Source organism: Mesorhizobium caraganae (assembly GCF_016836705.1).
GTDB classification, from domain to species: domain Bacteria; phylum Pseudomonadota; class Alphaproteobacteria; order Rhizobiales; family Rhizobiaceae; genus Mesorhizobium; species Mesorhizobium caraganae.
The window spans coordinates 54,814-111,027 of record NZ_JAFCGY010000015.1 but is presented as its reverse complement, the minus strand read 5'-3'; the positions used below and the strand labels follow the sequence as shown (position 1 = coordinate 111,027).

The following is a 56,214-nucleotide window of genomic DNA, read 5'->3' as shown; positions in this document are numbered from 1 at the left end:
GGCAACGCGTTCGCGCTGGTCGAGCGACAAGGGCGGCAGCAGCGGCAGTGACAACAGCGGGCGGAAGAGGTCGGCGAAGGCGCCATGGTTCGCTGTGCTCACGGAATCCCCCTTGCTCAAAGGAAATATCGTACTTTATGTACGATATTTCGTCAAGGATGACGCGTACAATTTGAACGAACTCAACTTTCAAAATGATGCGGATTTCCTGAAGCCAAGAAACCTGGCCCAACACACTTCGCGATGACAGTCGAAAAATACTCTTCCCCAATGCCTCGAACAGTGCTTTAACCCGCCCATCCACAGGGGTGCTCCGTATGGTCGGGGCTGAGATGAGGGCGGCAAGCCTTCGGACCCTAAAGCTGATCTGGATAATACCAGCGGAGCGAGGCGGGCGATGTTTTCCGGTGCACAGATTTCCCTTTATCCCATGACTGACGATTTCGTCGGCGTCATCCTTGGTGCGCTCGGCGCGCTCGATCCTTGGCGCGACCGGCTGAAGATCGAGACCGACGACATCTCGACGCTTCTGGTCGGGCCGCCCGAGGTGTTGTTTCCAGCCATGCGCGACCTGTTCGTAGCGGCGGCCAAAAGCGGCAAGCACTGCGTGCTTTCGGCTGCGGTTTCGCGCGGTTGCCCGGGTGAGCCCGACGATCCAATCTGCCGCTCCGACGAGACCGGCGGACCCGCCATTGCGCTGAACGAGCGCAAGGTCGCCGCGATCCGCGCCGTCCAGGCCACGCCATCGACCGACCAGCCGGTGGCGGCGCAGTTTTCGCTCTATGTGATGGGTACGGGCGACCATATGGACGAGATCTATGGCTGCATCGATTTCCTGAAGCAGTCCGGCGTCTTTGAACGCTCGAAGAACTTCTGCACCAAATTGCGCGGCGATGCCGGCGCGGTGTTTGCAACGCTCACTGAAGCCTTCTGCCGCTTCGGCCCCGGCGCCGGCCACGTCACCCTCGACATCACGATTTCGGCGAACAGCCCGAGCGCCGTCTGAGCCGCGGCTCAGGCGTCGTTCATCGAGGATATTGCCGTGGCTGTTTCGTTCAACCCATCGCGTGGGGGAGATGCCTCTGACCCCTCAGTACAAAGAGGAGAGGAGCCATTGGCAATTGGCGAAGACCGCGATGCAAGTGAATCTCCCCCCTTGAGGGGGAGATGGCCGGCAGGCCAGAGGGGGTTCCAGCGCGTGGAGCGCCGACGCTCTTTTCGCATCGGCAAGGCGTGGGCGCTCTATGGCCGGCGACCCCCTCTGTCGCCTTCGGCGACATCTCCCCCTCGAGGGGGGAGATCAGCCTCCGCCATCGCCAAGGCCATCCCCGCCGCTATCTCCTTCACCCTGCTCCTCGCGGCCTGGGAGCTCAATGCCCGCTATGGTGGCGCAGCGCCCACCATGCTGCCGGCGCCGTCGCGCGTGTTGCTGCAGGCCTGGGAGAACCGCGCTGCCCTTGCCGACAATACGCTTCCCACCATCCGTGCCACGCTTGCCGGCTTTGCCTGCTCGTTGGTGGCTGCGTTCGTGCTTTCGGCGCTGGTCGATTTTCTGGCTCCGCTGCGCCGCGCGCTCTTCCCGCTGCTGATCGTCAGCCAGACCTTGCCGCTGGTCGCCATCGCGCCGCTCATCGTGCTGTGGTTCGGCTTCGGGCTGATGCCGAAAATCCTGCTCGTCGCACTGGTCACTTTCTTCCCGATGATGGTGGCGCTGGTCGAAGGCTACGCTGCAACCAGCAAGGAGATTGCCCAGATGCTCGCCGCCATGGGAGCAGGGCGCTGGCGCATCTTCTGGCTGGCGCGGTTGCCTTCGGCGCTGCCGTACTTCTTCGCCGGGCTGCGCATCTCCATCACCTACGCCGTGGTCGGCGCGATCTTCGCCGAATATGCGGGGGCGGCGGAGGGATTGGGCATCTACATGCTCAACGCCAAGAACAATTTCCGCCCCGATCTGGTGCTCGCCGCGGTCGCCGTCAGCGCGGCGCTCACGCTTGCTTTGTTCGGCCTTGCGGTGCTCATCCAGCGCCTCGCCATGCCCTGGGAAAATGCGGGGAGCGAGAGCCGCGGCGGCAAGTCTTCGGGAGAGAGCTCCCAATGACACGGCTCGAACTCCGCGATATCAGCAAAAGCTTCGGCGCGCTGGAGGTGCTCGCGGGCATTTCGCTTCATGTCGCGGCCGGCGAGTTCGTGTCCATCCTCGGCCCCTCCGGCGCCGGCAAGTCGACCCTGTTCCAGCTGCTGACCGGTGCGCTGAAAGGCGAGGGCGACATGCGCTTCGACGGTGCGCCACTCGATGACCATGGTCGCCATTTCGCCTTCATGCCGCAGCGCGACGCGCTGATGCCGTGGCGGCGCGTCATCGACAATGTGACGCTGGGGCTCGAAGTGCAGGGCATGCCGCGACGGGCGGCGCAGGAGCAAGTCGCGCCGCTGTTCGCCGAGTTCGGCCTTGCCGGCTTCGAGCGCGCCTGGCCGGCGGAACTCTCCGGCGGCATGCGCCAGCGCGCCGCGCTTTTACGCACTGTGGTGCAGCAACGCGACATGCTGTTGCTCGATGAGCCCTTTGGCGCGCTGGATGCGCTGACACGCGCGGCCATGCAGCGCTGGCTGGAAGGCACGTGGCAGCGTCATCGCTGGACGGCGCTGCTGATCACCCATGACGTGCGTGAAGCGGTGTACCTGTCGGACCGCATTTATCTCCTGTCGGCGCGGCCAGCCCGCATCATCAGCGAGATCGCCGTGCCGCTGCCGCGACCGCGCGCCGCCGGCAGCGATGCCGCGCGCCAGGCCGCCGCGCTCGAAGCCGAAATCCTCGACACGCTGCTCAATCCCGGGACTGACCCAGCCTCGCTCCCCCAGACCGCTCAAAGGAGATCATCATGACCGAATTCACCCGCCGGCAAGCGCTGCTTTTGACGCTGGCTGCCGGACTGCCGCTGGCCTCGCGCGCTCATGCGGCTGCGCAAAAAGTCACCGTCGCGCTCGACTGGACGGTCAACACCAACCATATCGGCCTGTTTGTGGCCCGCGACAAAGGCTTTTACGGCGAGGCCGGGCTCACCGTCGACATCCTGCCTTATGGCGATACCGGCGCCGGCACGCTGGTCGCCAACCGCATCGCCGATTTCGGCATTGCCGGCGTCGGCCTGTTCACCCAGCGCGCCGCCGGCGCCGACCTCAAGGCGGTCTACGCCGTGGTGCAGCAGGAGACCGGCCGGCTGGTCTTCAACGCGGATCGCAGCGAGATCAAGAGCCCGAAGAATCTCGACGGCCTGACCTATGGCGGCTTCGGCAGCGCCTGGGAAAACACGCTGATCTCGACCATCATCCGCCACGATGGCGGCAAGGGCAGTTTCGAGACGGTGACGCTCGGCACCTCGGCCTATGAGGCGCTGGCCAATGGCTCGGTCGATTTCACGCTGGAGGTCTCGACCTGGGAAGGCGTCGATGCCGAGCTGAAAGGCATCAGGCAACGCGGCTTCCGCTACGCCGACTACGGCGTGCCTGACGAGCATACCACCGTCATCGCCTCCAGCGATGCCTATCTCCAGGCAAACCCGAAAACGGCTTCCGCCTTCGTCGAGGCAACGCGGCGCGGCTATCAGTTTGCCGTCGATCATCCGCAAGAAGCCGGCGACCTGCTGATCGCGTCCAACAAGGACGCGCTGACCGACCCGGCGCTGATCCACGCCTCGCTGAAGATGCTGGTCGACGGGCACTTCCTCAGAAGCGAGGCCGGCGTCATCGGCACCATCGACAAGGCCAAGGTCGAGGCGATGGGAACCTACCTCTTCAACGCCGGAATATTGCTCGATGGTGATGGCAAGGTGCTGAAGGAAAGGCCGGATTTTGGAGCTTATTTTACGAACGAGTTTTTGGGGGCGTAATCTCCCCCCTCGAGGGGGAGATGGCCGCGAAGCGGCCAGAGGGGGTCGGTCCGACTGGGCTCGACTTACCCTGCAGATGGAGAGTCGGCGCTTCACGCGCGGCGACCCCCTCTGTCGCCTTCGGCGACATCTCCCCCTCGAGGGGGGAGATTAGCCCCTCACATGTCGATCATCGAGCGCTTCACCCGGCCGATGATGGTGATGGCGCCTTCGAGCGCTGGCGGCGGGATGTCCATGTAGGAGGCCGGCTGGAAGGGCGGGTTCTCGTTGGGACGATAGCGTTTGTAGGTGGCCTGGCCGCTTTCGTCGGAAATGACGTAGCAGCCATTGGTCACCAGCCGCTTGTCGCGCAGGTTGACGAAGATGATCGAATCCGGCGGCGAGATCTTGTTCATCGACGGACCGTCGACGCGCAGCGCAATCCACTGGCCCTGCTCGAGATCGGTGGTGGGGATGGTCGGATAATCGCTGAGATTGACCACCATGTCCTGGCTGCCGAGTTCGCCGGCGCTGATCCACGAGACGATGGGCACGTCGACCGTGGCCAGCGACGGCATCGGGATCTGCCGGCCCGCCTCGTCAAAGCCGAAATGGCCGCCCGCAAGGCTGCCGCTCTCACCGTTGAACAAGAGCCAGCCGGGGTCGACGCCGAACAGGCGGCCGTATTTCTCCGCCGCCTTGCGCGACAGCGGCCGGTTGCCGTTCTCGTGGCTGATCAGCGTGTTCTTGTTGATGTCGCGCAATGCCCGCGCGGCGTCGCTCGGCGAGGCATAACCCGCCTCCGCCCGTGCCTGCTGCAATCTGTGCCTCGGTTCCTGCATCGTACAAATTGCCTGAAATTTATCGTCCAATACGTACGATTTCGCTTGCGTACGTTTCGTACATATCGTACGCTTAGCGCATGATCAAACAAACCGCAAGCGTTTCCGCAGGCATCGTCAGCTTTCTCCCATCGTCCGGGCCGTCCTCCTCCCCGGTCCGGACGCCAACCGGGGCTTTTGCCCCGAATCCGGTCGGCCTCCCCCTGTCGATCGGAACGGCCGGAGCCGCTCCTCTCCCAGCTCCGGCCACCTTTTTGCCCGATGGCGCCGCCGGTGCGCCAAGGGCTGCTTCCGGCGGGCAGGGCATCTCCTGTATCCGCACGGAAGACGGCACTGTCATCCTGTTTGACCGGCTGACGGGGAGGGCGGTTTCCGCCCTCACCAAAGCGGCAGCGGAAGCTGCACTGCGGCATCTCGTAGGCTCCCTGCCGGCCGCCAGCACCGCCTGACAATACCAAACTCGACGTTCTGAACCTTTGCCTTGGCCCTCAGGCCGAGCGCCTGCCTTTGCGCGCAAATCAATGGATCCGACATGACTGCCTATACCGAGACCGAATTGCAGGAGATTGCCGTCTGGCTCAGGGATGGCCTGTCGGCGGCCAGGATCGCCATCCGCTTCACGGCGCTGCGCAGCAGCCCGGTCTCGCGCAACGCCATCATCGGCATCGTCCACCGCAACAGCGCGCTGAAGACCATCGGCTTTGCCAATCCCAAGGGCGGCCGGTCCGGCGGCCGACCCAGGAAGAATGCGGCGGGAAAGAGCACAGCAAGACCACCCGCGGCCAATGAAAATGTAGCCCAGGACACGGCCGCGAGGAACCAGCCGAACGAGCCCGTAAGGCAGCCAGACGTTTCGAAGCAGACAGGACCAACCGCGCCGGTCGCCAAACCGGCCCGTCAGCCACCGGCCAAGCCACTGTCGCCGCCTCGGCCGGCACGCTCGATCCCGGGCGAGGGGCGACTGGTGGTCGACGGCGAAATCTACCGCTTCAAGATGCCGGCGCCGCGCCCCGCCGCCATCGGTCGCCAGCCGCATGTCGCCGCCATGCGCTTCATCGATTGCCTGTTCGACCGCTGCCGCGCGCCGCTCGACCTGGCGCTGGAGGAAGACCCCGAAAATGATGAGCCAGGCAGCCTGCCGGGACCGGACATGCTGTGCTGCGGCCTGCGCACAAGGGCGCTGAAAAGCTACTGCGAATATCATCAGGCGCGCTTCCACCGGCCTGTGGTGGAGGTGGTGTAGGCACCAGTATCGGCGAGGGCTGATCGCCAGGCATCGGCTCCGGTGTGCTGGCGAAGCGACGAGCAGTGACAGGTCGGCGGGACAGAGGGGGGCGCGAAGGAACGCCAATCTTTCCAGCTCAACAATCCACCCCACAAGGATCACCCGATGAGCAAAAAAACCGCGCAGAAAGCAAAGCCGCCGAAACTGCCCAGGGACGAAGCCGAGCAGGTGCGCATTCGCCGCGAGATCGGCCATGATTTCGCGCTGAAGGATGATCGCTTCGGTCGCAAGCGGCTGAGCGCTGGCACCGAAGAGGCGCGTCGCGTCTACGAGGTCTCCAATGGCGGCTACACCGCGACCGGTGGTGTCGTGCGGCTGCGCAATGTCGATCCGCTCGTCGGCATCACCTCGCTGACGCGCCAGCAGCGCGAGGCCGGCCAGCGCTTTCGCGATGATTTCGAGCGCGCCTCACGCGACGGGCTGCGGCCGATGCCTTGGGAAGAACGCGTCGATAGCAGCCGCATCAATGGCGGCATCCCCGACCGCATGCTCAACGCCGGCCGCGCCCATGCTGGCGCCAATGCCGCATTGGCGCATTGGGAACTGGCCGACGCCGTCTGCAACATCTGCCTCGAAGGCCAGTCGGTGAAGGCGCTTGCCGAGCGTACCGGCGAGGGACGCGATGTGGTGGTGAAGCTGCTGAAGGTCGGGCTCGACCTGCTCGCCGTGCATTACGGGATGATGCTGATGCGCAAGCCGCGATAAGGTCGGCGGTCCGCGGAGAGGCAAAAGCGGCCGGCCGACAAATGCCGGCCGGACCGGTTCACGCTATCGGGATCACCGCTCGCAAACGCGGATTTCCTCAACGATCCTGTGATGATGGCGCCAATGCTTGACCAACTCTATGTGGCAGCGGTGATGATGCCTGTGGTACCTGTGGTACCGGTGATACCTGAAGCCGTTATCGTAGGCATCATACTGATAGTAGGGGCGAGGTGCGTAGCGATCACCGTAATAGTCGCGATATCCGTCATTGTAGTAATCGTCATAGTAGCCGTTACCGATGCCGATCACGACGCGCCCGCCGGCATTCGCCGGGGCAATCATCGCTGCCGCTGCGGAGATGGCAATAATCAAAGCAAGCAGGAGCTTTCTCATGGCTGCCTCCTGTTCAAGGTTGATCTAATATAACCCCCGGAGCGCGACCTCGTTCCATAGTTTTTACGAGATGTGACAACCCCTTGCGCGAGCATTGCGGGATGAGGGTAAGCCAGCGTCACCGCCTGTCAGCCATCATCCTCCCTTTTTTGATCCGTTCGCCACGCGCAGCGTGAAGGGTGGAGCAATTCAGTGAATCAAGTCCTGAGCCGGAAGGTGCCTACAGAAGCATTTACACAAGGGTAGCGCCGCCCCTCATCCGCCTGCCGGCACCTTCTCCCCGTATAGTGACGGGGAGAAGGGAACAGCCGCGACCTCGGCGCCCTTTCTGCGACGTTGGCGATTGGCGAAAGCGGCGAGGACAGCATCTTTCTCCCCGTCACTACGGGGAGAAATGTCCGGCAGGACAATGAGGGGCGGCGCTGACAGACGATCCTTATCAATGCGTCAGGCCGATTCATCGTGCGTGTTAGGCACCCTTCTTCAGCGGCTTCCGCACTTCACCATCCTCCGGCGCCTTCTCCCACCCGAACACACTGCGCCCGCCAAGCAGATGCGACTGGTCGAACTCGCCGGCGACGATCTCCTTCAGGCTCGGCCCGGTGACGTAGCGCTCCAGCCGCCGTGCCTCGCCGTCCAGGCGCTTCAGCGCGCCGAGTTCTTCCTCGCGGCCGAGCTTTGCCTTGCCGACGGCCGATTTCAGCACCGCGATCGTCTCGTCATAGACCTTCAGCGGCACCGGGAAGGGGTGCCGGTCCTTGCCACCATGGGCGAGCGAGAAGCGTGCCGGATCGGAGAAGCGGCAGGGCGCGCCATGCACCACCTCCGCCACCATGGCCAGCGCTCGCACGGTGCGCGCACCGACGCCTGGCACCAGCAGCAGTTCGGGAAAATCGGCCGGCCCGCTTTCGATGGCGGCGGAAATGTTGCCGTGCAGCCGGTGCATGACGATGTCGCTCTCGCGCACGTCGTGATGCGCCGGCATCACCAGATTGGGCAACATCGGCTGCGCCGCTGGTTTCGCAGGCAGCGCTTTCGGCGGCGGCTCCAGCACGGCAAGCTCGTCGAGAATCCGCTCCGGGCTCATGGTCCTCAGCAGGTCGAGCTGCCCGGTTCGCGACTGCTCGGCACGATGGTCGGTCAGGTTGACGATCTCGCCTTGCCGCTCGCCCTCGATCGCCGCATGCGGCTGGTCGACGAAGCTGGTCAGCCCTTCCGACAGCCAGTGGTAGCGGCGCGCCTGGCGGCTGTCGCCGTTCATGCCTTGCTGCACCACCACCCAGCGACTGTCGTCGGTGACGATGAAGCCGTGCAGATAGAGGTCGAAGCCGTCCTGCACGGCGGCACTGTCCACCTTGGCGACCAGGCGGCTGGCGGTGGCGAGCGACGCGCCATCGATGCCGACGCGCTCGCCGATCGCGGTCAGTTCCTGCGGCGTCTTGCGCGAATGCGCGCCGCGCCCGCCGCAGACATGGATGCCGAGCTCGCGCGACATCGGGTTCAGCCCCCGCTTCAAAGCGCCGACGACCGAGGTGGTGATGCCCGAGGAGTGCCAGTCCATGCCCATGACGGCGCCGAAGGACTGGAACCAGAATGGATGCGCCAGCCGCCGCAACAGCTCGTCGCGGCCATAGTGATGGATGATCGCCTCGCACAGCACCGCGCCCAGCCGCGTCATGCGATCGCCCAGCCATTTCGGCACCCGCCCGCCATGCAGCGGCAGGTCCGCACTGCCGCTTCGCTGCGTCAAAGTTTTGTTCTCCGTGGCCAGGTGCGCACCGGCTGGGCGCCTGAGATCTAGATGGCATCTGGGTGGAGATTTGCAAGCGCGGTAGGCGCGGCGCCCGTCGCCGCTCGGCTAAGCGCAAGCCTGGGTGAGAACTCGGCTTCGACTACGGCAAATTCGATTTCGTCATCCACCAGGCCAGCCAGTGCTGGTCGACGCCAACCCGACGCCCGGCCGGCCGTGCGCTCGATGCTGGTGGAGGCGGCGGTGAATTTGGCGGATGGGTTTGAGGGGATGATGGGCCGTTGTGTTGTCCCATGGCGCGGATGAGACGACCCGCCGTTTACCGCAGCACTCGAGACGGCTTGCGAAACGGGCGACCCGCAGATGCTTTTTTGTGTTATGATGCGCTTGCAGTGCACGCAATCTCGACCTCGGCAAAATGGCAGAGGTCGAAAGCTATTTTTGTCTTGGCGCCCCGGCACGGGCTCAACTCCGAAACGCTGGGTGTGCTTATCCGGGGCGAGGAGGTTGTCCATGTCCACGAGTAGTGTCGACCGCCCACTGCAGCCGGGCGACCGGGCGCCGAATATTGTGCTCGATGCGATCTCCCGCGAAGGCAAAATCGCGCTGGACGATTTTCGAGGCCGAAGCCCGTTGTTGATCGGTTTGTTTCGAGGCCTGCACTGTGCCTTCTGTCGCCGCAATGTCGCGGCAATGGCGCAACTCAGGCCGGCCCTGGGTGAGAAAGGCGTCGAATGCCTAGCGGTGGTCAATACGCCGGTCGAGAGGGCGCGGCTTTATTTCCGTTACCATCCGACACCCGATCTTCTCGCCGCGTCCGACCCGGAGCGGGCCTCACACCGTGCTTTCGGCTTGCGCGAGGTCGGAATGGACAAGGTCATGGGGCTGCGGATCCATCTCCCAGGCGAGTTGCCCGAGCCTATGGACCCCATGGCAATGGATGAGTTTCTCAACAAGAAGGAGGGGTATGAGATTACGGAAGCCGATCAGCAAATGATGGCTTCCGCAAAGGAGCTGCTTGTCGGTCAGTTCCTAATCGACCGAGGGGGCATTGTACGCTGGAGCTTCACTGAAGGTCTGGAGGATGGCCCCGATATTACGTTCAAGACACCGAACCCCGAGGAACTGATGTCGGCAGCTTCCCAAGTTGCACATTAACAGGCTGTCAGAGGCCGACGTTCGCGCCTTAAGAACGGCGCCTGCGCCATCCGATCGCGCGAGGGTCGCCTGCGCGAAAACACTCCGCGCATGCCCCCAAACATGCCCCATCGGACGCACGCCCAAAACACCGTATGATTGCGCCGCAGGCCAATTTCCCGACGGAACCCGATGCCGATCTTTTCAGTCAAGCACACCACCGTCTATCGCTACAGCCAGAAGGTTAGCTTTCGCGAGCACCGGCTTATGCGCTATGGCGAGATGTGGGTTAGAGAGGCTTGAAGTCCCAGGCGATGATCACCCCTTCCAAAATGCTTCGCTCCCTCGCTTGGTTGGCGCTGGCTGTGGTGCCCATAGCACCTGGCCATTCGCTTGCAGCGCCCCAAACCGCCATTGCGACGAATGACTTTCTCGACAGCATCGGCGTCGTTACCACATTCCCCGATCGAGGCCAGCCGTTGGCCAGGACGATCGAGATGGTCCGCTATTGCGGCTTTCGATGGGTAAGGGCGGGAATAGAAGGCCTGAGCGACAACGGCCCCACAACCATCCAAACCTTTCTCGATCTGCATCGCGAAACCGGCGTGCGCCTGAATTGGGGATTGGTCAGTGGTGGGACTGATGTGAAGAAGCTGGTCGAAACAGGTAAGGTGCTTGCAGAAGCCGGCGCGCTGCTCGCGTTCGAGGGCAACAACGAGCCGAACAACTGGGGTGTCACCTATCAGGGCGAGAAGGGCGGCGGCAGCGAGCGCTCGTGGATGGCCGTCGCCAAGCTTCAGCGCGATCTCTACCAGGCCGTCAAAAGTGATCCGGTGCTTGCTAAGTATCCTGTCTGGTCGATCTCGGAATCCGGCGCGCAGAAAGACAATGTCGGGCTTCAGTTCCTTACAATCCCGCCCGGCGCCGGAACCCGGATGCCAGACGGCACGACGTATGCCGACTACGCCAATGTGCACAACTACATCTATCACTCACATTCGCCGTATCCGGCCGACAACAAGACGTGGCACGCTGCCGATCCAACCGCCGCATCCAGAGTGGACGGGCTATTCGGCAATTTCGGCGTCACATGGGCGAGAGGGTTTCGGGGCTACACCCAGGAGCAACTCGATACGCTGCCGCGTGTCACGACCGAGACCGGGACCACGATCGGAGGTGCGGTCACGGAACAAATGCACGGCCTGAATTTGATGAGCTTGTACCTCGCGCAGTTCAAGCGCGGCTACGCCTATACATCGGTCTATCTGTTGCGGGACCGTACTGACGAAGGCGGCAACCAATCTTTCGGCTTCTACAAGGCGGATTATTCACCCCGCAAGGCGGCCATCTACCTTCACAACCTTACGGCGATTTTGGCGGACAAAGGTATCCTAGCCAAACCCGGCCAGCTCGACTTCACGATCGCAGACCAACCCGAGACCGTTCATGATCTGCTTCTGCAGCACAGCGACGGCACGTTCCAACTGGTCGTGTGGGACGAACGGTTGAGTGGCCAAGACCGCGTGACGGTCCATTTTGGCGACACGCGCGCGTCGGTAAGAACCTACGATCCAACAATTGGCGTTGACCCGGTCCAAACTCTGAGCAACGTGCGTTCGCTCGAAACTACGCTCAGCGACCATCCGATTGTCATCGCGCTTTCACCCAGCATGCAATGATGGAGCCGTCTCTCGGCAAGGCGTCGCTCTTTCGCGACCCGTCGCGGAAGGGGGCGCCCTCAGCGGAATAGGTCGGGTCGGCTCCGACCAGGACCCATCGGAAGTATGAGGAAAACACTATATGATTGCGCCGCAGGCCAATTGCCGACGGACGCCGATGCCGATTTTTTCAGTCAAGCACACGACCGTCTATCGCTATCGCCAGCCTGTGAGCTTTGGCGAGCACCGGCTGATGTTCAGGCCGCGCGACAGTTTCGATCAGCGGCTGCTGGACCATGCTTTGTCCGTGGACCCCGAACCGAAGGCGGTTGGCTGGATCCATGACGTTTTTGGCAATTGCGTTGCGGTGATCGATTTCGAGGGTTCGGCCAAGGAACTCCGTTTCGCCACAGACATCCGGCTCGATCACACGCCGCAGAATGCGCCCGATTTCCGCATCGATGAGACCGCGCTGATTTATCCATTCTCCTACGATCCCGACGAGGCGGCCGACCTCGCTCAGACCATGGAGCGCCATCATCTCGACGATGGCGACGAGGTCGGCAAATGGGCGCGACAGTTCGTCAGTGCCACGGGACACACCGAGACCGGCAAATTGCTGATGACGCTCTGCTACGCCATCCACGAGAGCTTCGTCTATTCCCGGCGGGTCGAAACCGGGACGCAGCCGCCGCTGATGACCTTGCATCTGCGCAAAGGCACATGCCGGGACTTTGCGCTTTTCATGATGGAGGCGGTTCGCTCGCTGGGCTTCGCTGCCCGCTTTGTGACCGGCTACGTCTATGTGCCGAGCCGCGACAGTGCGGATGTGCGCGGCGGAGGGTCGACGCATGCCTGGTGCCAAGTCTACCTGCCTGGCGCCGGCTGGGTCGAGTTCGATCCCACCAATGGCATTGTCGGCAACCGGGATTTGATCAGGGTGGCCGTGGCCAGGCATCCTCAACAAGCCATACCGCTTTCTGGAAGCTACTCCGGCAGCGCCTCGAGTTTTCTGGGGATGACCGTCGAGGTGAAGGTGACGAAGGAAACCGGCGCATAGGCTCCCTCGGCGTGGCCGGCCTGGCGTTCGGCCGCCGGCAACGCTGGAGCCGGGTGAGAGGTGTTCCAGCCTGGAGAGCACCTCCCACCCGCATTTGCCCGATCCGGGAGGGGACGGATCGGAGCAATGTGACCTCTCCCTCGAGCAGAAAGGTCAGGCCGCCAGCGCCCCCGCTGTTCTCATCTAACCCCCCTAAAACAGCGCCTTCTCCACCACCGGCTCCAGCGATTCCGCAAACGGCGTCGCCAGATGGTGGCGGTCGCGGTAGGCGAGTTTGCCGTTGATGAAGGCGTGGCAGGTGTTCTGGTCGCAGAACTGGTTGGTCAGGTCGACGTAGCTGGCGCCGGGAATGGCGCGCACGATGTCGCGCTCCATCGCCGCGCCGGCGTCGTTGGCGGCGTCGGCCCGCTTCTGGTCGCACATGGACGGCGTCTGCCCGCGCCACAGCGCGCGCGCCACGCAGGTGTCGACATGGTCGTCGTTGAACGGCACGTCGCGGATGAAGGCGACCTTCAGCCCGGCCTGGCTGAACGCTTCCAGCGTCGCGCGCAGGCCGGCCCGCGCGTCGGCATCCCGGCTTTCGGGCATCTGCATGCCGACCGACATCTTGCGCAAACTCGTCTGCGCGATTTCCGAAATCACCACCAGGCTCGGCCGTGCGGCGATGATCTGCCTGATCGATCGCTCGCGCCACTGATCGCATTCGGTGTAGTCGCGTTTCAGCTTGCTCACCCAGACCGTCATCCGCGAGGCCCGGCAGGAGGATTTGAGCCAGGTGACGACCTTGGTGTTGTTCTTCTCAGCCGCCTCGATCAGCGGCGTCGACCAGTGGTCGGCATGCGAGTCGCCAAACAGTGCAATCGTGCGCCCGGCGGTTCTGGTTCCGAACACGCAGGCTTTTGGCGTCACCGTCTCATAGCTGAGAACGCAGCCGGCCTCGCGGGCAGTGGAGGGGCGCGCCGCGCTGGCGGCGATGCTGCGCTGCTGCGGATCGAGATCGTGGACGACCAGCCTGGCATTGGCGTAGGCGGCTGCGACGCCGGTGCCGGTGAGGAGGACAGCCGGCACCAGCGCCCGCGCCGCATTGGCCATCAGCCAGCCGTTGCGGCGGATCGGGTTCTCGATGACATGGTAGGTAAACAGCGACAGCGCCAGCGTCAGCGCCATGCAGCCGAGCCGCTGCAGCGGCGAAAGCTCGGGCACCAGCGTCGCGGCAAAGACGATCACCGGCCAGTGCCAAAGATAGAGCGAGTAGGAGAGCTTGCCGACCCACTGCAGGGGCGGCAGCGCCAGGACGGCACTGGGGCCATTCCTGACCTCGTTGTTCACGCCCTTGCCCGCTCCCGCCAGCAGCAACAGCACGGTTCCGGCTACCGGCATCAGCGCCATGAAGCCGGGGAAGGGGGCGTCCTCGGTAAAGGAGAGATAGGCGCCGGCGATGAGCGCCAGGCCGAGCCATGCCAGCGGCGCGGCGAGAACCGGGCGGTCCTGCCAGAATTTTTGCGGCAGCATGGTCGCCAGCCCGCCGGCGGCGAATTCCCAGGCGCGCAGTGGTGAGAAATAGAAGGCCCAGGGCTGCGCCATGGTGGTGAGCCAGGCACAGACGGCGAACGAGATGAGGCCGGCAATGCCGATCACCAGGATCGCGCCGCGCTTGCCGGGGCGCAGCCATGCCGCCAGCACAAGCAGCGCCGGCCAGGCGAGATAGAACTGTTCCTCCACCGACAGCGACCAGAAATGGATGAACGGGTTGCTGGTCGCATCCGCCGCGAAATAGTCGAACGACCAGCGGATCAGCCACAGATTGATCATGTAGGCGGAGGCGTACATGGCGCCCTTGGAATAGAGCGACTGTTCCTCCGGCGCCAGAATGAAGGCGCCGGCCACCAGCGTGGCAAGGATGACGAACAGCGACGCCGGCAAAAGCCGCCGGGCGCGTCTGGCGTAGAAGCGCCACAGGTTCAGCCGCCCGGTCTCGGTGATTTCTGCGAGCAGATGTTTTGTGATCAGATAACCCGAGATGACGAAGAAGATGTCGACGCCGACAAAGCCGCCGGGCAGGCCGGTGAGGCCGAAATGGAAGGCGATGACACCGGCAACCGCCAGTGCGCGCAATCCTTCGATATCGGGCCGGAACGATGCTGGCACAGTGAAACCTCGTCCTGTCGCATGATCCCGGAGCAAAGTCCGCCTGGCCGAGATGCCGCACCATCTCGCCGAGGATCACACGTGCTCCAGCGTCCCTGCGCGCCGGGATGGACGCGTGGGGCCGTAGCCGTTGACAGCCCGCCCGATGCAAAGACTCGACCCTGCAGGCCGATATCGCAATGCAACAAATCTATCGCGGTGCAACATAAGTCGAGATTCTTCCTTCTCCCCGTTCACGGGGAGAAGGTGCCGGCAGGCGGATGAGGGGCCGCGCCGCTGCTGTTCCAGTATGGCCTGCGCCCTATTTATCTGTTGCGGAATTGGCAGAATGACGAGCGTTCGCGCCGCCCCTCATCTGGCTGCCGCCATCTTCTCCCCGTGAACGGGGAGAAGGACGCTGTCATCGCCACCTTCGCTGATCTCCGACATCGTGGGTCGGCCCTTGCGTTGCCCCTGTCATGCGCATCGGCTATCCAACCGGCAGCCAATGCCGGCGGAACGGAGCCCTCCCATGACCAACACCACCATCCTCAAATTCGGCGCCGTCGAGCACGCCGATGGCGAAGACCTGCCGGGCTGGATCGCGGTCGAGGGCAGGCCGACCATGCAGACCGCCGTGCAGCACACCACCGCCGACGGCAAGGTGATGTCGGGCACCTGGCGGGCCTCGCCCGGCACTTACCACGCCACCTATACCGACTATGAGTTTGTGCACATGATCGCCGGCCGCATCATCATCACGCCGGATGGCGGCGCGCCGGTCGAGGTTGGCCCCGGCGATGCGTTCGTGGTCGAAGCCGATTTCAAGGGAACCTGGAAGATCCTCGAGCCGGTGACCAAGCACTTCGTCGTCAAGCTTGCTTGATCGACGTCGTCAAGCTTGCTTGATCGACGTCGTCAGGGTTCCTGATCGGCTCGTCGTCAGGGTTGCCTGGCCGCGCATAAAAATGGCGGGCATTTCTGCCCGCCATCGGATCTTCGCGATTGGCCGCGCCTAGTTGGCGCCGCCGAGCTGCTTGGTCATCTTGCAGAAATCGTCATGCGCCTTGGCGATTGCCTCGTCGCCGCATTCCTTGGTCATGCCGGCGCGATCTTCTTCCTTCATCGCCAGCCAGGCGACCTTGAATTCTTCAGCCGGCCGCATGGTCTTCATACCGGCGTCGGTGAAGAAAGGCGACATTTTCGCCGGGTCGTCGAGCGCCCCGCCGGTTGTGCTGCCGGCGATTGCTGCGCCGGTCATCATCGTAAGCGCCATCGCGCCCATGCAAAGCTTCTTGATGTTCATGATATTTCTCCTGATTGCCTTTCGGATGGTCCAAGCAGCGATCGAAGGAAGAACGGAACCGTCTGGAACAAGGTTCCATAAATTCGCAAAAATTTGGAATCACATTGCTTAGCAGGTAATGACGATAAAATATTTTTTCCAATCTGAGATTTTCAGCCGGCTGATGGGCAGGCGCCCGAGACATGGCCTGCGACCCTGCTTTTATGCCCTGTCGCGACATTGGCGAGTCATTGCGCTCGCAGCGGAACCGATCGCCATCTCCGGCGGTTGTGTCCACAGGAAGGCGGCCCATGCCCCTCACGGTTCGAACCGCACTCTGCGAAATCCGCGACGACCTCCATGCCTTGCGCAGGACGGTGGCTGCGCGCGGCCAAATCGAGACCATCCAGGCCATCGATGCGCTGATCGGCGTCGCCGAGTCGGAGGCGGTCCGCGCCATTCGGCGCATCGATCTCGCGGCCTGATTTTCAACGCAAACACTTTCAACGAGTATCGACGGGAAGAACAATGGACATCAGGGAGATGACGCAGCAGGAATGCACCGCCATGCTGAAGTCGGCCAGGCTCGGCCGACTGGCCTGCGTCCGCGACAACAGGCCTTACGTGGTTCCGATCCACTTTGCCTTCGGCGACAATTTCATCTTCAGCTTCTCGCTGCCGGGCAAGAAGGTCGAATGGATGCGAGAGAACCCGCGTGTCTGCCTGCAGGTCGACGATGTCGGCACCGTTCATGGCTGGAAGAGCGTTGTCGTCGACGGCCTGTTCGAGGATCTGCCCAAACCGCCCGCGCTCGACAGCACGATTCCGGCCAGGGATCAGCAGATCCCCGCGTCCAATCATGACCGGGAATTTGCCTGGTCGCTGCTGCAGAAGCACGCCAATTGGTGGGAGCCGGGAGCATTGAAACCCGGCCAGCAGGCCGGTTCGGGCAGCCATCTGTTCTACCAGATCAAGATTGAGACGATGTCGGGGCGGCAGGCATATCGCTAGACCACTGCCCGAGAGGACGATGGGGCACCAGTCGCGGCGAGGCGATCGCAGGATCTGGAACGTCTTGGCGCTCGAACGCGTTTATGTCCATTAGGGAGTATCAAAAAAATGGCCATTCAAACGGATTACCGAACGAATAGAGCCGACTATGCGATTGCAGCAAAGCCGAAGCTGACTGGCGCCGCTGTTGAGGCTGAGGCGAAAAAGAAGGCAGTGCGACTTAACGATCAGCGCTCCGCCAGGCTTTCAGCAAATCCATCGGATACATCGGACAAGCCCAGACCCCGGTCGCGCGGCTAATTTTCGGCGCCCAACGCCGCCGCCTTAATATTGTCCCCAGTACCGAAGCTTTGCGGATGGAGCGGCGCGTTTTCCACGATGGTGATCCCGACCGAATGAGGCACCGCCTTGCGAAGCGGCGTTTGCGGGCAGGGCCGTCTCTCCTCCTGTTTCAGGAACACCGCAGAAATTCCCAGGCGCAAAAAAACCCGCGTCCGGAGGGGGTCGGGAGGCGGGTTCTTTAACGACCAAGCGCTTTGGGACGCTCGATGTACCTATCAACGCACCAGCAAGGCGTTTGTTCCCTTGGAAGACAGTTAGTCGATAATCTGCACAAACTCGTGGTGGCTTCGCCTTGGAATGCGTCGCGGGACTGGCGAGCCCTTGGCGCTAACTCTGGCCAACGCCTATCATTCCACGTCGCCTAAACGCGGCGTCACCACCGATCGGCAATTTCGTGAGACCAGGAGGACACAAAAAAGCCCACGCCTCCGGCGGAGGACGCGGGCCGATCGGGCGGCGTGCGGGAACCAAAGCCTCCGGACTGGGCGATGATCTTTGTTGTCAGTACCAGCGTCCGCGGCCGTAAAAGCCGCCGCCGCCGAGTACTAGAACAATAAGAACGATGACCAGAATTGTGGTGATATCCATATTCGTCTCCTATGCGCGGCGCCGGCGTTCGGCGTATGCCGCTCTTGCCTGGCCAGTGACTTGTGCCTGCCGTAAACCGGGTGGCCTAACGCAAGCCGAAAAAGCTCATTATTACCAGGACAATAACCACGGCTCCGACCAACCAAATAATGCTGTTCATGACGGCCCGCCTTTTTCTTGGGCTGCGGCAAAACAATTGCCACTCAATACAACGGCCGCGCGGCGTTCTTGTTCCAAAGGGCGGAACCTTCGGCCGTAGCCAAGGTTTAGCTACTTGATGTTCGAAGGTTTCCGGCTTGAGACAATCCAGCTGCCCGAGGCGACGCTTCGGGTCCGGCACGGCGGTGCGGGGCCGCCGGTTCTGCTTCTGCATGGCCATCCACGTACACATGCCACCTGGCACCGTGTCGCCCCGCTTCTCGCCGAAAACCATACGGTGGTTTGTCCCGATCTCCGTGGTTTCGGGCAGTCTTCGATCCCTGAGGACACCCCCGACCACGCAGGTTCATCAAAGCGTGCGAAAGCGGGTGACTGTGTCGCGCTCATGCGCCATCTGGGTTTTGAGCGCTTTGCCGTCGCCGGGCACGACCGCGGAAGCTACACCGCTTTCCGGACGGCGATGGATCATCTGTCCGCGGTAACGCATCTCATCGTCATGGACGGCGTTCCGATCCTGGAAGCGCTGGAACGATGTGACGCCCGTTTCGCTGCCGACTGGTGGCACTGGTTCTTCTTTGCCCAGCCCGACAAGCCGGAACAGGCGATCATGGCCAACCCGCAAGCCTGGTATGGCGGCTCCGCCGAACAGATGGGCGCGGAGGCGTTTGCGGATTACAGGGCGGCAATTCTCGACGCTCGTGTCGTCCATGGCATGATCGAGGACTATAGGGCAGGCCTCTCGCTTGACCATTTGCACGACGCCGATGACCGAAGCGTCGGCCGGCGGATCCAATGTCCCACCATGGTTTTATGGTCGATGCGTGATGATCTTGAACGGCTCTATGGCGATGTTCTTGGTGTATGGCGCCCGTGGACGACAAGTTTGCAAGGCAAAGGCATGGACTGCGGACATCATATGGCTGAAGAGGCGCCAGAGGCGCTCGCGGCAGAAATACTTGCCTTCCTGCGTTCCACCTGGCTCTATCCGTCAGGCGCAATGGCCTGACAGCCGGCAAACAATGCTCCCATAGTCAGGGAGCAAGAAGGTGGTCGAGTTTTGCGGTCAATTCGTCAAAGCTGAACGGCTTGCGAAGCACGCCACGATTGCTGAAGCCTTCGCGCATGTCGCGATCGTTGTTGCCGGTCGAGTAGATGAACGGCACGCCATGCTTGGCAAGCGCGTCGGCCACAGTGTGGCTGTCGTCGCCATCCAGATTCATGTCCAGCATGGCGGCATCGAAGACCTGCGCCTCGATCAGCGCGAGGGCCCTTTCGATCGTGGCGGCTGAGGTCACGGATTCGCAGCCAAGGTCGCCCAGCATGTCCTCGATCATCATCAGGACCAGAATTTCATCCTCGACAACGAGGAGGCGACGGCCGGAAAGAAGTTTATCTCCAGACAGGAGTTTATCCATCGCGTGATCCCGGTACCGGAATGTTCATCGTGCAAATCAACCCGTCCGGACGATAGTCGAGTTGCACAGTGCCTTCGAGTTCGTGGGTCAGGCCGCGCTCGATCACACGCGAGCCGAACCCTTTTCGCAGCGGCCGCGCAATCGGCGGCCCGTCCTTCTCTCGCCAGGAAAGGACCAGCAATCGGCCATCGGGCGTCGGCTCGATCGTCCAGTCGATCCGGATCGAACCCTTGTCATTGGAAAACGCGCCGTATTTCACCGCGTTGGTTGCGAGTTCGTTGAAGGCGATGCCAAGCGCCAGGGCCGCCTTGGTCGAGAGGCGAATGTTCTCGCCTGAAATCACCAGGCGCTCCGCCTGCCCGTCACTGACCCCGAACGGTTCCAGGGCATCGCGCAGCACGTCAAGCAGCCCGGCGCTGTGCCAGTTTTCGCGGGTCAGCAAATTATGCGACCGGGAGAGCGCAAACAACCTGGACTCGACGGCTTCGCGGATCGCCCGCGGGTCGGAATTGGCGCGCGACGCCTGCCAGACGATCGACTGAACCGTTGCGAGCGTGTTCTTGACGCGATGGTTCAGCTCTTCGATCAGCATTTTGGACTGCGCCTGCTCCTGCTTGTGTTTGGTCAGATCGACGAAGGAGGTAAAATACTGGACGATGGCGCCGCTCTTGTCTCGCACAGGACTGGCGAAAAGCCCCGCCCAGAATTCGCTGCCATCCTTGCGCCTGTAGAGGATTTCCGTGCCCGCCTGCGCGTTGGCTTCGAACTCGAGCTCGATGCGTTTGAGCGCTCCGGCGTCGGTGGCGTCCGCCATCAGGAAATTGAAGGGCTGGCCGAGGACCTCTTCCCTGGCGTATCCGGTCAAGGCGAGGAAGGCGTCATTGGCAAAAATGATCGGATTGGCGGGTTCCTTTGCATCGGTGAAAACCATCGCCATTCGTGTCGTCTCGGCGGCAACCACGAACGGGCCGAGGTCGTCGTGAAAGCCCTCGACCTCGGCTTCGGCATCCTTCTGCTCGTCGGACTTGGCAACTATCTGCGACATATCGGCTATCGATCCCGCCTTTGGTGGAATTCAATCTGATGGCGAAGCCGAGCCAAGGCTCCCGCTACCGGGTGGACCGCGCTACGCCGCGCGCGGCACCCGCGAGATGAACGTCGCCCTGGTCACCGACACGCTGGTGCCGTTGTTGTCGCTGATGACCTCGATCTTGGCCTCGAGCTGCTTGACCAGCGCCTCGACGATGGCTGTTCCCAGGCCCGCACTGGCGACAATGGTGGCGGGCTTGCCGGCGCCGTTGTCGGACACAGTCAGCTTCCAGTCGCTGCCATCGGTCTCGTAAGTGACCTGGATCAGCGCCTTGGCCTTCTCCATCGGGAAGGCATATTTGATCGCATTGAGAACCAGCTCGGTGACGATCAGGCCGAGGCTCACTGCCTTTTGCGAATCGATCCTGCCGCCTTGCGCCGTGACGTTGACCTCGATCGGCTGGACATCGCCGACCATGGACGAGGCCAGGCTGCTGCACAGCTTCGACAGATAGGACACGACGTCGATCTCTTCGAGTCCGGCCTCTGTGTGGAGGTGGCGCTGCACTTCGGCCACCGACAGCACCCGCTGATGCGCGTCCTTCAGATGCTGGCGGGTTTCCTCCGAGGTGACCGAGCGCGCCTTCAGCAAAAGGATGCTGGCGATGATCTGCAGGCTGTTGGCGACCCGGTGCTCCATCTCGCGCAGCAGCACATCCTTTTGCCGCAGCAATTCTTCGGTGCGGGCAAGCAGCTCCTCCTTTTCCTTCTCGATGGAACGGCGGGCCGTGATGTCGTTGAAGGCAAGCAGGATGGTGATGGCTGAACTGTGATCGTAGAGTACCTTGCGCGCGTTCAGCAGCATCGTGCGGTGGCCGATGGTGGGGAAATCATAATCGACCTCGAAGCCGTCCATGGCGGTCTTCTCGGGGATGATCGTCTCCAGCAACAGACGCAAGGCGGGAATATCCCATTGGCCGTCGCCGAGCGCATAAAGCAAGGCGCCGTGCGTCTGTTCCGGGTCGACCTTGAAGGTCTGATAGAAGGAGCGGCTGGCCGCCAGCACATGAAACTTTTCGTCGAGCACGAGGAAGGGCTCGACAATCGTATTGACAATCGCCTGCGCCAGCGTCTGCGCGTCCTCGATATTCGCGATGGGGTGGAACAAGGCTCAAAGCCGATCTGGAGGCGCACCGCCTCCGCTCAACCTCTTCTCTTACACCATTGCCAGGCAGGAGTCGCGAATTGAATCGATCCGGCCGGTGCCGACGCGATGTTGTGATTTCCTTGCGCAGTCGCCAGCGTCCCCCTCATCCCGTCGGGAAGAGGAGGACGTAGCAAAGCGAATATCGGTTAAGGGGGCGTCACCTCGTTCGCTTCGAACCGATGCGGATCGGAAAGCTGAGACGATGGCGTTCGGCGGTGCCTTGTCGATGAGGTCGCCTGTCAGGATCGCCGCACCGCTGCCGGCGACCTTGCGATGGTTAGCCAAGAGCGAGCGGCGCACTCCGAGAGTGCATGCCGCCCGTCCGGCGCCGGGCCGTCAATGCTGTTGTAACGAAACCCCCCAGCCCCGTCTCAACCGCCACGGCCATGGCGTGACCCATGGCTTGGTATACGCATGCACCCCCGCGGTCTGTCAACGCCCGCCCAGAGGGATGCCGGGAGGTCGATTTTGTGCCTCCCGGCTGGCTTTCCGGCCAACTGCCCAGGGGCCGTCTGTCAGGCAAAAATCGTTGTAAGTGGCGTTTTTCCGGGCTTTCCCGTGGCTCCGGAGTGGCGCCGCGGCGTCACTTCCGTCGCGATCTAGGCGCTTGAATCGATTTGCCTTTCCCGGCTGAAACGTTTCAGGAGGCTGGTTTTCAACCTGACTTTTTTTGGGTGTAATTCCCCAACGTCCGTTTTGGGCTTTACTAGCCGGTCTGGCCGATCCGCCGCCCGGCATTGCAATCAGGGATTGCCTTCGGCCAATCGCGCCTCCGGTGCGGACGCCGAGCGCCGCGCCATGCCGCTGATGACATAGGCGGCAGCGCCCAGCGCCGTGATCCAGAAGCTGGTCGGCCAGTCGGTCAGGAAGGCGAGCGACAGGCTGATCCACGCGATGACGACGGCAAGCGCGATCGAGGCCAGCACGCCGGCGGCGACGCCGCTGGTCAGCCTGAGCGCGGTGGCGGCGGGCGCCACCATCAGCGCGAAGACCAGCAGCACACCGACGATCTGCACCGCCTCGGAGGTGGCGACGGCGACCAGCACCATGAACAGGGTCGATACCAGGGTGATCGGCACGCCGCGCGCTTCGGCGAGTTCCGGCTGCAGGCTGGCGAACAGCAGCGGCCGGGCGATCAGCACCAAAGCGGCGAGGATTGCCACCGCCAGCACCGCCAGCACGATGACGGTGCGCAGGCTGATGCCCAGCACATTGCCGAACAGCACGTTGGTCGCCTGCGAGGCGAAGGCGGTGTAGAAATGCAGAAACAGCAAGCCGAGACCCAGCGACAGCGTCAAAACGATGCCGATGGCGACGTCGCGATGCGCGCGTTCGCCAAGCAGTCCGATACCGATGCCGGCAGCGATCGTGAACACGGTGAGACCCAGAAACGGCGACAGCCCGATCAGGCCGGCACCGGTGGCGCCGGGAAAGCCGACATGGGAGAGCGCATGGCCGGCGAAGGTCTGGCCCCTGAGCACGAGGAAATAGCCGACTGCGCCCGAAACGATGCCGACAATGGTGCAGGCATAGAAGGCGTTGCGCATGAATTCATAGTCAAAGATCGTGGACATGCGCCCCGCTTTCCAGTTCGACATCGTCGGCCATGACGAAGATGCGGCCGGCGACGCGCACCACATTGATGTGGGTACCGTAGAGCTTCGACAGCACCGGTCCGCTGATGACCTCGTCGACGGAGCCGATCGCGGCCTTGCCATTGCCGAGATAGAGCACGCGGTCGACGGCGCGCAGCAGCGGGTTGATCTCGTGCGAGCAGAACAGCACCGCTATGCCCAGCCGTTCGCCGATCTCGTGCACCAGATCGATGATCGCGCGCTGATGCGCCGCGTCGAGGCTGATCAGCGGCTCGTCGAGCAGAAGCAGTTGCGGATCGCCGATCAGCGATTGCGCGATCAGGATGCGCTGGCGCTCGCCGCCGGAAAGTTCGCCCAGCGGCCGCCGCGCGAGATCGGTGGCGCCGATTGCTTGCAGCGCCTTCCACGCGGCTTCTTTCTCGGCGCTGGACGGGACCGGCCAGCCCCAGCGATGCCCGCCGACAGCACTCAGCACAAAGTCGAGGCCGCTGATACCGACATCGCTCAGCGCGCGCCGCGCCTGCGGCATATAGCCGATTGCGGCATTGCCGCGCGTTGGCGGTTTGCCGAGCACCGAGATGGCGCCGCCGGCCGGCTTGATCAGGCCGAGTATGGCGCGCAGCATCGTCGTCTTGCCGGCGCCATTGGCGCCGAGCAGGCCGATAAAGGCGCCTTGCGGAATCGAAAAGGAGACGTCGGATAAAACCCGGCGTCCCCCATAGGTCAGGGTGACCTTGTCGAATTCAATTGCGTTCATTCAGTCACGTTTATTGGCAGTCACGTTCATTGGCAGTCACATTCATTGCGTGCGGGCTGCGAGCGCCTCCTGGACGGCGTCGATCTGGCCGCCGAACCAGGTCTGGATCGTCTGTCCCGCCGGTTCCGTCTCGGTGACGCCGATGACGGTGACCTTGTTCTGTTTTGCGATGTCGAGCAACCTTGTCGTTGCCTCGTCGGTCACCTGCGAATTGTAGAACAGGATCTTGGCCGAGCCGTCCTTCAGGCTGTTCTCGAACGTCGCCACCTGGGTGGCGCTCGGCTCCGCGTCGTTCATCAGGGCCACCTGGAAATCATAGTTCAGCATTTTGAGGCCGAGCGCTTCCGCCATGTAGCCGAACACCGGCTCGGTGGCGGTCACCTCGGTGCCGGCATAGGTCTTCTTGACGTCAGCGATTTCCTTGTCAATGGCCTGGAGCGAGGTCTGGAAGGCCTTCAGGTTCGCCTCGTAATGCACGGCATTGGTCGGATCGCGCTTGGCAAGATCGGCGCTCAGCGCCTTGGCGATGGCCGGCAGCGTCGCCGGGTCATACCACAGATGCGGATTGTCGCCCGACTTCTTGCCGATCAGGTCGGCGGCAACGATGGTCGTGCGGTCTTTGCTGGTCGAGGCTGACAGCAGCTTGTCCATCCACGGATCGTAGTCGGCGCCGTTGTAGATGATGATCTTGGCGTCGGCGATGATGCGCGCCGTCGACGGGCTGGTCTCGAACAGATGCGGATCGTCATCGGGACTGGCCAGGATGCTGGTGACCGTGACATTGCTGCCGCCGATCTGCCGGGCGAGGTCGCCATAGAAATTCTCGGCCGCCACGATGGTCAATTTGTCTTCAGCGCGGGCGGCCGTGCCGGTCAAAAGCGGCACCGCAACCAGCAGCGCGGCGAGAAAGGGAATGGGGCGCATCCTTGGTCTCCTTGCAGTCTGGAAGGCACGTCGCCGGAGAGGCGGCGCCGTGTAACTGTATAACAGTAACAATATAACGTTTGCGTCAAAAATACGGCCGATGTCAATGGGCTTTTTCAGCGGAGCACTTTTTCGCGCGCACAAAAGCGTGAGCGGCCCGCGCCGATCTGGCGGGGCCGCTCATGCCCTGCCGGCGATGTGTGAAAGGGCAGGGCGATCGCCGGCACCGCGAGGCCGCGAGCACGCCGGTCGCGGCGGTATTCCTGATGAATTCGCGGCTGGTAAGTTCCTTGTTGCCGTCAGTTTTGCGGACGCCTTCCCTCCCACGCGTCCTGCAAAAGAGCGCGGATTGCGGCGCGGTCGAAAGGCCGCGGATTCCAGTATGGGTTCCTGGTCGCGATCTCGGCGGCGCGGTCGAGATCGGTCTGCTTGAGGCCGAGTTCTTTCAATGTCAGGGGCGCGCCGACGGACTTCGCGAAATCATGCAGGCCGCCACCGGCGCTGCGGCCAAAAATGTCGGCGACTGGCTTTAGCAGGTCTGGCACGGCAACAGCGTTGAAGCCGATCGTGTGCGGCAGCATCACCGCATGGGTCTCGGCATGCGGCATGTCGAAGGAGCCGCCCAGCGTGTGGCAGATCTTGTGATGCAGCGCCATGCCAACGGTGCCAAGCACCGTGCCGCACAGCCATGCGCCATAGAGCGCGTCGCCACGTGCGTCGAGATTTCTAGGCTCCTTGACCAAGACCGGGAGCGCCGTCTTCAGCGCGCGCAGCCCTTCGGTCGCCATCAAGGTGGAGATCGGATTGCGGTCCTGCGCGTAGAGCGCTTCCGCCGCATGCGCCATGGCGTTGAGGCCGGAGGTGACGCTCATCGCCGCCGGTAGTCCGGTGGTCAATTCCGGATCGTAGATCACCACTTCCGGCAGGATCTTTGCGTCACGCATTGTGGTCTTTTCGCCATTCTCGGTCTGGCCGAGGATCGGCGTCACCTCCGAGCCGGCATAGGTGGTCGGGATGACGATCTGCGGCAGGTCGGTACGCCAGGCGATCGCCTTGCCGAGTCCGGTGGTCGAGCCACCGCCGAGTGCGACGACGCAGTCGGCCTTGACCTCCTGTGCCTTCGACATCGCCGCTTCGGTCACATCGACCGGCGTGTGCATGGCGGCGTCCGAAAAGGTGCCCGCCGCCAGCGCGCCGAGCGACTTGGCAAGCGCCTCGCCATCGGCAGCCCGATGCGGCGTTGACAGCACCAGCGCGCGCTTGCAGCCGAGCTTTTCGATCCAGATGCCGACCTCGGAGGACGCGCCATTGCCGAAGACGATATGCGCCGGGCTGCCGGAATAGGTGAACGTCCTTGCCATACCGCTCCGCTCCCTTTGAACACCATCAGTATGACCAAGCCGAAATCGAGCGACCAGCCCTCGCTGTCGGCGACACGTTTGCGTAGTCACCGTCTCGCAAGCGGGGCCTGATCTCTCCCGCGTACTCGCAAACGTATCGCCCTGACCACAAAAATGTCAAAAAAGTATCAGTCAGGTGGACACACCGTGGTGGCGGCGGCAAGGATTGCCGCCTAAGCTTTGATCACTGCAGAGAGCGGCAAACGCGGCCTGCGGGAGAGGGCACTGCAACTGGTCGCATGACCGGACCGGCGCCGGGAGGAACTGACATGAATCCGGACTTGGAAGTCGTCCAGATCAGACGTGGCGAGTCGTTCAAGGCCTGGGCCCACGGTTACCCCTTCCACACCGTGCGCTGGCACTTCCATCCCGAATACGAAATCCATCATGTCGTCGCGACGTCAGGCCGCTATTTCGTCGGCGACTTCATCGGCGAGTTCGAGCCCGGCAACCTCGTGCTCACCGGTCCGAACCTGCCGCACAATTGGGTCAGCGATGTTCCGCCTGGCACCAGCGTGCCGCTGCGCGGCCGCGTCGTGCAATTCTCGCAGGAGTTCATTGCCGATGCCACGACGGCGCTGCCGGAGCTTGCCGGCTGCGCGCCCATCCTCGAGCTCAGCCGCCGCGGCGCTTTGTTCTCCACTGCCACTGCTAAGCTTGCCGCACCTGTGCTGGCCGAACTGGTCGAAGCGCAAGGCGTGCGCCGAATCGCGTTGTTCATGGAGCTCATCGACATCTTGAGCCGCGCCGCCGATGTGCGGACGCTGACCAGCGCCAGCTATCTGCCCGATCCCTCCGGCTTCATGTCGGCCGGCGTCAACAAGGCGCTTGCCTATATCAATGCCAATCTGACCGAGCCGTTCAGCGAGAGCGATCTGGCGGCGATTGCCGGGCGCAGCCCGAGCGCGTTTTCGCGCAGCTTCCGTCGCCACACCGGCATGGCGCTGGTGCAATATGTCAACCGGCTGCGCATCAACCTCGCCTGTCAGTTGCTGATGAGCGAGGCCGACATGCCGATCACCGAGATCTGCTACGCCGCCGGCTACAACAACATCTCGAATTTCAACCGCCAGTTCCTGACGCAGAAAGGCATGTCGCCTTCGCGCTTCAGGGCCTTGCTGGCGGAAAACATCAGTGCGGAGATTGCCGCCTAACAGGGAGGACCGGGAGGAGCTTTAGACATTTTGGGAAGAAAGGACGCGGGGCGTGCGTTGGAGGTGCCCCGTGCTGGAGATTGCTTGTCCTGAAATCCAGCGATATCAAGAGGATGCGCAGCACAGATCAAGTGCGTCGTCGTTCCTCGCAACAGTTCGACTTGCAGTCAAGGCCCGGCGCACCATGTGGTGACAGGGCTTCGTGAAACAATTGAAACGGAGATATCAGAATGACCAGATTTGCTTCGACGGGAGCCATTGCGCTCACGCTTTCTCTCCTCAGCGGCACCGCCGCCTTCGCCGCCCCTGTCACCGATGCCACGGTCGCCTTCCTGATGCCCGACCAGGCCTCGACGCGCTACGAGCAGCACGACTATCCCGGCTTTGCCGCCGAGATGAAAAAGCTCTGCCCCGGCTGCAAGGTGATCTACCAGAACGCCGATGCCGACGCCTCACGCCAGCAGCAGCAGTTCAACTCGGTGATCTCGCAGGGCGCCAAGGCGATCGTGCTCGACCCGGTCGACTCGACCGCTGCTGCCTCGCTGGTCAAGCTGGCGCAGAGCCAGGGCGTCAAGGTCATTGCCTATGACCGGCCGATCCCGACGGCACCGGCCGACTTCTATGTCTCGTTCAACAATGAAGGCATCGGCAAGGCCATCGCCGACTCGCTGGTAGAACACCTCAAGGCGCTGAAGGTCGATCCGGCCAGCGGCGGCCTGCTGCAGATCAACGGTTCGCCGACCGACGCGGCCGCCGGCCTGATCAAGAAGGGCATTCACTCGAGCCTCGACAACAGCGGCTACAAGATCCTTGCCGAATACGACACGCCGGAATGGGCGCCGCCGAAGGCGCAGCAATGGGCAAGCGGCCAGATCACCCGCTTCTCCACCCAGATCGTCGGCGTTGTCGCCGCCAATGACGGCACCGGTGGCGGCGCCATCGCCGCCTTCAAGGCGGCCGGTGTCGATCCGGTGCCCCCGGTCACCGGCAATGACGCGACGATTGCCGCACTGCAGCTGATCATCGCCGGCGATCAGTACAACACCATCTCCAAGCCCAGCGAGATCGTGGCCGCAGCTGCCGCCAACGTCGCCGTCCAGCTTCTGTCGGGCGAGACGCCGAAAGCCGAAATGACCCTCTACGACACCCCTTCGCAGCTGTTCACGCCGGCGGTGGTGACGCAGGAAAACCTCAAGGCCGAGATCATCGACAAGAAGATCAACACCGCCGAAGAGCTCTGCGTCGACCGCTATGCCGAAGGCTGCAAGAAGCTCGGCATCACCAACTGATCCGATTATCCTGATCCTGACTTCCGGCTGCCTTTGCGGCGGCCGGAAGTCCGCAGCCACTCTTGACCGGTCATCCGGAAAGGTTTGCCACTATGTCTGACATCTTTGACGGACCGGTTTCGGCAGGCGAGCTGGTGCTCAGCCTGCGCGGCATTTCGAAGAATTTCGGCGCCGTTTCGGCGCTCACCGATATCGATCTCGACGTTCATGCCGGCGAGGTGGTGGCGCTGGTCGGCGACAATGGCGCCGGCAAGTCGACGCTGGTCAAGATCCTCGCCGGCGTCCACCAGCCGACGTCGGGCACCATCAATTTCCGCGGCAAGCAAGTGACCATGCCCGACCCGAGCGCTGCCTTGACGCTCGGCATCGCCACCGTCTTCCAGGATCTGGCGCTGTGCGAAAACCTCGATGTCGTCGCCAATATTTTTCTCGGCAAGGAGCTCAGCCCGCTGCGGCTGGACGAGGTGGCGATGGAAATCCGCGCCTGGACGCTGCTCAACGAATTGTCGGCGCGCATTCCAAGCGTGCGCGAGGCGGTCGCCTCGTTGTCCGGCGGCCAGCGCCAGACCGTGGCGATTGCCCGCTCGCTGCTGCTCGACCCCAAGGTCATCCTGCTCGATGAGCCGACCGCCGCGCTCGGCGTCGCCCAGACGGCGGAGGTGCTGAACCTCATCGACCGGGTGCGCGAGCGCGGCCTCGGTGTGCTGATGATCAGCCACAATATGGAGGACGTGCGCGCCGTCGCCGACCGCATCGTCGTGCTCAGGCTCGGCCGCAACAACGGTGTCTTCGAACCCGACGCCTCCAACCAGGAACTGGTCAGCGCCATCACCGGCGCCGCCAACAATGCGGTGTCGCGCCGCGCCGAACGGCGCAAGGCAGCCGAACAAGCGCACAATCAGGAGCAGCGGCCATGAGCGCGGAGCCCAAGCAGGACATCTCCTCGTCAACGGCGCTAGACCGCAGCGACGTGCGCGTCAAGCACCAGGCCGGCGTCGGTGGCGCGATCAGCGCCTTCTTCGACCGCGTCCGCTCCGGCGACCTCGGCTCGCTGCCGGTGATCGTTGGTCTCGTCATCATCTGGAGCGTGTTCACCGCCCTCAATCCGGTCTTCGTTTCGTCAAGCAACCTGGTCAATTTGTTGTTCGACTGTTCGACCGTCGGCGTCATCGCGCTCGGCATCGTCTGCGTGCTGATGGTCGGCGAGATCGACCTGTCGGTCGGCTCGATCAGCGGTTTTGCATCGGCCATGGTCGGCACGCTGTGGGTCAACCAGGGCTGGCCGGTGGCGCTCGCGATTGTCGCTGCACTCGCAGTCGGCGGCTTCATCGGCGCACTCTATGCCTTGCTGTTCAACCGGCTCGGCATGCCAAGCTTCGTCTCGACGCTGGCCGGCCTGCTCGCGGTCCTCGGCTTGCAGCTCTACATCCTGGGCTCCACCGGCTCGATCAATCTGCCCTATGGCTCGAACCTGGTGAATTTCGGCCAGTTGCTGGTCATGCCGGATTGGCTGTCCTATGCGCTGGCGGCCGTTCCCGGCATCGTCATGCTGATCACCGGCCTGCGCACCGTCAGCCGCCGTCGCGCCGTGAATTTGTCGGCGCCTTCGGTCGGCGGCCTCATCGTGCGGGTCGCCGCCTTGACCATCCTGCTCGAGCTGATTGTCGGCTATCTCAACCAGGCGCGCGGCATACCGTGGATGTTCGGCCTGTTCGTCGGCCTGGTGGTGGCGATGAACTATGCGCTGACCCGCACCCAATGGGGCCGCTCGATGACCGCCGTCGGCGGCAACCGAGAAGCGGCGCGCCGCGCCGGCATCAAGGTGCGCTCCATCTATCTCAGCGCCTTCGTCATGTGCTCGATGTTTGCCGCCCTTGGCGGGGTGCTGTCGGCGGCGCGGCTGGCCTCGGCCAGCCAGCAGGCCGGCACCGGCGACGTCAACCTCAACGCCATCGCGGCGGCGGTCATCGGCGGCACCAGCCTGTTCGGCGGCCGCGGCAGTGCCTACTCCGCGCTGCTCGGCATCATCGTCATCCAGTCGATCGCCAGCGGGCTGACCTTGCTCGATCTGTCGTCGTCGCTTCGTTACATGATCACCGGCGCCGTTCTGGCGATCGCGGTCATCGTCGACTCCCTGGCACGCCGCTCGCGGGTTTCCCACGGCCGCGCCTGAACGCAATCATAACTCGAGGATAAAAATGGCTCAGGATTTGAGTGGAAAAGTCGCGGCGATCACCGGCGCCGCCTCGGGCATCGGGTTGGAATGCGCCAGGGCGCTGATTGCTGCCGGTGTGCGCGTCGTGCTCGTCGACCGCGCCGAGGACGCCTTGAAGGGCGTCTGCGCCGAACTCGGTCCCAACGCGATCCCGCTGGTGATCGATCTGATGAAGCCGGCCAGCGTCGCGACGATGATGCCGCAGATCCTGGAGAAAGCCGGCCAGCTCGATATCTTCCACGCCAATGCCGGCGCCTATGTCGGCGGTCCGGTGCTCGACGGCGACCCCGATACATGGGACCGGGTGCTGAACCTCAACATCAACGCGGTGTTCCGTTCCATCCACGCCGTGCTGCCGCACATGGTCGAACGCAAGACCGGCGACATCATCGTTACCTCTTCGATCGCCGGACTGGTGCCGGTCGTCTGGGAGCCGATCTATACCGCCTCCAAACACGCCGTGCAGGCCTTCGTCCACACCGTGCGCCGGCAGGTCGCCCCGCACGGCCTGCGCGTCGGCGCGGTGCAGCCGGGGCCAGTGGTGACGGCGCTGATCAGCGATTGGCCGAAGGACAAGCTTGATGATGAACTGGCCAAGGGCGGCCTGATTCAACCCGTCGAGGTCGCCGAAGCCGTGATGTTCATGCTGACGCGGCCACGCAACGTCACCATTCGGGATCTGGTGATCCTGCCGCAGAGCAATGATTTGTGAGGCAGTAGGGGTTAGGCAGTGAAATAGGCGAAAGACACCCTTGCAGCCCACTGCCAGCGCCCGATCCTCTCCTACTGCCTACTGCCTACTGCCTACTGCCTACTGCCTAACTTTCGAGGTCCCCCCATGTCCCACTTCCTCGGCATCGACGTCGGCACCGGCAGCGCCAGGGCAGGGGTGTTCGATAGCAAGGGCACCATGCTCGCCTCGGCCAAGCGCGACATTGCTCTGTTCATCGAACCCGGCGAAGTTGCCGAGCAGTCGAGCGAGGACATCTGGCGCGCCGTCTGTGCCAGCGTGCGCGAGGCGGTGACGAAGTCGGGGCTCGCCGGGCGCGACATTGCCGGCATCGGCTTCGACGCCACCTGCTCGCTGGTTGTGGTCGGCAAGGGCGGCGCGCCGTTGCCGGTTGGCCGGTCCGGCGATAAAGAACGCAACATCATTGTCTGGATGGATCACCGCGCGCTCGACCAGGCGCAGCGCATCAATGCCGGCAAGCACGCCGTGCTCGACTATGTCGGCGGCACCATTTCGCCGGAGATGGAGACGCCGAAGCTGCTGTGGCTGCGGGAAAACCTGCCCGCCACCTTCGATGCAGCGGAGCATTTCTTCGACCTGACCGACTATCTGACCTGGCGATCGACCGGCAGCCTGGCGCGTTCGATCTGCACGCTGACTTGCAAATGGACCTATCTCGGCCATGAGCGGCGCTGGGACGACGCCTATTTCCGTGCCATCGGTCTCGGCGCGCTCGCCGACGAAGGTTTCGCGCGCATCGGCACCGAAGTGGTCGAAGGCGGCACCGCGCTGGCTCAGGGTCTCACCGGAGCGGCCGCCGCCGATCTCGGCCTGCTGCCGGGAACGCCGGTCGCCGCCGGCCTGATCGACGCCCATGCCGGCGGTGTCGGCACGGTTGGCGGCACAGGTTCGGTCGGCACGCTGGAGTCACGAATGGCCTATGTTTTCGGCACCTCGGCCTGCACCATGGCCAGCACCCGCGAGCCGGCTTTCGTGCCGGGTGTCTGGGGCCCGTATTTCTCCTCGATGGTGCCGGGTCTCTGGCTCAACGAAGGCGGTCAGTCGGCGGCGGGTGCTGCGATCGACCATCTCGTCGCTTTCCATCCGGCCTCGGCTGAAGCATCTGCAAAAGCCAGGGCGGAAGATCTCGGCCTGACGGCCTGGCTTGGCCGGCAGGCGGCAACGCAGTCGACCGACCTATCAGCAGTCGTGCATCTTGCTGAAGGGCTGCATGTCGTGCCGGAATTCCTCGGCAACCGCTCGCCCTTCGCCGACCCCGAGACCAAGGCGCTCATCGCCGGGCTGGGTATGGACACGTCGCTCGACAGCCTGGTCGCGCTCTATGTCGCCGGCCTGCTGGGCATCGGCTATGGCGTGCGCCAGATCGTGGCGGCGATGGCCAACAAGGGCATCGCCATCGACACCATCGTCGTCAGCGGCGGCGCCGCGCAGAGCGACCTGGTGCGCCAGTTGTTGGCCGACACGACAGGGCTGACGGTGGCCGGATCGACCTCGCCCGAACCGGTGCTGCTCGGCTCGGCCATACTGGCCGCGGTGGCGGCGCAAAAATATCCCGACGTGATTGCAGCGATGACCGGCATGTCGCGCATCGGCGACATCTATCGCCCGGCCGGCGGCGATCTCGTGCCCTGGCACGACAAGCGCTTCGCCGCGTTCGAGTTGCTGCAGCAGGCAGGCCGCGCGATCCGCGATTGAAGGAGCGCGCTTCCCCTCACACCGTCCAGAAATAGCGGACGATGTGAAAGAACACCGGCGCGGCGAAGACCAGGCTGTCGGCACGGTCCATCATGCCGCCATGGCCTTCGATGAGGTGGCCCCAGTCCTTGACGCCCTGGTCGCGCTTGATGGCCGACGCGACCAGACCGCCGAGAAATCCCATCAGGCAGGCGATGAAGGCGACGCCTGCCGCCGCCAGCGGCGAGAACGGCGTGAGGAACGACAACAGCGCGCCGAGCAGGCTCGACGCCACCAGCCCGCCAATCAGCCCTTCCCAGGTCTTTGACGGCGAAACGGAGGGCGACAGCAGATGCCGGCCGAACAGCTTGCCGAAAATATACTGGAAGACGTCGCTGCCTTGCACGGTGATGATCAGGAAGGCGATGAGCAACAGGTTGCGGCCTTCGAAACCGGGCACGTTCAGTGTCAGCAGCGCCGGCACGTGGCTGACGCAGTAGACCGAAATCATGACCGCCCATTGTTGCGCCGACACGCGCTCGAGGAAGCGCTCGGTGTCGCCGTTGAGCGCCGTGATCGCCGGCATCAAGAGGAAGCAGTAGACCGGAATGAAGATGGTGAAGAGCCCATACCAGGCGGTCCACACCAGCCAGTACTGGTAGGGGATGATGATGCCGAACATGCCGAGCAGCACCCAGTGGTCGCTGCGCCGGCTGTGGGTCAGTGTCACGAATTCGCGCAGCGCCGCAAACGAGATCAGCGCAAACAGGATGGTCATGCCGGTGTGGCCGAAGAAGAAGGCGACGGTGATCGCCACCACCATCACCCACCAGGCGTTGATGCGCTGGTTGAGGTTGACGAGCGTCGAGGGCAGCGGCTTCGGCGCCCGCCACGACAGGATGCCGGCAACGATGCTGGCCGTGGTCAGCACACCGACCAGGCCGACCAGCAGGACGACGGTTTCATGCATTGGCGGCAGTGTCATGCGACGTCTCTGTTCATGGCTAGTCGTCCCGATCGGGGCGGGGGTCGAGCGACAGCAGCGTCTGGCGCGCACGCTCGAGGAAGGCGCGGCGTTCCTCGCCTGGCGCGATCGCCACCGGCGGACCGAAGACGACGCGGCACAGAAGCGGCACTGGCAGGAACTGGCCCTTGGGCAGCACGCGCGACATGTTCTCGATCCAGCACGGGATGAGCTCGACATCGGGCCGTGCCATCGACAGATTGTAGAGGCCGGAGCGGAACGGCAGCAGTTCCGCATCGGTCGTGTTGCGGGTGCCCTCGGGGAACAGGATCAGCGAATGTCCCTGGTCGAGCACCGACAGCATGATCGAGATCGGGTGCTGCGTTTCGTCGGTCCAGTGCCGGTGGATGAGCACGGACGACAGCATGTCCTCGGCAATGAAGCGGCGCAGCCGCGACTTGCCCCAATATTCGGCCGCCGCCACCGCATGCGTGCGGGCGCGCACCTTTTCGCTGAGGCAGGCCGACAAAAGGATGAAGTCGCCATGGCTGGCATGGTTGGCGAAGTAGATGCGCTGCCGCTCCGACGGCTGGCTGCCGTTCCAGATTGGCCGCACACCGGTCACCACCCAGGCCAGCGCCGACAGGCCGACCGAGGTCACCGTCTGCAGCAAGGTGAAAGTGTTGGCGCGAAGGTGAAGCTTGGTCATGGGCTCAAACAAACGCCGCGACGAGGCATGCCGCCGCAAACACCGCGAGCGCCATGCGCTGTCTTGTCAGCAGGCGTTGCGTGCCTGCCATGCGATGATCGAGCGAGCGGCCGCCGGCAGCGATGGGTTTCAGGCGCATGCGCGCCAGCACATCGTCGACCACGGCGCCGCCGGCGGCCTCGGTGGCGTGGCTCGCCATCAGCCGGAACAGCAGTGCGTCGAACAAAAGCAACGCCGAAAGAGCTAGCGTGGCCACGGCACTCGCCGCCGCGGCCAGCCAGGCGGCGGCAGACAGCGCTGTCGTCTGCGGGGCGGCTACCAGGCCGATAACCGGCGCCGCCATCAAGGCGGCCACCACCAGCAGAATCGGCCATGCGGCCTGCACCATCAGCCGGGCGGCGAAGACCTCGGCCTTCTCGGGAAACTCGCCATTCATGCCGGTTCGTCCGCCTCGCTATGAAGATGCACGGGCCGGCCCGATGCAGCGAGCTTTTTGCGCGCCTGTGCGGCTGTGTGCGAGCGCCCTGTCACAACCAGCCAGTCGGCGACGATGGCCGCGCTGCGCTGGAAGCCGAGCGCGCAGCAGACCAGCACGGTGCCGCGCCGGCGCGCCAGCTCGATCGCCGCCACCGCCCGCTCCAGCCTGTCATGCGGCGGTTCCACGAGGTCGAGCATGGCATAGCTGATCCATCGGCAGGTCGCGCCACCAGGCCGTTCCAGCTCGCCGGCAAGGTCGATCACGGTTCCGAACCGGTTGGCCTCGTCGGCGGTCGGAAAGCGGCCGAAGAAAACGCCGTCGGTGATTTCCGCTTGTGGCGCGAGTTCGCGGGTCCATGCCCAGACATTGACCCGGGCGCCAAGCCGGTAGGGCAGGAGCAGGAGGTGGCTGGCCAGCGAGACAGTGCCGTCGGCCGCCTTCTGGAACACTTTTGGGCCTGCTCCGGCATAGGCAAAGGCGATAATGGCCAGCGCCAGCGCCGGCCACAACAGGATGAGAAAATCGTCCGAGATAAAGGCGCCCGCGGCGGCGCCGGCAAAGGCAAGGACCGCGCCCAGCGCATAGTAGCCCGCCAGTCGCCTCGCCTTCGGGTCGGCGGTCAGCCGAAAACCCCGGAAAGGCAGTTCACCCTTTGCCGGAAACAGCCACAGAGCAAAGAGGCCGAGCAGGACGCCGGTCGGGATGTCGATGAAATGATGCTGCCAGGTCGTCAGCACCGAAGCGCCGATCAGAAAGCACCAGACATGCCAGACCGGTCTCAGAATGGCGCCGAGACGGTGACGTGCCAGAACGTGACGCCAGTGATCCCAGATGATCACCAGGAGTGCGATGTGCAGGGATGGCGCCTGGTTGAACGGTTTATCGAAACCGCCGAGCACCGCAAACAGGAAGCCTGGCAAGCCGCTGGTTGCCGGCCTCACGAAGGTCGCCGTCAGCGGAAACAGGATGAAGCAGGCGACGGCGACGACCTGCGCCGTCAGATAGCGGCCTGCGAGCCGGTCGACGCCGCGTCTGGTCGTGTTGAGTAGCAGCGACAGGCCATAGAACAGATTGATCGACCAGTAGGGCACGATCGTCCAGGCGACGAACGGGATGGCGTGTTCCCAGGCAAAGACGATGCTGCCGACATGGTCGCGCCGCGACGCCAGCCAGTTGGCGAAGCCATAGGTCGAGTAGAAGATCGGCGCCAGCAGCGCCAGCCAAAGTGCGGCCCGCAGCACGATGCCGAAATAGGGTTCCCGCGCCGGGGCGGGAGCAGGGTCGGTCACAGGCACGGCCATGGTCTCAGACGCGCCGAGCGACTGAAACGGTGAAGATGCCCCACTGGTCGATGCGCTGGTCGATCTTCTCGAAACCGGCCGCCGTCACCAGCTGGTCCATCTCTCCTTGCGTGCGCCGCCGCATTACCCAGGCCTGGCCGCCGCGATGCGAGGTCAGGCTGCGCGCGATCATTTCAAGCTGCGGATGCCAGGGCTGATTGGTGTAGATCAGCAGGCTGCCGGGCTGCATGGCGCTGGCCAGCCCATCGAGCGAGCGGGAAATCATCTGGTTGTCGGCGAACAATTCGTAGAGGCCGGAGACGATGGCGAGGTCCGGCGCCGGATTGAGCCGGGCCAGCATTTCGGCATCGAAGGCGTCGGCCTTGCGGAAAGAGACGCTGGTCGGCAAATCCCGGTCGGCGATCAGTTTGGAGCCCAGCCCGACATTAATGTCGGAATAATCCTGCAGCCGCACACTGGCCGGCGGCTCGGCGCATTTGGCGACGGCATCGAGCACGTAGCGGCCATGGCCGGCGGCAATGTCGACAATGTTGACGGGACGCCCGGCTGCCTTGAGCGCAGCGACAGCGTTGCCGATCAATTCTTCCAGATGCAGCTTGCGCTGGCGGATGCCGCGCCAGCCGATGGCGTCGAGGAAGGTGCGGTCGATCATGCGGCCGATGAAGCCGCTGCCGCGCGCCTCGTTCTCGTAGACATAGTCCAGCGTCGAGCCGGAATCGAAGCCGGTGACGATGCCCGTTTTCATGCCGGGTGACAGCCAGGCGCCCATGCGGATCGAGGCGCGGCTGATGGCCCAGTAGAGGCCTTTTGGCGACAGCAGCGCCAGCGGTGAGGCCAGCCGGTCGGCTTCGTCACGGGTATAGCTGGAGCGATCGGCCGAGGTCAGGTCGATTGTCTTGTCCGGTGCGGCGAACTGCTTTTCGAGGAACGGTCGGATAAGGTCCAGCGCCTGGCGGCGATCGCGTTCGCCCAGCGTATCGTGGAAAAAGCCGGGCAGCACATGCCGCTCCTTGGCGCTGCTGCCGAGATTGACGAAGAATTCGTGCTGCGGTGCATGCCGCACCACCCAGTCGCTGCCCGAGATCAACAGCTGCGTCGGCACGGTGATGGCACGGGCGTCCGAGACGATGCGGGCGGCGTGGTCATAAAGTTCGACCAGGATGTTGGAAGCGATCGGCCGCGTGATCAGCGGGTCGGCATCGAAGGAAGCAATGCGCTCGGCATCATGCGTCAGGAACTTCGCCTTGACGTAGGAATTGACGAAGAAGCGGCCCTTGAGCTTCTGCCACAGCGCAATGCCCTCCTTGGCGAAGGGCACGTAGAGCTTTACAGAAAAGGCCGGCGAGGCCACCACCAGTGCACGGATGTCGGGCGCATAATCATGCACCCAGGCGGCGGCAAGGACGGCGCCGAAGGATTGCGCGATCAGCGCGATGTCGTGCTGGCCAAAACCATCGCGGCCGATCTCGCGCACCAGGCAGTCGATGTCACGCACCAGCGCGGCAAAGGACGGCGCATAGCCGCGCTCGCCGGCCGAGCGGCCATTGCCGCGCGCGTCCCAGGCATAGAAGGCATGGTCGGGCATCGCGAGTTCGTCGACCAGATGCGCCATGCGGCCGCCATGCTCATGGCCGCGATGGAACAAAAGGATCGCGCCTTTGGGCGTCTGCCCGACCGCCGGCCAGTAGCGGTAAAAGATCTCGGTGCCGTCATGGCTTTTGAAGGTGCGCTCCTGCGCCACGCGCTCGAGGCTTGCCGGTGCTGCAGCAGCGATGGTCTGGTGGATCATGGTTTCCCTCTGGCGGCCGGGTCCCTGACGCTTCGGCATCAGGCGTCGCCCGCTCTAAGGCCGCTGCGTATCCGGTTGATGGCGGTTACGAGAGACAGTGTAGCCATGACCGGAAACACAAAGGGCGCGATCGCCTCGACCCACAGGCCGCAGGCGATGAGGAAGCCGACGACGCCCAGCGCCAGCGCCCGGTCGCTCTTGCCGAACGGCCCGGCATAGTTGCGCCCGCTGCCGGCGGCGACGCCGAGCACACCGGCGAACTCGACAAGCATCGCGGCGAGGGCGAAGGCCACGACACCCCAGGCCGGGAACAAAGTGGCAAAGGCCAGGATCAGCGCCAGGTCGGAGACGACGTCGCAGAGTTCGTTGAGATACATGCCGAGTTTCGAGGCTTGCCCGTGTTCCCTGGCCAGCATCCCATCAATGGCGTTGAGCGCCATGCGCACGAACAGCACCACCGGCATCAAAAGGAAAACCAAGGGATAGAAGGCAAGGATGGCAACCACCAGGCCGGTGGCGATGGAGAGCGCGGCGGCAAGAAGCGTGATCTGGTTGGCGGTGACGCCGGCGTCTGCCAGCCGGTCGGCCAGCGGCCGCAACCTGGCCTGAAAGGCCGGTTTCAGTGCATAGAGCGTAGGCATATGCGATCCCCCGACCGCGGCTCATGACAGTGTCGGCGAGATTGGTCAATCGCGGGGCGATACGCAAGGGGTGGGCCTCTTCACCGGCAAACAAAATGGCGGGCTCAAAGCCCGCCATCTCCATGCAGTAATTCGGTCAGGGCTATGGCCTCAGTCTGCCTCGCCGGAAGAGCTTTTGCCGCACTGCGCCATCACCTTGCCGATGGCAGCGCTCGACCCCGTCAACGGAAAGCTGTTCTCGCCATATTTGTCGGCCGTAACCGTGACGTCACCCTTGCCGCGCAACAATGCGAGCAGCGGATCGGTCGCACCTGACAATTCCAGCGTGAAATAATTGTACATTGCCTCGAGCTGGAGCGTCTTGGTGACGCTCTTGTCGCCGGCCTTGAAGGTGAAGGAGCCGCTGATGCCAGGCTCCAGCTGCTGGCCCGAGGCGCCGAGATCGTAGCTCAGCACCGGCTTGTCGAAACAGACCAGCATCAGATGCGCATCGGCCTTCGGTCCGCCGCACACCGAGGCCGTCAGCACGCTGCCGCCCTCGTCTTCCTCCATCTTCGCGGTCCAGCCGCACGGTGCCGCAAACACTGGCTGCGCGGCCTGGAGTGTGGCCGCGACGGCCACGATGAATTTCACCAATCCCCTTCTCATGGTCTCCCCCAGGCCACCCAGGCATCCGCGGCCCGGATCACAGAGAATAACTGAAGCCGGGCGTTGCGCCGATAGTTGGCGAAAACGGCTGCGGGCGCAATCCCCCGCTGAGATTGCGCGCTCAGCCGCGTTCGCCAAATCATCGGCACCACTCCCCATGGACTTCGCCAAAATACAACCCATATTGAATCTATGGAGCTTTGAGCGTGACCTTCGCGCGGGTGGCCCTTTTTGCTGCGGCCTTCGTTGTCGCGGCTGTCGTTTCTCCCTTCTCATCAGCCGAGAGCGAGAAGGTCGCGCTGAGCGTCGCCATCGACGGCGCCATCGGGCCGGCAAGTACCAGGCAATTCAAGGAAGCGCTTGATGTTGCCGCCAGGCGGGACGCCGAAGTCCTCATCCTTCAGCTCGACACGCCTGGCGGGCTGGTCACTTCGATGCGCGAGATGATCGCCGACATCCTGGCTTCGCCGGTGCCTGTCATCGGCTATGTCGCGCCGGCCGGCGGCCATGCGGCGAGTGCCGGCACCTATATCCTCTATGCCACCCATGTGGCTGCGATGGCGCCCGGCACCAATCTGGGCGCGGCGACGCCAGTCGAGATGGGTGGGCTGCCGTCGCTTCCCGGCGGCGACAAGAACAAGGGCGAGGAGAAGGACGCCACCGGGCGGCCGGCGAGCGACGCCATGATGGCCAAGGTAACCAATGATGCGGTCGCCTTGATCCGCTCGCTCGCCGAACTGCGCGGGCGCAATGGCGACTGGGGCGAAAAGGCCGTGCGCGAGGCGGCGAGCCTGTCGGCCAACGCGGCTCTGCAGGAGCATGTCATCGACTTTGTGGCCCGCGACACCACCGAGCTCCTGCAACTGGCCGATGGGCGCACGGTCGATGTGGCCGGCAAGAAACAGGTGCTGGCGACCAAGGGCCTGCCGGTCGAAACGCTGGAGCCCGGCTGGTTCATCCGGCTGCTCTCCGTCATCACCGATCCGAACATCGCCATCATCCTGATGCTGGTCGGCGTCTACGGCATCGTCTTCGAGTTCACCAGCCCCGGCGCGGTCGCGCCCGGCGTCATCGGCACGATCTGCCTCGTGCTCGGCCTCTATGCGCTCAATCTCCTGCCGATCAACTATACCGGCCTTGCCCTGATGCTGCTCGGTGTTGCCTTCCTCGTCGTCGAGGCCGTCAATCCCACAGTCGTGCTTGGATTCGGCGGCGTCGCCGCCTTCCTGCTCGGCGCCGCCATGCTGCTCAAGACTCAGGGGCCGGGCTTCGCGATGTCATGGGCCGTCATCGGCCCCGCCGCGGCGCTGACGCTGGGGCTGGCGCTGCTGACCGGCACCTTTGTCTGGGCGGCGCGCAAGAACCCGCCGCGCGTCGGCGGCGAGGCCATGCGCGGCCAGCCCGCCGAGATCCTCGACTGGCAGGGCGGTGAGGGCCATGTGCTGGCCTTGGGCGAGCGCTGGCGGGCGAAGGCCAACGGACCCGTCGCGCCGGGCGACAGCGTCGAGGTGACCGATGTCAGTGACCTCGTGCTGACAGTCAGGCGCCGCGAAGCGGGAGACAATGGAGCAATAAAATGATGATTGGTTACGTGGCCTATCTGATCCTCGCGCTGGTCGTGATCATGTTCCTGTCCGCGGCCATCCGTATCCTCAGGGAATATGAGCGCGGCGTGGTCTTCACGCTCGGCCGCTTCACCGGGGTCAAGGGTCCCGGCCTCATCCTCCTCGTGCCCTTCATCCAGCAGATGGTGCGGGTCGATCTGCGCGTGGTGGTGCAGGACGTGCCGCCGCAGGACGTCATCTCGCGCGACAACGTCTCGGTAAAGGTCAACGCGGTGCTCTATTTCCGCATCGTCGACGCCGAGCGGGCGATCATCCAGGTCGAGGACTTCATGGCCGCCACCAACCAGCTGGCGCAGACCACGCTGCGCTCGGTGCTCGGCAAGCACGAACTCGACGAGATGCTGGCCGAGCGCGACAAGCTCAACAGCGACATCCAGGAGATCCTCGATCAGCGCACCGATGCCTGGGGCATCAAGGTGTCCAATGTCGAGATCAAGCACGTCGACTTGAACGAAAGCATGATCCGCGCCATCGCCAAGCAGGCCGAAGCCGAGCGACTGCGGCGCGCCAAGGTGATCAATGCCGATGGCGAGCAGCAGGCGGCGGCAAAACTCGTCGAGGCCGGCAAGATGCTGGCGGCCGAGCCGCAGGCCATGCAGCTGCGCTATTTCGAGGCTTTGCACGACATCGCCGGCGAGCGCTCGTCCACGGTGGTGTTCCCGCTACCGGTGGATCTGCTCAGCCAGTTCCTGAAGCAGCAGGGGAAGTGAGCGAAGGCCTGAGTCGGCGCGACGGGCGAGGAAACCAAGCTGGAATGAAAGCCGCTTTCCTTCGCACCCACCTTATGGTCTGCCGGCCATCTCTCCGCAAAAGGGGAGACTGGCAAGCCTCACCGCCGCCAGGGCGGCTCCGGGGCGAAGCGCTTGCCGATCCAGTCGGCGAAGGCGCGCGTCTTGGCGGCTTGTCCTTTGGCTGAGGGCGTGACGACATAGATCGCGCCTTCGTCGGCCAGCGTCCAGTCTTCCAGGATTGGCACCAGCCGTCCGTCGGCGAGTTCGCGGCCGACCAACCAGTCGGTGCTCATCATCAGGCCGACGCCTTGCACGGCGGCCTCGACCAGCACCTCGGCATCATCGGTGACCAACGGCCCGGAGACTTCGACGCGCACGCTCCGGCCCTCCCGGTCGGTCATCTCCCAGGCGGGAAAGGTCTGGAAACCGCTGAAGCCCAGGCAGGAATGTTCGAGCAGCGCCCGCGGTGTCTCCGGCCTGCCCCTTCGGGCGAGATATGAGGGGGCGGCGCAGAGCAGCCGCCGCCGCGTCGCCACCTTGCGCGCCACCAGGCGTGAATCCTCCAGCGCGCCGAGCCGCACGGCGACGTCGAAATTCTCGGCGACCAGATCGGCGAAACGGTTGGAGAATTCGGCCTCGATGCGGACATCGGGAAATTCGGCAAGGAACTGAGGCAGCAGCGGCCCGATCCACATGCGCCCGAACGTGCCGGGCAGCGCCAGCCTGAGCAGGCCGCGCGGGCCGCCGCCGGCATGCGCCGACGCGGCAGCCTCGGCCTCGTCCACGGAGGCGAGGATAGCGCGCACCCGCACCATGAATTCGGCGCCCGCTTCCGTCAGCGACACGCTGCGCGTCGTGCGATGGAGCAGCCTGACGCCCAGCCGCTCCTCCAGCGATTGCAGGCGCCGCGACAGGATGGTCGCGTCGCGCCCGACACGCGCCGCCGCCCTTGTGAAGGACCGCGCCTCGGCGATGGCCGCGAAGGCCGCCATTTCGGCAAGGGTTATCGGTTCATGAGATTGCTGCATAAGTCACATTATTGAAATGTAAAAGGCAAGGATTATCCAGACATATCGCAGCAGCTAGCTTCACTCAACCCATCAATCGTTCCACCGGAGTGAAACCATGAAAGCCATCGAACTGAGCCAGGCAAGGCTGGACGCCTTCCGCGCCGCCACCATTGCCACCCCCGAACCGCAGCGCGGTGAGGTGCTGATCCGCCAGCGTGCGGCGAGCCTCAACTTTGTCGATGTCGCGGTGGCGAGCGGCAATTATCCCGGACCGAGCTTTCCGCTCGTCCCCGTCGCCGACGGCGCCGGCGAGATCGTCTCACTGGGCGAGGGGGTTACGGGATTCGCCGTCGGCGATCGCGTTGTCGCCCATGCCAAGCCGCGCTGGATCGGTGGCCGGCCGCGGCCTTACGAGATGACGCAGATGCGCGGCATTTCGCTGCCGGGGTCGCTGGCCGAATATGTCGCGCTGCCGGCCAATTCGGTCGTGCCGGTGCCGGCGCATCTCTCCTTCGAGGCGGCGTCGACGCTGCCGATCGCCGGCACCACCGCCTGGAACGCCATCCGCGCCGCCGGTGTCGGGCCGGGCTCGGTCGTCGTGCTGCTCGGCACCGGCGGCGTCTCCATCTTCACCCTGCAGCTGGCGAAAGCCGCCGGCGCCACCGTCATCATCACTTCGTCGTCGGACGAGAAGCTGGAGCGGGCGAAGGCACTCGGCGCCGATCATCTCATCAACTACCGCGAGACGCCCGACTGGGACGGCAAGGTGCTGGAATTGACCGGCGGCCTCGGCGCCGACCTCGTCGTCGAGACCGCCGGCACCGCCACCTTCGCCCGCGCCGTCAACGCCACCGCGCCTGGCGGCACGTTGTTCACCATCGGTTTCGTCACCGGCGCCGAGGCTACGGTCAACCTGCTGCCGATCATCATCAAGGCGTTGAAGGTGGTGGGCAACAATACCGGATCGGTATCCGACCTTCGCGACGCCGCCTACGCCATCGCCGCCGCCCGCATCGATCCGGTCGTCGACAAGGTTTTTTCGCAGAACGAAGCGGTCGAAGCCTACGCACACATGGCCGCCGGCGGCCTGCACTTCGGCAAGCTGGTGTTCGGGTTGGAGTGGTAGGTAGGGGCCGACGCCGGAGATTGGCGAGGCGAGGGTGACGACGATCTCCCCCGCCATCGCTTCCCTAAATCAGCTTCTCCAGCGTGATCGGCAGGTCACGCACTCTTTTGCCCGTGGCGTGAAACACAGCATTGGCGATCGCCGGCGCTACGCCGACGATGGCGAGTTCGCCCACGCCCTTGCCGCCGAGCACCGAGGAATGCAGGTCGGGAATGCCGACCGAGATCACTTCGATATCGGGGATGTCGGCATTGGTCGGCACCAGATAGTCGGCAAGGTTGTTGTTGACGATGCGGCCATGCCTGCGGTCGACGATGCCTTCTTCGAGCAGCGCCTGGCCGATGCCCATGATGATGCCGCCCTTCCACTGGCTTTCGGCGAGTTTCGGGTTGTAGAGCCGGCCGGAATCCAGCGCCGACACCACGCGCGACACGCGCACCGTGCCGAAATCCTCGTCGACCCGCACCTCGATGAAATGCGCGCACCAGGAGTGGCGGGAATAGTCGCCCTCGGTGTGCGGCACCGACGTGGCGATGGTGGTGTAGTTCTTGTAGCGGTCCTCGGCGCTCGAATTGGCCGGCATGGTGTCGCCGGTGGCTTCGATGCGGTCGCGGCCGACGCTCGCCAGCAGTTCGGCAATCGAGACATCGGGACCATCGCCGCGCGGCGCGGTGATGCGGCCATTGGCGACGACCAGCGTGTTGGCCTGTAGCGCGTGGAAGGGTGAGCGCGGATCGCTGATCGCCAGCCCGACGAACTGGTCGAGCGCCGATGTCGCCGCCTTGTAGACCGCGCCGGTCATCACGCCGGCCAGCCGCGACCCGCCGGCGACGCCGGCGCGGGGAAAGCGCGAGTCGCCGAGCTTGACCACGACATCGTCGGCCGGCACGCCGACCGTCTCGGCCGCTGTCTGCGCCAGGATGGTGTAGGTGCCCTGGCCCATGTCGATCGAGGAGCTTTCGACCTCGACGGAGCCGTCGGCGAGAATGCGCACGATGGCCTCGCCATAGGCGCGCCGCACCGGATAGGTGCCGGCGGCGACGCCCCAGCCGATCAGCTGGTGGCCGTCGCGCATCGAACGCGGTTTGGGCGAGCGCTTCGACCAGCCGAAGCGTTCCGCACCGGCGGCAAAAGCCTCGCGCAACTGCCTTGTCGACCAGGCTTTTTTCGCCTCAGGATCCTGTTCGGCGTAGTTCCTGAGCCGGATCTCCAGCGGGTCGACGCCGACCTCATAGGCGAGCTCGTCGATGGCGCATTCGATGCCGAAGGCGCTGGGGTTTTCGCCAGGCGCCCGCTTGGCGCCGGGCACCACCGTGTTCACCCGCACAACATTCTGCTTCGAGGAGAAGTTGGGCGTGGCGTACATGATCGAGGTGACCGAAGCCAGCGGCTCGACCCACATGCCGTCGACCGCGGTCTCGTTGACGCCGCGATGCACGATCGACTGGATCTTGCCGTCACGGCCGGCGCCGATCGTCACCGTCTGGCGGGTCGCGGCGCGGCCGCCATAGGAGGTGAAGTTCTGCGGCCTTGTCAGCACCAGCTTCACCGGCCGTCCGAGCATTTTCGCCGAGGCCGCCGCCACCGCGCTGTGGGCGAGCGCCAGCGCCTTCGAGCCGAAGCCGCCGCCAATATAGGGCGAGACCAGCCGCACATTCTCGAACGGCACGCCGAACCATTCGGCATAGGTGCGCGCCATGCCGTCCAGCCACTGGCTGGGCTCCCAGATGGTGAGCTCTTCGCCCTGCCAGCGCGCGATCAGCCCATGCGGCTCCATCGCCGCCTGATATTCGCGCTGCGTATTGTAGGCGGCGCAGATGCGCACCGGTGCGGCGGCGAACGCCGCTTCGGCGTCGCCCCATTCCTTGGTCATGACATCGATCGGGATGCCGTCGCCGGCCTTGGCATCGCTGAGGTCGACGATGGCCGGCGTCTCGTCATAGCTGACCTCGACCAGGGCCGCCGCGGCGACCGCCTGCTCGAAGGTCTCGGCCACGACGGCGGCTATATGCTGGCCGGAATACGTGACAGTACGGGCGAGCGGTGAGTATGTCTTCTGCGTTGGCGGATTGCCCAGCCAGTCCGACGCGCCTTTGATCTCCATGATGGTGTCGGGCGTCAGCACCAGAAGCACGCCCGGCGCGGTCTCCGCGGCCCGTGTGTCGATCGCGCGCACCGTACCGGCGGCGATGGTGGCCTCGACCATCACCGCATGCGCCAGCCCGTCGAGCTGCTGCTCGAAGGCGTATTTGGCAGCACCGGTGATCTTGGCCGGGCCATCGACGCGCGACAGCCGTCCGCCGACCGCGCCGTCGGAGGCGTCGCCATGTCTCGAATCGGCATGTCTTGTATTGGCATGTCTGATGTTGTGAACGGTCATGCCGTCTCTCCCAGTTTGAGGATGGCGCGCGCGACCACGCGCGGCGCGAGCTCGATCTTGTAGTGGTTGGCGCCATGGTCGACGGCGCCTTCCATGGCGAGCCCGCTCGCCTTGCGCACGGTGTCTTCGTCCAGGACCTTGCCTTTCAGCGCCTCTTCCACGGCGCGCGCCCGCCACGGTTTTGTGGCGACGCCGCCGAGCGCGACGCGCAGGTCGCGGATGGTACGGCCATCGGCTTCCAGCTCCAGCCCGACCGCGGCACTTGCCGCGGCGAACTCGTAGGACTGGCGGTCACGCACCTTGAGATAGGTCGAGCGCCGCGCGGCGGCCGAGCCGGGGATCTCGATCGCGGTGATCATCTCGCCGGCGCGGATGTCATGTTCGCGCTCAGGCGTGTCGCCCGGCAGCAGGAAGAAATCGTCGACCTTGAGCACGCGCTGGCCGAGATGGACCGTCGCATCGAAGGCGACAAGCGCGGTGGCCAGGTCACCCGGATACATGGCGATGCAGGCCTGGCTGGTGCCGAGCACGGCGTGGCCCCGCGTCACGCCACCGATCGCCGAGCAGCCGCTGCCGGGCTCACGCTTGTTGCAGGCGGAAAAATTCGAGGGATCGCGGAAATAAGGGCAGCGCGTGCGCTGCATCAGATTGCCGCCGACGGTCGCCATGTTGCGCAGCTGCGCCGAGGCGGCCTGCCACAGTGCTTCCGAGACAGCGGGAAAATGGCTCTTGATCCCGGCATGGTCGGCGACATGGCTCATTTTCGCCAGCGCGCCGAGCGTGGCGCGGCCTGCATCGACGCTGATCGTGTCCAGCCCCTTGAGATGGGTGATGTCGACCACGGTCTCAGGCTGGGCGACGCCGCATTTGGCGAGGTCCACCAGCGTCGTGCCGCCAGCAAGCAGCATGGCGCCGGGAAGCGCCGTCGCCTTGCGCGCGGCCTCGATGCTGTCGGCGCGAACGTAGGAAAAATCCCTCATGATGCCACCTCCAGGGCCGCTTGGCGCACGGCGGCGACGATGTTCGGATAGGCGCCGCAGCGGCAGAGATTGCCGGCCATGTATTCGCGGATCTCGTCGTCCGAGCCGGCATGGCCCTCGCGGATGCAGGCCACCGCCGACATGATCTGTCCGGGCGTGCAGTAGCCGCATTGGAAGGCGTCCTGCTCGAGAAAGGCCGCCTGCACGGCGTCGAGCGTGCCGTCGGCTCCGGCGAGCCCCTCGATGGTGGTGATTTCGCGGCCTTCGACCTGCGCGGCCAGGGTCAGGCAGGCAAGCACGCGCTCGCCGTCGACATGCACAGTGCAAGCACCGCACTGGCCGTGGTCGCAGCCCTTCTTGGTGCCGGTCAGGTCGAGGCGATCACGCAGCGCGTCGAGCAGCGTGACGCGCGGCTCGACGTTGAGTGAGTGATCGCGGCCGTTGATGGTGAGGTGGATCGGGATGGTGATGGAGGTGGTTTGGTCGGTCATGAGGCGTCTGGCTCCAGTTGCTTGACGCTAGGGGATTGAAATGGGGCTTGGGTGAGGGAGGGCAAGGGTAGGCGTATTCTCCCCCCTCGAGGGGGAGATGGCCGCGAAGCGGCCAGAGGGGGTCGCCTCGCGTGGAGCGCTAACCTCATCTGCCGCAGGAGGTCGCGCCCGGTCGAACCGACCCCCTCTGTCGCCTTCGGCGACATCTCCCTCTCGAGGGGGGAGATTACGCTCTCAGGCGTCCCCGCCATTCTCCAGCGAGATGGGGAAACTCTGGTAGGCAAGTTCGAGGGACGTGACATACCGGCTCCCCTGATTATATGATAAGACTGCTCCACTAAAGCGGAGGCGCCTCCGTTTATTTAGTTGGGAGCTTACCCCTCGGGGTTCAAGACCCCATATGTCGACAGTGGAGAAAAAATTGGACGACCAGCAGACAGCCACCGCCCAAGGTGCGCGCGAAGCCACAGCGCCAAAGCCGCTGCGTGCCGACGCGCAGCGCAACCGCGACCGGCTGGTCGAGGTGGCGGCGACGGCTTTTGCCGAGCAGGGCGTCGATGCTTCGCTGGAGGAGATCGCGCGCCAGGCGGGTGTCGGCATCGGCACGCTCTACCGGCATTTTCCGACCCGCGAGCATCTGGTCGAGGTGGTCTATCGGCGCGAAGTCGAAGCACTCTGCGCGGCTGCCGACGACCTCGCCAGCCACCATCCGGCCGACATGGCGCTTGAACAGTGGATGCAGCGCTTCGTCGACTACATCGCCACCAAGCGCGGCCTGGCGGCCAGTCTGCGCATCCTGTTCAACACCAATTCCGCCGTGTTTTCCGACTTGTCGGGCCGGGTATCGCTGGCCTTGCGGCAGCTGGTCGAGGCGGCCGCGGCCGAAGGCTCGATCCGCGGCGACGTCGACGCTTCCGACGTGCTGCACGCGCTCGGCGGCATCTACTCGGCCCCCGACACCAAGGACTGGCGCGACCGCTCGCGCCGGCTGGTCAAGCTGCTGATGGACGGATTGCGCTTTGGGGCGGGGAAAAGGTGATCAGCGCTCAGGCCGAACCATCCACCGAATAGAACGGAAACGCGCCGGGCAGCTCGGCTGCCGCCATTTCGCCACGCTCATCGAAGCGTAGGCCGGACCCGACCACTAGATCGCGCACCGTGCGTGACGCGATGATTTCGCCCGGCTGCGCATGACCCAGCAGCCGCAACGACAGCTCGATCGCTGCGCCGGAAAATTGATAGCCGCGCTGCTCGCACTCGCCGATATGCACCGCCGAGCGGACCTCGACACCGGATCGCCGCAAGCGATCGCGAATGGCGATCGCGCACTGGATCGACCGTGTTGGCCGCTGGAACACCGCGAGCACCTTGCCGTCCGCTCGGCTGATCTCTCTGCCTTCGGCCGCGAGGAATTCACCATGGAGCGCCTCGGCGTGCCGCTCGGCCGGCTCGATGCCGAAAGGCGAGCCCGTCATATCGAGGGACAGCACCGACACCAGCAGCCGCTCGCCTGGAGCCGCCGGCAACGCGCTGGTGACGAAAGCCTGGATTTCGTCGACAAGGCGATCGGAATTCTCGCCCCAGATCACGTGGTCGCGGCCGGCGAGCTCGACGTATCTGGCGCCCTCGATATGCGTCGCCAGGTAACGTCCTTCTTCCCGCTTCACCCAGCCGTCGCCGGTCGTCTGCATGATCAGTGTCGGAACATGGATGGCAGGCAGAATGTCGCGAACATCGATTTCGGTTCCCCAGCGCCACAGCGCGATCGCGTCGGCGGGCGAGGCGGAATTCCTGAGATAGGCGGCGAACCATTCTGTCTCGAACGTGTCGCTCATCAGACTGGGCGCCGCGTTGCTCATATCCGCCGCCGCTCCCCATTCTCTCTCGACGATCGCCAGATCTTCTTCCACCTGCTCGCTTGTCTTCGCCCAGGGATAGTCTTTGGACCAGCTGCCGCGGGCGTAGGCCCCATTGAGCACGAGTGCCGCGGTGCGCTCGGGATAGGTCGCCGCGAACAGCATGCACATCGGGCCGCCCTCGGAAGTGCCCAACAGCACCGTGCGCTTCGAGCCGACCGCATCCAGCACTGCCCGCACATCTTCCATCCGCTCTTCCAGCGTCGGCAGACCGACATTGCGGTCCGAGAGCCCGGTGCCGCGCTTGTCCATGCGGATCAGGCGCGAGAAAGTGCCGAGCCGCCGGTGGACGTGCGAAAGCCGCGGCGAGGCCCAGGCATGGTCGAGGTTGGAGACCCATCCCGGAACATGGATCAGGTCGACCGGCCCGTCGCCGGTCACCTGATAAGCGATGTTGATCCCGGCCGATTTGACATAGTGGGTCGGGGGGCGCGCGGGTTGTTGGCTGAAGCCGGTGGCGTCATCCGAATCGGTCGTGGGTGGCCGTGCCTGCGCTATCGTGCGGCGTGTGCGCAGCGTCTCGAACAATTGCCGCGTCTCCGGCTCGGGCTGCAGCTTGAGATCGCGTTGAAGCGCAGTGCGGCAGTGCTCGTATTGCTTCAGCGCGAGATTGGTCCTGCCTTGCGCCGCATAGGCGCGCATCAGGGCACGGTGGACGTCCTCTCTCAGCGGCTCCATGGCCAGCAGACGCGTCGCCACGCGCACGCATGCGGCAGGATCGTTCGTCGCGGCATAATGCGCGACCAGCCTGTCGAGTGCCGCGACGGCCAAAGCCCGCAGCCGCTCGCGTTCGATCCTCAGCCAGTCCTCGAATGGCTCCGCCTTCAGGCCGAAGCCGTCGAGCAGGTCGCCACGGTAGACATTGAGCGCCAGTTCGAGGTCTTCGGGTGCCGGGCTGGCGACCAGCGCCTCGAACCGCGCGACATCGAAATCAAGGTCGTCGAGATGCAGAGCGACGCTGTCGCCGTCGGTAAGGAAGCGGCCGCCGCCGCATGCCTGCATGGCCTTCCTGACGGACGATACCGCTTGCCGCAGGCTCATTCGCGCCTGCGCCTCGCCGTTGATGCCCCAGAGCAGGGTCGCCAGCTTCTCGCGCGACTGCGAATGCCCCGACTGTAGTGCGAGATAGGCGACCATCGCACGCGCCTTGCGGCTGATGGCCGGAACCGCGGCCCCGGCAAAGTCGAAACCACCCAGCAGGTGAAGATAAGGTCCGGTCATCGGATCCCGCCACGGTCACAGCATGACGACGATCCGCTCAAGCTCACGCCATTTCAACAATTATTCCGTCGCCGAGGCGCTTTTCACGATTCCATCACGCTGATTCCCACGCGTTTCTCACGACGCTTGAGGAGATTGGCCGCACTGGATCTCTTTTCGCAGGAGGACACCGTGCATCACCCTGGCTCGACCGAATGGCCCATCTGGCATGACAACCCCGGGCGCGACTGGCAGGAGCTTGGCGCACCATCGCGTCACGACATTGCGCTGGCTCGCTATCTCGAAACGCAACAGGCCCATCGGGCATCGACGGCTCGCAGACACGATCGGGTGGCGGTCGTAGCCTCGGCACTGGCAGCGTTCGTCGGCCACGTTTTCCGCGCCGCGCTGCGCCGAATTATCCGCCGGCCAACCAATGCGATACGTGGATGGACGGCGTCGGCTTGACGCTGTCCAAGGCTCATGCGGAATTCAGCAAGACCCTTTGGGGCCGCCGAGCGCGCGCCGCCCTTTGGTTGACGATCTCATCCCCAGCCGCCGCCGCCACCGCCGCCGCCGCCGCCACCGCTGCCACCACCGCTGCCGCCGCCGAGAGCGGGAATAACCGGCGGCTTTTGGGGAGCCTCCTCGGCCGGCTTGATCACTTTGCCGGTAGTCGCCTTCTTGTATCGGACCACCTTCGGCTGGGGCGCTACGCGAACCACCTTGCGATGTTCCACCGGCGGCGCCGGCTCAAACATCGGCGACACCGAGGTGCAGCCCATGAGCCCGGCCAGAACGCCGGAGAAAATTGTCCCGATGAATGCCTGCTTGAATGCCTTGCCCACCATGGCCTCCATTGTTCAAAACAAGTCCCGACGCGGATTGGCTTCTTCCCAGACCCCCCGGGCCGCTTTGACCAGTTGCGTGTCCAGCGAACCGGACGGCAGGGTCTTCGACTTGAGCTCTTGACGCAGCGCGTCCAGGGCCGCCGTTTTTGGCTTCGTCCCGAACTGCGCCAGGCCCTTTTTGGCGTCCGGAAGCTCCTTGCGCAGGTCGAGCGCGACGGCGAAGGCGAGGAAACGCACCGCGACAGCCTGATCGGCCTTGTCGCCTTTCGCCATTTCGAGCGCCGCGCGATCATAGGCGCTGGACGGATCGCCGCGCGCGGTTGCCAGTTCGAACAGCCTTTGCGCTTCCGCCGGGTCCTGGCGCACGCCGACGCCATCCCTGTACATGCGGGCGAGACTGCCGGGAGCGTAGGGTTGGCCAAGATCGGTGGCCTGCTGGAACAACGCCTGCGCCGTCTTCGGATCCTTGTCGATGCCCTGGCCGGCGAGGTAATTGCGGCCGAGCAGGTTCATCGAATACATGTCCTGGCGCTGCACGCCCGCTTGCAGGAAGGCGACGGCGCGGGCCGGATCGGCAGGCACCCCATTGCGGCCCTCGGTGAAGATCGCGGCCAGATCGTTCATGGCATAGGTGTGCCCCATGGCCGCCGCCTTGAGCAGCAGGTCCAGGCCCTTGGCCGTATCGCGGTTGACGCCGTATCCATTGAACAAAGCGCGGCCCCACGAGGTCATTCCGTAGGGATCGCCCTTGTCGGCGGCAGCCTTGTAGAGAGCGTTGGCCTGGGTACGGTCGATGGGCGTTCCGGTCCCTGTTGCGTTGAGATAGCCGAGTTCGAAGACAGCGCGCACATGCCCCTTCTTGGCGGCGTCCTCGATCGCTGTCTTGGCCTCGGCGACCTTGCCGGCAGCTAGCAGCGCGCGGCCGAGCTCGTAGCGGAAGCGGGCGACATCGGGATAGGTTTTCACCGCGGCCTCGCAGGCCGCAACAGCACCGGCGCCGATCTCGTTCGGCAGCAGGCCGGGCACCACTCCTTGCAGGTCGAGAGGCTCGCCGGCGGCGGTATCGCAAGCGTCGACCGTCGGCGACAGCTTCATCGTCGCGGGCTTCGACGAATTGCTGTCGGCGCGGATTTCAAAACCCACCACGACCGGCGCTCCGGCGCCGATCTGCGGCTCGTAACGAAGGTGGTCGACTTCACCCGCCAACAGGCTCGATTGCGGCGACAGCGTCCGATCCGGCAGCGACAACGTCCCCGTTGCCGGATACCCCGAGACCTTCAGGCTGACGGCCGGATCGTCGGTCGGGAAATCCAGATTGAGCGCCACCGGTCCGACGCCGACGGGAATATCGAGTTTGCGGTTCTCGATCGCTTCGGCGGCACCGGTGATGTGGATGCCACGCTCCAGCACCTGCTGCTTCTGCTCGGCCTCGAGCGAAGCCATGATCTGCTGGCCGGCGGCGCCTTCGCCGCTCTTGACGCGGAACACCAATATTCCCTGGCTTCCGCCGCCCCAATTGTCGTGCGTGGCATAGGCCAGCATATCCACCTCGTCCTGCGTGGCGGCCCCCTTGGGGACATCCATCTGCAGGCGCGGCAGGTCCTTGCCTGCGATCGGTTCGCCCACCGCGACGTCCTTGCCGTCCAGCATAAGCCGGCCCATTGCCGGTGGCCTTTCGATGCTGACGCTGACAGCGCCGCCATCGACATCGAGCGGCTCCGGCAGGCCGAGAGCGACAGGGCCGACCCCCGACAGCACCACCTTCTCCAGCACTGGCGGCAGCGAGGGCCGGTTGCTGCGGCGTACCAGCACCACGTCGTCGATCAGCGAGGAATTTTCCCAAGGCACCTGCATGCCGTTGGTGGCCTGCACGACATCGCGGCGCACCGCCGACATGACCGTGCGGATCTCCTGGTTCGGCGCAAGCGCGCGGCGTGAAAATGCCGATGAAAACGGGCTGAGGTCGCCGCTGCCGTCATAGGCGACGGCGCCCGGTTCGGTGGCGAAGGCAATCAGCGTGTTGAGCGAGCTGCGCACCTGCGCCAGTCCGGTGTTGCCGGCGGTGACAAGCTGGTCACGCAGCCAGTAATTGTTGCGCGGGAAGGGGTTGTTGCGGCAGGCATCGAGGATGATCACCTGGATCTTCGACTTCGAGCGCAATTGCTCCAGCACATCGTTGAGCTTGATGGCCTGGACCTCGATGTCGGCGGCCTTTTTCAACGAGGCGTCGACCGGTATCAGGAAATTCTCGCCGCCGATCTGAAAGCCGTGCCCGGAATAGTAGACGACGGCGAGATCAGCGCCGTCGACGGCGGACAGGTAGTCCCGGAACTGGCCTTCGAATTGCTGCTTGGTGAGATTCTCGGCGACGAAAACCTCGAAGCCCGCGAGCCGGAACGTGGCCGACACGTCCTCGGCATCCTTGGCCGGGTTCTTGAGTGCCGGGATGTCACGATATTCGGAATTGCCGATGACGAGGGCGACCCTTCGATCGGCGCAGGCCTCAAAGGTCGTGAGGCTGACGAGGATGAAGGCCGCGATGAATCCGCAAAGTCGGAGCATGGCAAAACCCCTGGCCGCTGCTTGACGCCGACGAGAACACCGCTTGCGGCATCAAGGCCCGTTGATCGTATGCAACCTGCCACAGGATAAAGTGAAAGGCCCGTCACCGCCAGACCATGGCAGGCGATTTCTTTCGGCGCTGATTGACCGTGGTGGCAGTAGCACGCGCTTCAAGAGCGGGTATGTGACAAGTCTCACAGTCACATCAACGTGCTGAATGCGCCGTCCGACCAGGGACTGGTGGGTTGCGGCAGGATGCGATGGTCAAATTTCGAGGCAAACCTTGCCGAAATGCTTTTGCGTCTCGTAGTGCCTGAAGGCAGCGGCGATGTCCTGCAGCGGAAAGCTGCTGTCGATGACGGGCTTCAGGCGGTTGACCTCTATCGCCCGGATCATGTCTTCCTGGTCGGCCCTGCTGCCGATGGAAATTCCGCTGATACGGATCTGGTTCGAAAACAGCGCCGGGATCGAAACCTCGGCCGCAAAGCCGGTCAGCACGCCGACGAGCGCGATGTGCCCGCCTGTGCGGCAGGCGGCTATCGACTGCGCCAGTGTCGCGGGTCCGCCGACCTCGATCACCTGGTCGACACCGCGTCCGTCCGTCAAATCCCTCGCCTTGCCGCCCCAGTCGGGCACCGCCTTGTAGTTGATGACGTTGTCGGCCCCGAGCCACTTGAGCCTCTCCAGCTTCTCTTCGTTGGACGAGGTGGCGATGACCCGGGCGCCGGCAGCCTTGGCAAATTGCAGCGCAAACAGCGACACGCTGCCGGTGCCGAGGATCAGCACCGTGTCGCCGGGCTTCACCTTGCCGCATGTCACCAGGCCTCGCCAGGCGGTAACGCCCGTGCAGGTAAGCGTTGCCGCCTCGAGATGCGTATAGCCCGCCGGCGCCTTGGTGAAGGCCTGCGCCGGCATGCACACATATTCGCTGGCGAAGCCGTCGAAACTGTCTCCCGGAATGTCGCGTCTTGTCTCTGATGTCATCTCGCCGCCCAGCCACCCGGGATAGAAGGTGCTGACGACGCTGTCACCGGATTTGAAAGTACCGACACCGTCGCCGACGGCAATCACCTCGCCGGCGCCGTCCGACAGCGGCACGCGGCCGTCTGCGAGCGGCACCTTGCCTTGCACGGCGAAATCGTCGCGCATGTTGAGCGAGCAGGCGCGGATCCTGACCAACACCTCACCTGGCCC

The 56,214-nt window shown here is 64.2% G+C and carries 52 protein-coding genes and 1 riboswitch (2 of these 53 cut by a window edge); of the genes, 24 read left to right on the top strand and 28 right to left on the bottom strand.

The genetic code is table 11. The features are described 5' to 3' along the window. Positions 1 to 102, bottom strand: partial view of a hypothetical protein gene (locus JQK88_RS22845; protein WP_203279512.1) — the 5' portion only. 264 nt of this gene lie to the left of the window's left edge; 102 of the gene's 366 nt are visible here — the first part of the coding sequence; its start codon is at positions 100 to 102; the stop codon falls past the left edge of the window. Between the two features lie 192 nt (positions 103 to 294). Continuing rightward, positions 295 to 407, top strand: a riboswitch (TPP riboswitch). On the opposite strand from JQK88_RS22845, the gene JQK88_RS22840 reads away from it, so the two are divergent. From JQK88_RS22840 to JQK88_RS22825, 4 genes are all read left to right on the top strand, one after another. Continuing rightward, positions 398 to 1,006: a YkoF family thiamine/hydroxymethylpyrimidine-binding protein gene (locus JQK88_RS22840; RefSeq protein WP_203279511.1), complete on the top strand. Its 609-nt coding sequence runs from the start codon at positions 398 to 400 to the stop codon at positions 1,004 to 1,006. Its footprint overlaps the riboswitch before it by 10 nt. Before the next feature lie 255 nt (positions 1,007 to 1,261). Then, positions 1,262 to 2,098, top strand: coding sequence for an ABC transporter permease (locus JQK88_RS22835; RefSeq protein WP_203279531.1), 837 nt, complete (start codon positions 1,262 to 1,264; stop codon positions 2,096 to 2,098). After that, positions 2,095 to 2,883, top strand: a complete 789-nt coding sequence (locus JQK88_RS22830) for an ABC transporter ATP-binding protein (RefSeq protein ID WP_203279510.1) — start codon at positions 2,095 to 2,097, stop codon at positions 2,881 to 2,883. Before JQK88_RS22835 ends, JQK88_RS22830 begins: the two co-directional genes overlap by 4 nt. Then, complete coding sequence (locus JQK88_RS22825) at positions 2,880 to 3,887, top strand: ABC transporter substrate-binding protein (RefSeq protein WP_203279509.1); 1,008 nt, start codon at positions 2,880 to 2,882, stop codon at positions 3,885 to 3,887. Before JQK88_RS22830 ends, JQK88_RS22825 begins: the two co-directional genes overlap by 4 nt. A gap of 158 nt (positions 3,888 to 4,045) precedes the next feature. Here the strand turns inward: JQK88_RS22825 and JQK88_RS22820 are convergent, their stop codons facing one another. After that, positions 4,046 to 4,708: a LexA family transcriptional regulator gene (locus tag JQK88_RS22820; protein ID WP_203279508.1), complete on the bottom strand. Its 663-nt coding sequence runs from the start codon at positions 4,706 to 4,708 to the stop codon at positions 4,046 to 4,048. 532 nt (positions 4,709 to 5,240) lie between these two features. On the opposite strand from JQK88_RS22820, the gene JQK88_RS22815 reads away from it, so the two are divergent. Beyond that, the gene (locus JQK88_RS22815; RefSeq protein WP_203279507.1) at positions 5,241 to 5,951 is read left to right on the top strand and encodes a GcrA cell cycle regulator; all 711 of its coding nucleotides are present in this window, start codon (positions 5,241 to 5,243) and stop codon (positions 5,949 to 5,951) included. Between the two features lie 147 nt (positions 5,952 to 6,098). Next, positions 6,099 to 6,698, top strand: a complete 600-nt coding sequence (locus JQK88_RS22810; protein WP_203279506.1) for a DUF6456 domain-containing protein — start codon at positions 6,099 to 6,101, stop codon at positions 6,696 to 6,698. Positions 6,699 to 6,770: 72 nt separating this feature from the next. Here JQK88_RS22810 and JQK88_RS22805 read toward each other — a convergent pair whose 3' ends face one another. Continuing rightward, positions 6,771 to 7,091: a hypothetical protein gene (locus JQK88_RS22805; RefSeq protein WP_203279505.1), complete on the bottom strand. Its 321-nt coding sequence runs from the start codon at positions 7,089 to 7,091 to the stop codon at positions 6,771 to 6,773. 469 nt (positions 7,092 to 7,560) lie between these two features. Continuing rightward, complete coding sequence (locus JQK88_RS22800; protein ID WP_203279504.1) at positions 7,561 to 8,841, bottom strand: DUF763 domain-containing protein; 1,281 nt, start codon at positions 8,839 to 8,841, stop codon at positions 7,561 to 7,563. Between the two features lie 513 nt (positions 8,842 to 9,354). Here JQK88_RS22800 and JQK88_RS22795 point away from each other — a divergent pair. The 3 genes from JQK88_RS22795 (at position 9,355) to JQK88_RS22785 (ending at position 12,696) form a co-directional block, all read left to right on the top strand. Next, complete coding sequence (locus JQK88_RS22795; protein ID WP_203279503.1) at positions 9,355 to 9,999, top strand: peroxiredoxin-like family protein; 645 nt, start codon at positions 9,355 to 9,357, stop codon at positions 9,997 to 9,999. 293 nt (positions 10,000 to 10,292) lie between these two features. Next, positions 10,293 to 11,657: a glycosyl hydrolase gene (locus JQK88_RS22790; RefSeq protein ID WP_192248803.1), complete on the top strand. Its 1,365-nt coding sequence runs from the start codon at positions 10,293 to 10,295 to the stop codon at positions 11,655 to 11,657. 157 nt (positions 11,658 to 11,814) lie between these two features. Continuing rightward, complete coding sequence (locus JQK88_RS22785) at positions 11,815 to 12,696, top strand: transglutaminase family protein (RefSeq protein WP_203279502.1); 882 nt, start codon at positions 11,815 to 11,817, stop codon at positions 12,694 to 12,696. A gap of 192 nt (positions 12,697 to 12,888) precedes the next feature. Here JQK88_RS22785 and JQK88_RS22780 read toward each other — a convergent pair whose 3' ends face one another. After that, positions 12,889 to 14,844: an acyltransferase family protein gene (locus JQK88_RS22780; protein WP_203279501.1), complete on the bottom strand. Its 1,956-nt coding sequence runs from the start codon at positions 14,842 to 14,844 to the stop codon at positions 12,889 to 12,891. A 511-nt stretch (positions 14,845 to 15,355) separates the two neighbouring features. Between JQK88_RS22780 and JQK88_RS22775 the strand changes: the two genes are divergently transcribed. After that, positions 15,356 to 15,709, top strand: a complete 354-nt coding sequence (locus tag JQK88_RS22775) for a cupin domain-containing protein (protein WP_203279500.1) — start codon at positions 15,356 to 15,358, stop codon at positions 15,707 to 15,709. Between the two features lie 129 nt (positions 15,710 to 15,838). Here the strand turns inward: JQK88_RS22775 and JQK88_RS22770 are convergent, their stop codons facing one another. Then, on the bottom strand, positions 15,839 to 16,129 hold the full coding sequence (locus tag JQK88_RS22770) for a hypothetical protein (RefSeq protein ID WP_203279499.1): 291 nt from the start codon (positions 16,127 to 16,129) through the stop codon (positions 15,839 to 15,841). A 290-nt stretch (positions 16,130 to 16,419) separates the two neighbouring features. Here JQK88_RS22770 and JQK88_RS22765 point away from each other — a divergent pair, with 290 nt between their 5' ends. The 3 genes from JQK88_RS22765 to JQK88_RS22755 all read left to right on the top strand — a co-directional run bounded on the left by JQK88_RS22765 (position 16,420) and on the right by JQK88_RS22755 (position 19,214). Then, a complete protein-coding gene (locus JQK88_RS22765) occupies positions 16,420 to 16,593 on the top strand; it encodes a hypothetical protein (protein ID WP_203279498.1) in 174 nt (57 codons plus the stop codon). Positions 16,594 to 16,636: 43 nt separating this feature from the next. Further along, positions 16,637 to 17,119: a pyridoxamine 5'-phosphate oxidase family protein gene (locus JQK88_RS22760; protein ID WP_203279497.1), complete on the top strand. Its 483-nt coding sequence runs from the start codon at positions 16,637 to 16,639 to the stop codon at positions 17,117 to 17,119. Between the two features lie 1,207 nt (positions 17,120 to 18,326). Beyond that, the gene (locus JQK88_RS22755) at positions 18,327 to 19,214 is read left to right on the top strand and encodes an alpha/beta fold hydrolase (protein ID WP_203279496.1); all 888 of its coding nucleotides are present in this window, start codon (positions 18,327 to 18,329) and stop codon (positions 19,212 to 19,214) included. A gap of 25 nt (positions 19,215 to 19,239) precedes the next feature. Here the strand turns inward: JQK88_RS22755 and JQK88_RS22750 are convergent, their stop codons facing one another. From JQK88_RS22750 to JQK88_RS22720, 7 genes are all read right to left on the bottom strand, one after another. Beyond that, positions 19,240 to 19,623 (bottom strand): response regulator, encoded by a 384-nt coding sequence (locus JQK88_RS22750; protein WP_203279495.1) that lies wholly within the window; start codon positions 19,621 to 19,623, stop codon positions 19,240 to 19,242. Beyond that, positions 19,616 to 20,668 carry an HWE histidine kinase domain-containing protein gene (locus JQK88_RS22745; protein WP_203279494.1) on the bottom strand — a complete coding sequence of 351 codons (1,053 nt, stop codon included), beginning with the start codon at positions 20,666 to 20,668 and terminating at the stop codon, positions 19,616 to 19,618. The genes JQK88_RS22750 and JQK88_RS22745 overlap by 8 nt, the downstream gene beginning before the upstream one ends. 81 nt (positions 20,669 to 20,749) lie before the next feature. Further along, on the bottom strand, positions 20,750 to 21,820 hold the full coding sequence (locus JQK88_RS22740) for a sensor histidine kinase (RefSeq protein WP_203279493.1): 1,071 nt from the start codon (positions 21,818 to 21,820) through the stop codon (positions 20,750 to 20,752). A 782-nt stretch (positions 21,821 to 22,602) separates the two neighbouring features. Further along, on the bottom strand, positions 22,603 to 23,433 hold the full coding sequence (locus JQK88_RS22735; RefSeq protein ID WP_203279492.1) for a metal ABC transporter permease: 831 nt from the start codon (positions 23,431 to 23,433) through the stop codon (positions 22,603 to 22,605). Beyond that, the gene (locus JQK88_RS22730) at positions 23,417 to 24,211 is read right to left on the bottom strand and encodes a metal ABC transporter ATP-binding protein (protein ID WP_192248837.1); all 795 of its coding nucleotides are present in this window, start codon (positions 24,209 to 24,211) and stop codon (positions 23,417 to 23,419) included. The genes JQK88_RS22735 and JQK88_RS22730 overlap by 17 nt, the downstream gene beginning before the upstream one ends. A gap of 42 nt (positions 24,212 to 24,253) precedes the next feature. Continuing rightward, entirely contained in the window at positions 24,254 to 25,135 is an 882-nt protein-coding gene (locus JQK88_RS22725) for a metal ABC transporter solute-binding protein, Zn/Mn family (RefSeq protein ID WP_203279491.1), read from the bottom strand. Positions 25,136 to 25,434: 299 nt separating this feature from the next. Then, complete coding sequence (locus JQK88_RS22720; RefSeq protein WP_203279490.1) at positions 25,435 to 26,496, bottom strand: maleylacetate reductase; 1,062 nt, start codon at positions 26,494 to 26,496, stop codon at positions 25,435 to 25,437. A gap of 308 nt (positions 26,497 to 26,804) precedes the next feature. On the opposite strand from JQK88_RS22720, the gene JQK88_RS22715 reads away from it, so the two are divergent. The 6 genes from JQK88_RS22715 to JQK88_RS22690 all read left to right on the top strand — a co-directional run bounded on the left by JQK88_RS22715 (position 26,805) and on the right by JQK88_RS22690 (position 33,639). Continuing rightward, a complete protein-coding gene (locus JQK88_RS22715; protein WP_192248846.1) occupies positions 26,805 to 27,689 on the top strand; it encodes an AraC family transcriptional regulator in 885 nt (294 codons plus the stop codon). 230 nt (positions 27,690 to 27,919) lie between these two features. Further along, a complete protein-coding gene (locus JQK88_RS22710) occupies positions 27,920 to 28,978 on the top strand; it encodes an ABC transporter substrate-binding protein (RefSeq protein ID WP_192248849.1) in 1,059 nt (352 codons plus the stop codon). Between the two features lie 92 nt (positions 28,979 to 29,070). After that, the gene (locus JQK88_RS22705; protein WP_203279489.1) at positions 29,071 to 29,895 is read left to right on the top strand and encodes an ATP-binding cassette domain-containing protein; all 825 of its coding nucleotides are present in this window, start codon (positions 29,071 to 29,073) and stop codon (positions 29,893 to 29,895) included. Beyond that, the gene (locus JQK88_RS22700; protein ID WP_192248854.1) at positions 29,892 to 31,151 is read left to right on the top strand and encodes a sugar ABC transporter permease; all 1,260 of its coding nucleotides are present in this window, start codon (positions 29,892 to 29,894) and stop codon (positions 31,149 to 31,151) included. Before JQK88_RS22705 ends, JQK88_RS22700 begins: the two co-directional genes overlap by 4 nt. Positions 31,152 to 31,176: 25 nt before the next feature. Continuing rightward, positions 31,177 to 31,905, top strand: coding sequence for an SDR family oxidoreductase (locus JQK88_RS22695; protein ID WP_203279488.1), 729 nt, complete (start codon positions 31,177 to 31,179; stop codon positions 31,903 to 31,905). A 126-nt stretch (positions 31,906 to 32,031) separates the two neighbouring features. After that, positions 32,032 to 33,639, top strand: a complete 1,608-nt coding sequence (locus tag JQK88_RS22690) for an FGGY-family carbohydrate kinase (protein WP_192248860.1) — start codon at positions 32,032 to 32,034, stop codon at positions 33,637 to 33,639. A 16-nt stretch (positions 33,640 to 33,655) separates the two neighbouring features. On the opposite strand, the gene JQK88_RS22685 is transcribed toward JQK88_RS22690, so the two are convergent. The 7 genes from JQK88_RS22685 to JQK88_RS22655 form a co-directional block, all read right to left on the bottom strand. Continuing rightward, positions 33,656 to 34,588, bottom strand: a complete 933-nt coding sequence (locus JQK88_RS22685; RefSeq protein WP_203279530.1) for a phosphatidate cytidylyltransferase — start codon at positions 34,586 to 34,588, stop codon at positions 33,656 to 33,658. 34 nt (positions 34,589 to 34,622) lie between these two features. Continuing rightward, a complete protein-coding gene (locus JQK88_RS22680; protein ID WP_203279487.1) occupies positions 34,623 to 35,291 on the bottom strand; it encodes a lysophospholipid acyltransferase family protein in 669 nt (222 codons plus the stop codon). Between the two features lie 4 nt (positions 35,292 to 35,295). Beyond that, complete coding sequence (locus JQK88_RS22675; RefSeq protein WP_203279486.1) at positions 35,296 to 35,727, bottom strand: hypothetical protein; 432 nt, start codon at positions 35,725 to 35,727, stop codon at positions 35,296 to 35,298. Then, complete coding sequence (locus tag JQK88_RS22670) at positions 35,724 to 37,070, bottom strand: phosphatase PAP2/dual specificity phosphatase family protein (RefSeq protein ID WP_203279485.1); 1,347 nt, start codon at positions 37,068 to 37,070, stop codon at positions 35,724 to 35,726. The genes JQK88_RS22675 and JQK88_RS22670 overlap by 4 nt, the downstream gene beginning before the upstream one ends. A gap of 4 nt (positions 37,071 to 37,074) precedes the next feature. After that, positions 37,075 to 38,898: a bifunctional alpha/beta hydrolase/class I SAM-dependent methyltransferase gene (locus JQK88_RS22665; RefSeq protein ID WP_376740442.1), complete on the bottom strand. Its 1,824-nt coding sequence runs from the start codon at positions 38,896 to 38,898 to the stop codon at positions 37,075 to 37,077. After that, the gene (locus JQK88_RS22660) at positions 38,898 to 39,500 is read right to left on the bottom strand and encodes a CDP-alcohol phosphatidyltransferase family protein (protein WP_203279484.1); all 603 of its coding nucleotides are present in this window, start codon (positions 39,498 to 39,500) and stop codon (positions 38,898 to 38,900) included. The genes JQK88_RS22665 and JQK88_RS22660 overlap by 1 nt, the downstream gene beginning before the upstream one ends. A gap of 150 nt (positions 39,501 to 39,650) precedes the next feature. Then, positions 39,651 to 40,133: a hypothetical protein gene (locus tag JQK88_RS22655; protein WP_312037314.1), complete on the bottom strand. Its 483-nt coding sequence runs from the start codon at positions 40,131 to 40,133 to the stop codon at positions 39,651 to 39,653. A gap of 221 nt (positions 40,134 to 40,354) precedes the next feature. Here JQK88_RS22655 and JQK88_RS22650 point away from each other — a divergent pair, with 221 nt between their 5' ends. Together JQK88_RS22650 and JQK88_RS22645 are read left to right on the top strand one after the other, a co-directional pair. Then, positions 40,355 to 41,728, top strand: coding sequence for an NfeD family protein (locus tag JQK88_RS22650; protein WP_203279483.1), 1,374 nt, complete (start codon positions 40,355 to 40,357; stop codon positions 41,726 to 41,728). Beyond that, the gene (locus JQK88_RS22645; protein ID WP_192248875.1) at positions 41,725 to 42,483 is read left to right on the top strand and encodes a slipin family protein; all 759 of its coding nucleotides are present in this window, start codon (positions 41,725 to 41,727) and stop codon (positions 42,481 to 42,483) included. The genes JQK88_RS22650 and JQK88_RS22645 overlap by 4 nt, the downstream gene beginning before the upstream one ends. Before the next feature lie 119 nt (positions 42,484 to 42,602). Here the strand turns inward: JQK88_RS22645 and JQK88_RS22640 are convergent, their stop codons facing one another. Further along, complete coding sequence (locus JQK88_RS22640) at positions 42,603 to 43,532, bottom strand: LysR family transcriptional regulator (protein WP_192248877.1); 930 nt, start codon at positions 43,530 to 43,532, stop codon at positions 42,603 to 42,605. A 97-nt stretch (positions 43,533 to 43,629) separates the two neighbouring features. Here JQK88_RS22640 and JQK88_RS22635 point away from each other — a divergent pair, with 97 nt between their 5' ends. Then, on the top strand, positions 43,630 to 44,640 hold the full coding sequence (locus JQK88_RS22635) for a zinc-dependent alcohol dehydrogenase family protein (RefSeq protein ID WP_192248880.1): 1,011 nt from the start codon (positions 43,630 to 43,632) through the stop codon (positions 44,638 to 44,640). 64 nt (positions 44,641 to 44,704) lie between these two features. On the opposite strand, the gene JQK88_RS22630 is transcribed toward JQK88_RS22635, so the two are convergent. From JQK88_RS22630 to JQK88_RS22620, 3 genes are read right to left on the bottom strand one after another with little or no spacing between them, the layout of a single operon-like run. Beyond that, complete coding sequence (locus tag JQK88_RS22630; RefSeq protein ID WP_203279482.1) at positions 44,705 to 47,020, bottom strand: xanthine dehydrogenase family protein molybdopterin-binding subunit; 2,316 nt, start codon at positions 47,018 to 47,020, stop codon at positions 44,705 to 44,707. Then, positions 47,017 to 48,000 (bottom strand): FAD binding domain-containing protein, encoded by a 984-nt coding sequence (locus tag JQK88_RS22625; protein ID WP_203279481.1) that lies wholly within the window; start codon positions 47,998 to 48,000, stop codon positions 47,017 to 47,019. The genes JQK88_RS22630 and JQK88_RS22625 overlap by 4 nt, the downstream gene beginning before the upstream one ends. Next, positions 47,997 to 48,491, bottom strand: a complete 495-nt coding sequence (locus JQK88_RS22620; protein WP_203279480.1) for a (2Fe-2S)-binding protein — start codon at positions 48,489 to 48,491, stop codon at positions 47,997 to 47,999. Before JQK88_RS22620 ends, JQK88_RS22625 begins: the two co-directional genes overlap by 4 nt. Positions 48,492 to 48,912: 421 nt before the next feature. On the opposite strand from JQK88_RS22620, the gene JQK88_RS22615 reads away from it, so the two are divergent. Next, positions 48,913 to 49,530 carry a TetR/AcrR family transcriptional regulator gene (locus tag JQK88_RS22615; protein WP_246749985.1) on the top strand — a complete coding sequence of 206 codons (618 nt, stop codon included), beginning with the start codon at positions 48,913 to 48,915 and terminating at the stop codon, positions 49,528 to 49,530. 7 nt (positions 49,531 to 49,537) lie between these two features. Here JQK88_RS22615 and JQK88_RS22610 read toward each other — a convergent pair whose 3' ends face one another. Continuing rightward, a complete protein-coding gene (locus JQK88_RS22610; protein ID WP_203279478.1) occupies positions 49,538 to 51,628 on the bottom strand; it encodes a bifunctional AfsR/SARP family transcriptional regulator/alpha/beta hydrolase in 2,091 nt (696 codons plus the stop codon). Positions 51,629 to 51,763: 135 nt separating this feature from the next. Here JQK88_RS22610 and JQK88_RS22605 point away from each other — a divergent pair, with 135 nt between their 5' ends. Further along, the gene (locus JQK88_RS22605; RefSeq protein ID WP_203279477.1) at positions 51,764 to 52,075 is read left to right on the top strand and encodes a hypothetical protein; all 312 of its coding nucleotides are present in this window, start codon (positions 51,764 to 51,766) and stop codon (positions 52,073 to 52,075) included. 77 nt (positions 52,076 to 52,152) lie between these two features. Here JQK88_RS22605 and JQK88_RS22600 read toward each other — a convergent pair whose 3' ends face one another. The 3 genes from JQK88_RS22600 to JQK88_RS22590 form a co-directional block, all read right to left on the bottom strand. After that, a complete protein-coding gene (locus JQK88_RS22600) occupies positions 52,153 to 52,458 on the bottom strand; it encodes a hypothetical protein (protein WP_203279476.1) in 306 nt (101 codons plus the stop codon). A 12-nt stretch (positions 52,459 to 52,470) separates the two neighbouring features. Beyond that, complete coding sequence (locus tag JQK88_RS22595; protein ID WP_203279475.1) at positions 52,471 to 55,020, bottom strand: caspase family protein; 2,550 nt, start codon at positions 55,018 to 55,020, stop codon at positions 52,471 to 52,473. Positions 55,021 to 55,284: 264 nt separating this feature from the next. Then, positions 55,285 to 56,214, bottom strand: partial view of a zinc-dependent alcohol dehydrogenase family protein gene (locus tag JQK88_RS22590; protein ID WP_203279474.1) — the 3' portion only. Its footprint extends 75 nt past the window's final position; only the last 930 of its 1,005 coding nucleotides appear in the window; its start codon lies off the right edge, out of view; it ends in the stop codon at positions 55,285 to 55,287.

Bases quoted from the DNA above. Each gene is read 5' to 3' on its own strand.
- JQK88_RS22840 (WP_203279511.1), top strand. From the start codon at position 398: ATGTTTTCCGGTGCACAGATTTCCCTTTATCCCATGACTGACGATTTC.
- JQK88_RS22830 (WP_203279510.1), top strand. From the start codon at position 2,095: ATGACACGGCTCGAACTCCGCGATATCAGCAAAAGCTTCGGCGCGCTG.
- JQK88_RS22825 (WP_203279509.1), top strand. From the start codon at position 2,880: ATGACCGAATTCACCCGCCGGCAAGCGCTGCTTTTGACGCTGGCTGCC.
- JQK88_RS22820 (WP_203279508.1), bottom strand. From the start codon at position 4,708: ATGCAGGAACCGAGGCACAGATTGCAGCAGGCACGGGCGGAGGCGGGT.
- JQK88_RS22815 (WP_203279507.1), top strand. From the start codon at position 5,241: ATGACTGCCTATACCGAGACCGAATTGCAGGAGATTGCCGTCTGGCTC.
- JQK88_RS22810 (WP_203279506.1), top strand. From the start codon at position 6,099: ATGAGCAAAAAAACCGCGCAGAAAGCAAAGCCGCCGAAACTGCCCAGG.
- JQK88_RS22805 (WP_203279505.1), bottom strand. From the start codon at position 7,091: ATGAGAAAGCTCCTGCTTGCTTTGATTATTGCCATCTCCGCAGCGGCA.
- JQK88_RS22795 (WP_203279503.1), top strand. From the start codon at position 9,355: ATGTCCACGAGTAGTGTCGACCGCCCACTGCAGCCGGGCGACCGGGCG.
- JQK88_RS22790 (WP_192248803.1), top strand. From the start codon at position 10,293: ATGATCACCCCTTCCAAAATGCTTCGCTCCCTCGCTTGGTTGGCGCTG.
- JQK88_RS22785 (WP_203279502.1), top strand. From the start codon at position 11,815: ATGCCGATTTTTTCAGTCAAGCACACGACCGTCTATCGCTATCGCCAG.
- JQK88_RS22775 (WP_203279500.1), top strand. From the start codon at position 15,356: ATGACCAACACCACCATCCTCAAATTCGGCGCCGTCGAGCACGCCGAT.
- JQK88_RS22770 (WP_203279499.1), bottom strand. From the start codon at position 16,129: ATGAACATCAAGAAGCTTTGCATGGGCGCGATGGCGCTTACGATGATG.
- JQK88_RS22765 (WP_203279498.1), top strand. From the start codon at position 16,420: ATGCCCCTCACGGTTCGAACCGCACTCTGCGAAATCCGCGACGACCTC.
- JQK88_RS22760 (WP_203279497.1), top strand. From the start codon at position 16,637: ATGGACATCAGGGAGATGACGCAGCAGGAATGCACCGCCATGCTGAAG.
- JQK88_RS22755 (WP_203279496.1), top strand. From the start codon at position 18,327: ATGTTCGAAGGTTTCCGGCTTGAGACAATCCAGCTGCCCGAGGCGACG.
- JQK88_RS22750 (WP_203279495.1), bottom strand. From the start codon at position 19,623: ATGGATAAACTCCTGTCTGGAGATAAACTTCTTTCCGGCCGTCGCCTC.
- JQK88_RS22745 (WP_203279494.1), bottom strand. From the start codon at position 20,668: ATGTCGCAGATAGTTGCCAAGTCCGACGAGCAGAAGGATGCCGAAGCC.
- JQK88_RS22735 (WP_203279492.1), bottom strand. From the start codon at position 23,433: ATGTCCACGATCTTTGACTATGAATTCATGCGCAACGCCTTCTATGCC.
- JQK88_RS22730 (WP_192248837.1), bottom strand. From the start codon at position 24,211: ATGAACGCAATTGAATTCGACAAGGTCACCCTGACCTATGGGGGACGC.
- JQK88_RS22725 (WP_203279491.1), bottom strand. From the start codon at position 25,135: ATGCGCCCCATTCCCTTTCTCGCCGCGCTGCTGGTTGCGGTGCCGCTT.
- JQK88_RS22720 (WP_203279490.1), bottom strand. From the start codon at position 26,496: ATGGCAAGGACGTTCACCTATTCCGGCAGCCCGGCGCATATCGTCTTC.
- JQK88_RS22715 (WP_192248846.1), top strand. From the start codon at position 26,805: ATGAATCCGGACTTGGAAGTCGTCCAGATCAGACGTGGCGAGTCGTTC.
- JQK88_RS22710 (WP_192248849.1), top strand. From the start codon at position 27,920: ATGACCAGATTTGCTTCGACGGGAGCCATTGCGCTCACGCTTTCTCTC.
- JQK88_RS22705 (WP_203279489.1), top strand. From the start codon at position 29,071: ATGTCTGACATCTTTGACGGACCGGTTTCGGCAGGCGAGCTGGTGCTC.
- JQK88_RS22700 (WP_192248854.1), top strand. From the start codon at position 29,892: ATGAGCGCGGAGCCCAAGCAGGACATCTCCTCGTCAACGGCGCTAGAC.
- JQK88_RS22695 (WP_203279488.1), top strand. From the start codon at position 31,177: ATGGCTCAGGATTTGAGTGGAAAAGTCGCGGCGATCACCGGCGCCGCC.
- JQK88_RS22690 (WP_192248860.1), top strand. From the start codon at position 32,032: ATGTCCCACTTCCTCGGCATCGACGTCGGCACCGGCAGCGCCAGGGCA.
- JQK88_RS22685 (WP_203279530.1), bottom strand. From the start codon at position 34,588: ATGCATGAAACCGTCGTCCTGCTGGTCGGCCTGGTCGGTGTGCTGACC.
- JQK88_RS22680 (WP_203279487.1), bottom strand. From the start codon at position 35,291: ATGACCAAGCTTCACCTTCGCGCCAACACTTTCACCTTGCTGCAGACG.
- JQK88_RS22675 (WP_203279486.1), bottom strand. From the start codon at position 35,727: ATGAATGGCGAGTTTCCCGAGAAGGCCGAGGTCTTCGCCGCCCGGCTG.
- JQK88_RS22670 (WP_203279485.1), bottom strand. From the start codon at position 37,070: ATGGCCGTGCCTGTGACCGACCCTGCTCCCGCCCCGGCGCGGGAACCC.
- JQK88_RS22665 (WP_376740442.1), bottom strand. From the start codon at position 38,898: ATGCCGAAGCGTCAGGGACCCGGCCGCCAGAGGGAAACCATGATCCAC.
- JQK88_RS22660 (WP_203279484.1), bottom strand. From the start codon at position 39,500: ATGCCTACGCTCTATGCACTGAAACCGGCCTTTCAGGCCAGGTTGCGG.
- JQK88_RS22645 (WP_192248875.1), top strand. From the start codon at position 41,725: ATGATGATTGGTTACGTGGCCTATCTGATCCTCGCGCTGGTCGTGATC.
- JQK88_RS22640 (WP_192248877.1), bottom strand. From the start codon at position 43,532: ATGCAGCAATCTCATGAACCGATAACCCTTGCCGAAATGGCGGCCTTC.
- JQK88_RS22635 (WP_192248880.1), top strand. From the start codon at position 43,630: ATGAAAGCCATCGAACTGAGCCAGGCAAGGCTGGACGCCTTCCGCGCC.
- JQK88_RS22630 (WP_203279482.1), bottom strand. From the start codon at position 47,020: ATGACCGTTCACAACATCAGACATGCCAATACAAGACATGCCGATTCG.
- JQK88_RS22625 (WP_203279481.1), bottom strand. From the start codon at position 48,000: ATGAGGGATTTTTCCTACGTTCGCGCCGACAGCATCGAGGCCGCGCGC.
- JQK88_RS22620 (WP_203279480.1), bottom strand. From the start codon at position 48,491: ATGACCGACCAAACCACCTCCATCACCATCCCGATCCACCTCACCATC.
- JQK88_RS22610 (WP_203279478.1), bottom strand. From the start codon at position 51,628: ATGACCGGACCTTATCTTCACCTGCTGGGTGGTTTCGACTTTGCCGGG.
- JQK88_RS22600 (WP_203279476.1), bottom strand. From the start codon at position 52,458: ATGGTGGGCAAGGCATTCAAGCAGGCATTCATCGGGACAATTTTCTCC.
- JQK88_RS22595 (WP_203279475.1), bottom strand. From the start codon at position 55,020: ATGCTCCGACTTTGCGGATTCATCGCGGCCTTCATCCTCGTCAGCCTC.